We start from the raw sequence: 57,514 nt of genomic DNA, 5'->3' as shown, positions 1-57,514 counted from the left end.
CAGACGTTGGTCTGGATCATGCCGTAGACGACGTCGCCGCCGCCGTAGTTGACGGTGGCGTTCAGGGCGGTGACGCGGCCGGTGTGGGTACCGGTGGTGGATCCGTCACGGATCACGCTGGTGCCCACGCTCGGCGTGGCCGCGCGGGTGATGTCCACGCCGCCCGCGCTGCCGGGCTTGCTGATGGACGAGTTGGTGTACCGGACGATGCCGTAGTCGTTGACCGGGAAGCTGGACCCGGCGGTGGGGCCCAGGACCGTGCTGCGGCTGGAGTTGGCGTACCAGGTCCCCGCGCCGTCGGTGCAGTGACCGGCGGTCAGGAAGTACTGGGTGCCGCTGCTGCTGCGGACGTTGAAGCCGAGGGAGCAGCGCCAGCTGCTCGCGTAGATGGCGTCGCCGCCCTGGATCAGCTTGGTGAACTTGCCCGGGGTGTGCTTGATGGTGAGCGCGCCGGCGTTGTCGCCCGCCTGCTTCTTGATCTTGGCGATCTCGGCGTCGGAGACGGTGCTGTCGACGGTGACGAGCACCCGGCCGGTCTTGCCGTCGACGGCCCAGGCGGTGCCCGGGACGTCGGCCTTCAGCACCGAGGCGCTGGCGCTGTCGAGCTCGGCGGAGCTGAAGGTGGCGGGAGTGCCGGCCGCGTTCGCGCTGGGGACCGCGATCGCGGCTGCGGCGACGAGGCCGGTGGCCACGGCGGTGAGCCGGGTCCGTCTCGTGATGCCGCTGCGGGGGGTGGTGCGCTTGATCCTCACTTTTCGTTCCTCCACGGGGGAAGTCGGGGGCCCTGTCGTGGGGTTGAGGGCCCGTGAGGCGCAGCCAGGAGGCGGATGGTCCGCAATGCGAACATGCCGTGCCCCTGACAAGCGCTGAGGGGGAGTATTCGGCCGAACGGCCGGTCGGCGCAAGGGTGCCTTTCGGCCGTCAACTCTTGAACTACCCGGGCCGGTTCAGCCGGGAATCCGCGGGCGTCGGCTCCCTCCCGCGGGCGTCGGGCACCCGCTCCTCGCACCGCCCCCGGAGCGGTACGGGGTGCGGCATCCCGGCACCGGCGGGCCCGGGCCGTAGGGCGTGGCCGCCATGCCGTGGAAGGCGGGGCGCACCTCGGCGGCCGGTCGGCGTCACGCACGCCCCGCGCTCCCTCCCCGGGGCCGGCGCTCCCGGCGCCCTCCGCCGTCAGCCGGTCCGCCGTGCCCGCGGCCGGCAGCACCGCGTCACCGTCCGCACGCCCGGCCCCGGGAATGTCCGGAAGTCGACCGTCCGGATAGTCCGCCGGCCGGCGGGTGCCCGTCAGGGGGAGCGGACCGCGGGGCGCGGGACAGCGCCGCCACGCGCTCCGCTGGAAGTGCCCGCTGTGCCGTCGCCCGTCTGCGGCACCGGCGCGGCTGATCGCGCAGTTCCCCGCGCCCCTTCAGGGCGCTGCCGAACCGCGGCGGACTTCGCCCCACCTGCTCAGCGGCAGGGACCGTTCACGGGGCGGGCCGGTTTCACGGCGCAGACCGCAACGGCTGACGGATCCTCAGCAGTCGCGGCACTGACAGCAGTCGCCGCAGCCGCTGCAGTCGGCGTTGCTGCACGGCGCCTCCTTGCGCTCCCCGCTCCACGGGTCCTCGTACGTGCCGCAGCACAGCCGGCACGTACAGGCCGGCCCCACCCATACGGCGCACCCGGCGAGCGGTCCGCGGCGGCTGCGGCGCGGCGGCTCCGGCGGCAGCGGCCCGCCGGGCGCGCCCGGGGCACCGGGAGCTCCCGGGGTGCCGGGCGGCGCGTAGGGCCCGGAGCTGTGTGCACAGGTGGCGGCGGTTCCGAAGGCGCGGTCGACGGAGGCGCGCAACTCGTGCACGAGCAGCCGGTGCGCGAGCCGCCCGTCGCTGAACTCGGCCTCCGCCAGCGCCAACCGCACCCCGTGCACCGCGTCGTCGGCGAGCCGCCGGGCCTCGCCGAGCGGGGTGCCCGTGGCGGTGAGCGGATTCCACGCGCCCGCGGCGGCCTCGGCGTCCCGGTCCTCGACGGCGTCCAGGAGATGGGCGAGCCGCCCGAAGAGCCGCCCGGCCTCGGCGAGCGGCTCGGCGTTGTACGGCCGGCCGGGCGGTGTGGGCGAAGGCCGCCGCGGTGGCGGTCTCGGTCGGCTCGGTGACCGTCAGGATCGGTGTCCCGGCCGCGGCGAGCGCCTCGACCCCGGTCTGCCGGTCCACGGCGTCGACCAGGACGGCGGTGTCGAATCCGACGGCGCGGCCGGTGCGCGCCCCGGTCGCGTCCCAGCCCGCGGCGACCCGGCGGGCGGCGCGCGCCACCGGCCGGCGCGCCAGCAGCCCGTCGCCGTCGGTGACATGGTCGCGCACCTTCGCCGAGGCCGGCACCAGGGACACGGCGGCCGCGAGCCGGGCACCCTCGCCATGGGCGACGGACGCGGTGCGCATCCCCCGCAACGGGCACGGTCCGGCCGTACGCCACCCGGCACCGGCGCCCCCGCGGCCGGTCTGAGCCTCCGTCAACACCGATATGAGCAGGCCGTCGTAGTTGGTCACGATCCGCGCGAACTGCCCGTGGTCCGTGCGCAGCGCGAGGCACAGCCCGCACAGATGCGCCGTCCACTGGCCGGCGAGCCGCTTCCCGAGCCGATGCCGGCAGGGCCTGACGATTTAGAACACAACGCTCCCCCGTGGTGCGTGACGACGCGTGGCCGCTGAACCGCGGCATCGTACCGGCCGGCTCGTTCACCCGTACGCCCTGCCCGTCACCCGTACGCCGAGAAGAATCATATTTCACTCACAGTCAGCAGCCGTTCGGGAAACGACCCTTGGGGGACCTGGACTCTCGACGTATTCGCTGTGCACCAGTACCGTCACAAACCCCCCGCGCGGCGTCTATCCACTTGGCGCGACGTCCGCATCATGGATGACCATAGGGATGCGGAAAGCACGAAAGACCGCTGTGAGAGGAGGCGTCCATGGGATCGGTACGCAAGGCGAGTGCGTGGCTCGGCCTCGTCGACGACAACGATGACGAGCGCTACTACGACGACGAGACTTACGAGGGCAACGACTCCGGGGACGCCTGGGTCACCGACCCGCGGGTCAAGGTGGCCGCGGACTCCGCCGAGGAGCGGGGCCGCCGCATCGGGACGGTCACCCCGGACAGCTTCCGGGACGCGCGGGCCATCGGCGAGCTGTTCCGGGAGGGGGTCCCGGTCATCATGAACCTCACGGCCATGGAGGCGGCCGACGCCAAGCGCGTCGTCGACTTCGCGGCCGGGCTGATCTTCGGTCTGCGCGGCTCGATCGAGCGGGTGTCCACCCGCGTGTTCCTGCTGAGCCCCGCGGACACGCAGATCATCAGCGGTGAACCGGCCGCACACCGCTCGGACGGTTTCTTCAACCAGAGCTGAGGCGGGGCCGCGCACACCGGCCCCGCCCGCACTTCTTCGGGCCCCGCTCTTCCGGGCCCCTACCGGAACGCGTCGATTCCGGTGAGCGCCTTGCCCAGCACGAGCTGGTGCATCTCGACGGTGCCCTCGTAGGTGAGCACCGATTCCAGGTTCGTCGCATGCCGCATCACGGGGTACTCGAGGGAGATCCCGTTGGCCCCGAGAATCGTCCGGGCCGTGCGGCAGATCTCGATCGCCTCCCGCACGTTGTTGAGCTTGCCGAAGCTGACCTGCTCCGGACGCAGTCGCCCGGCGTCCATCCGGCGCCCCAGATGATGGGCGAGCAGAATCCCCTTGTGCAGTTCGACCGCCATGTCGGCCAGCTTGGCCTGGGTCAGCTGGAACCCGCCGATCGGCCGCCCGAACTGCTCCCGCGACCTCGCGTACTCCACGGCCGACTCGAAACAGCTGCGTGCCGCGCCCATGGCACCCCAGACGATCCCGTACCGCGCATGCGACAGGCAGCTCAGCGGCCCGCGCAGCCCGGTCACCCCGGGCAGCACGGCGTCGGCGGGCAGCCGCACGTCGTCCAGCACGAGTTCGCTGGTGACGCTGGCGCGCAGGGACCACTTGTGCCGGATCTCGGGAGCCGAGAAGCCGGGGGCGTCGGTGGGGACGACGAACCCGCGGATGCCGTCGTCGGTCTGTGCCCAGACCACGGCGACGCCGGCCACGGACCCGTTGGTGATCCACATCTTGCGGCCGCCCAGAACCCAGTCGGAGCCGTCGCGCTTGGCGTACGTCCGCATGGAGGCCGGGTCGGAGCCGTGGTCGGGCTCGGTCAGCCCGAAGCAGCCGATGACCTCGCCGGCGGCCATCCGGGGCAGCCAGGTCTGCTTCTGCTCCTCGCTGCCGAAGCGGTGGACGGCGTACATGGCGAGGGAGCCCTGGACGGAGACGAGCGACCGGATGCCGGAGTCGGCGGCCTCCAGCTCCAGACAGGCCAGCCCGTACTGGACGGCACTCGCGCCGGCGCAGCCGTAGCCGGTGAGCGACATGCCGAGCGCGCCGAGTCCGCCGAGTTCGCGGGCGAGTTCCCGGACGCCGGGCAGGTCGCCCTGTTCGTACCAGTCGGCGATGTGCGGCAGCACCCGGTCGGCGGCCCAGGAGCGCACGGTGTCGCGGACGGCGAGGTCCTCCGGTTCCAGCAGGTCGTCGAGGCCGAGGGGGTCGGCGGGGTCGAAGGCGGGGAGCTTCGCGGACGAGGCCATGTCTTACCCTCCGGGAGAACTTAACTAGCGCTGCTAGCCACGACGACGCGCCTGACGTTACGGGGCGGGCCCCCGTGGCGTCCACCGTCCCCGGCCCGACGGCGCACCACCCGCCGGTGGGAGAACCGGGATCACACCGAGACGCGGGACTCCGACGTCACCGCGTCCCGGGGCGCAGGCACCTCCACCGCGTCGGGGGCAGCGCCCTCGCACTGCATCGTCCGTGGCAGCCGCAGCGCCATCACCGCCCCCGCCAGCAGCAGCCCCGCGCTCACCAGCAGCGTCACATGCAGCCCGTGCACGAACGAGTTCCGCGCCGCGTCCCGAAGCAGCGCCCCGGCCGGCCCGCCGAGCTGCGCGGCGACCTCGTACGCCTCACCCAGCGAGTGCCCCGCCGCCGTCGACGCCGACGCCGGCACCCCGGGCAGCCCGGCCAGTCCGGGCGAGTACGCCGCGTTCATCACCGTGCCCAGCAGCGCGATCCCGATCCCCGCGCCCAGCTGGTACGACGTCTCCCCGATCGCCGCCGCCCCGCCGGCCTGCTCCGGCGGCGCGTCGCTCAGCATCGACTCGTACGCCCCGAACAGCGTGGTCTCCAGCCCGAAGCCCAGCAGCACGAAACCGGTGAGGAGCAGCGTGCAGTTGTCCTCGCGGCCCATCGCCGTCAGCAGCACCACGGCCCCGGCGGTCAGACAGAATCCGGCGCACACCATCCGGCGCGGTCCGAGCCTCCGCAGCATCCGCGCGCCCGCCAGGCCCGCCGCCATCGCCGCGAAGGTCAGCGGCAGCAGCCGCAGCCCCGTCTGCAGCGGCGACAGCCCCAGCACCAACTGCAGGTACTGCGCCGCGATCAGCTCCAGACCCACCAGCGCGAGCATCGCCAGCACGATGCACCCGACGGACGTACTGAACGCCGGCCGCCGGAACATCTCCAGGTCCACCAGCGGATGCGCCCGCCGCCGCTGCCGCCGTACGAACGCGGCCAGCAGCACCGCGCCCGCCACCAGCGGTACCACTGTGAACACACCGGCCGCCGACTCGCCGCCGCCCAGCCGCTTGACGCCCAGCACCAGCCCGAACAGCCCGGCCGCCGCCATCAGCGCACCGACCACGTCCCAGGGGCCCTTGCCCTCGCCCTTGGACTCGGGCAGCAGCAGCCGCCCCACCGGCAGACTGACCAGCATCAGCGGGATGTTGACCAGGAACACCGAGCCCCACCAGAAGTGCTCCAGCAGGAAGCCGCCGAGCAGCGGCCCGACCGCCGCGCCCACCGCGGCCACCGCGCTCCAGATGCCGATGGCGAGCGCGCGCTCCCGCCGGTCGGGGAAGACCTGCCGCAGGATGGACAGCGTGGCCGGCATGATCATCGCTCCGCCGACGCCCAGCAGCGCCCGGGCCGCGATGAGCACCTGGGGGTGGTCGGCGACGGCGGCCAGCGCGGAGGCGACGCCGAACAGGGCGTAGCCCAGAAGGAGGACCCGTCTGCGGCCCACCCGGTCGCCCAGCGTGCCGAACAGGATCAGCAGCGAGGCGCAGACCAGCGGGTAGACGTCGACGATCCAGAGCAGCTCGATCGCGCCGGGCCTGAGGTCCTCGGTGACGGCGGGGACCGCCACGTGCAGCACGGTCGCGTCGACGGCGACCAGCAGCAGGCTCACGCAGAGGACGACGAGCACCACCCAGCGGTGGGCACCGGCCCCGGCCGCCCGACGGCGCTGCCCGGCGGCAGCCGTGGTCGTCCCGGACATGTACGTACCTCCCAGATGTCCCTCGCGTCCGGCGGGGGCTGTGCGGGGTGGGGACTCCCCGCGGCTCGCCCGGAGTGGAGCGGAGGTCTCCGGGCCGCGCAGCGCAACGCGAGTGACTCGTCAGAGTACGCGAGTCCCCACGGCGCCCGCGTGGCGGACCTCTCACCCGCCACCGGTAGCCCATGTGGCGTACGCCACTGTCCTGACCTGCCGACCTGCCGGCGCCCGGCCCGGCCCGCCGGGCGGTTCCGGGCGCCACCGATAATCGAGCCCGTGACCGATCTCGACACGCGCGTGACCGCGGGCCGCCGCTCCCCGGCCCTGCACCGGGCCGCCCCGGCGCTCCTCGGCTTCGCGGCCGTGCGCGCCCTGGGCCTGATCGTCCTGGCCCTGTTCAGCGCCGCGCGGGACAAGAGCGCGTACCCGCTGCTGACCGCCCGCTGGGACTCGCTCTGGTACACCAGGGTGGCCGAGCTGGGCTACGGCTACGAGGTGCGGCTGCCGGACGGCGACGTGCATTCCAATCTCGCGTTCTTCCCCCTGCTGCCCTGGCTGGAGCGGTTGGGTGCGGCGGTGTCGCCGCTGTCGTACGCCGACGCCGGCTTCGTCGTCAGCGCGCTCGCCTCGCTCGCCGCGGCCTGGGGGATCTTCGCGGTGGCGGAGCATCTGTACGGCGGCCGGGCCGGTGTGTGCGCCGTGCTGCTGTGGGCGGTCCTGCCGGTGGGGATCGTGCAGTCGATGGCGTACAGCGAGTCGCTGTTCACCGCGCTCGCCGCCTGGTCGCTGTACGCGGTGCTCACCGGCCGCTGGGTGACGGCGGGGACGCTGGCGCTGCTGGCCGGGCTGACCCGGCCGGTGGGGCTCGCGGTGGCGGCGGCGGTGTGGACCGCGGCGCTCGCGGGGCTCCCGCAGGAGCGGAGCGAGCGGGTGCGGCGGGTGGCGGGCCTGCTGCTCGCGCCGCTGGGCGCCGCCGGTTACGTCCTGTGGGTCGGACACCGCACGGGCGGCGGCGCGTTCGGCTATCTGGACGTCCAGGCCGGCTGGGGCAACGGTTTCGACGGCGGGTACGCGTTCGCCCGCTTCGTCGCCGCGAAGTTCACGTCGTTCCCGTCCGCCCTGGCCGGCCTGGGACTGGTCGTCGGTGTCTGCCTGGTGGCGTGGCTGTACGCCGCCTGCCTCCGGCAGCGCCAGCCGCCGGCGCTGCTGGTGTACGGGGGGATCGTCACCGCGCTCGCGCTGTGCGCGTCGGGCTACTTCGGTTCCAAGCCGCGGCTGCTGCTGCCCGCCTTCCCGCTGCTGTTCCCGCTCGCCGTCGCCCTGGCGCGGCTGCGGGTGCGGGTGTCGGCGCCGGTGGTGGGGGGTGTCGCGGTGCTGTCGGCGCTCTACGGGGCGTTCTGGCTGAACGGCTCCGGTCCGCCCTGACCCGCCCCGGAGGTCCGGCGACCGGACGGAGAATGCCGCACGAGCGCGCGGTGAACGAATTCATAAGGACCGATAAAACAGTCGTCCGGAATGATCAAAAGAATTGCGGGACACGGCTGCCGCGCATTACGGAATGCCAAGAAATAGCGCGGCACCTGAGAGGAATCCCACATCACATCGTCATCACAAAGCTGTTGATTCGTCGGGGTTCGGTCCTCACTCGCTGTAACGTCGATTGGGTGCGCACCGAACGGAACCTCACCCGGCTGGATCGGGTGTTCGCGAGGCTGGACCGGGAACCCGAACGCCCGGTCCTCCTCGATGTACCGAAGATGAGCCGGCACCGGATTGCGTTGTTCGCCGGCACGCTCGCCTTCTACGCGGCCATCGTCTGGGCCGTGCTGATCACCTCCTGGCTGGTCCGCCTGGACTGGCAGGTCATGTTCTTCCGCCCCTACCAGCAGTGGCCGGAGATCCACGCGTTCGTCGACTACTACGTGGTGCTGGGCCAGCGCGGCCCCACCGCGGTGATGGTCGCGGCCTGGCTGGGCTGGCGCTCCTGGCGGCAGCACACGCTCCGGCCGCTGCTGGCGCTGGCCGTCTCGCTGCTGCTGCTGAATGTCACGGTGGGTGCCGCCAAGCTCGGCATGGGCCGGCTCGGACCGCACTACGCGACCACGATCGGCTCCAACGAGATGTGGCTCGGCGGCGATATATTTCCGAGCGGTCACACCGCCAACGCCGTGGTGACCTGGGGCATCCTGGCCTATCTGGCCTCCACGCCCCGGGCTCGCCGCTGGCTGTCCGCCCTGTCCGCGGTCGTCTCGCTCGGCGTCGGGCTGTCCACCGTCTACATCGGCACGCACTGGCTGAGCGATGTGCTCCTCGGCTGGGCCGCGGGGCTGCTGATCCTGCTGGCGCTGCCGTGGTTCGAGCCGCTGATCGCCCGTTCCGAGGCCTGGATCCTGGCCCTGCGCGACCGGTTGCGCGACCGTGTCCCGGCCCGTGCGGGCCGTGTCGCGCCGGTGACGCGGCCGGTCGGCGCCCCGGTGGTGCTCACCCCGTCGGCCACCACCGGCCGGGGGGACGACCCGGTGTACGAGCCGGCCTCCGCGTCCCGGTCGCGGGCCGCGGTGGCGCCGGTGTACCTGGCCTCGGCCCCGCTCACGGCACACGCGGAGCGGACGCCCGTCACCCCTGCGGGCGTCCGCCGCCCGCAGCACGCCGAGCGGCATCCGCGCGGCTCCGCGCCCACCTCCACCGCCCGGCACGGCGCGGGCGGCTGACCGGCCGCGCGGCGCGGGGCCCGGTACGCACAACCCGCCCCTCGCCCGCCGGCACGCCCTCTCGCCCGCACGGCGACGGCCCCTGCCCTCCTGCCGGGAGGGCAGGGGCCGTCGCCGTGGGCCGGGCCCGTCCCGGGCGGTGTCAGCCCTTCCAGGCCCGGACCACGCGGCCGTCCTTCACCTCGAAGTTCAGCCGCCCCACGCGGTACTCCATCGTGATGATCGCCCCGGGTGGCAGCGACCGCACCGTCGACCAGCCCCGCTCGTACGCGAGCCGTTCGGCCGCGCCGGATTCGAGGCCGACGTATGCGTCCGGGCTGTCCCCGGGTTCGGCCGGAGGGGTCGGAATCGATGACATGCCGCCACGCTATGCGCTGCTCCGCGGACGGGGAAGCCCGGGCCCGCAACGGACGCCGCGGATCCCCGCTCGTCACACTTCTGTCACAGACCGTGCTCCGCGTTCTGGCCGAACTCCCTCACACGGACGAGCGATTCCGGCCGTGTTCCCCAGACGCCGGACGGAAATTCCCACGGGCCGCGAACGCCTTTCGAATGGCCGGTCGAAAACCGGCCGCGCAATACCCGCGCGAACGCATTCCCGGTCCGGTGCGGGCGACGCCCGCACCTCCGTTGCATTCACAGGAAAAACACATCGGCGGCACACTGTCTCCGTATCGCTCCGCGGAGCGGACACCGCTCGCCCACGGGGCGGGGAGGTCACCCGGCGCGTCGTACGGCCGTTCAGGGACGCAGCGCGGTCACCGACACGGACAGGTCGTTGTCCTGCGTGTAGTACGGCCCGGCCACCACGGCGCCGGCGGGCGTCTGCACGCGGGCGGAGGGGAACGTGAACACGGGCTGCTTGTCGGCGACGTCGTCCAGCAGCCGGGCCACCCGCACCCGCGGCCCGCCCGGGCCGGCCGGCCGCAGCCACAGGTCCCACACGCCCGGCGGCAGTCCGGCGTAGGCCACGGCGAGCCGGAACTCGGTCCGTTCGCCGGTCAGGTCGAGCCGGCGGGTGCCGCGCGCGCCCGTGCCGGGACGTCCGTGCAGCTCGGCGTGGGCGCCGGGGCCGAGCTCGACGCCGTACACCCGCCCGCGCACGCTGAGCCCGGTCTCCCCCGCCCGGAGTTCGGCGGCCTCGGCGTGCGGGGCGCGCAGCCAGCTGCGGACCGTGAGGTTGCCCTGCCGGGTGGCGTACGGGATACGGACGGCGACATGGCCGTGCAGGCCGCTGGGGATGCGGTCGGCGAGGGAGCGCAGGTCGGTGACGCCGGGCACCAGCCGGTGCGGCTCGTCGTCCGCGACGCGCGCGTAGGCGTCCCAGCGGCCCTCGGGCAGAGCGACGGTGCTGGGCAGCGCGGCGCGCAGCCGACCCTCGGCGGCGGGGGCCAGCGGCAGGCTGACCTCGTCGTCGGCGTCGCGGCGGCGCAGCAGCAGATGGGCCACGCCGGCGTCGCCGGGCGTGGCGACGTCGAAGGTCAGACCGCCCGCGGAGTCGGCGATGCAGTCGGCGCGCAGCGGTGCGGCCTGCCGGGCCGGCGACGTCATGCGGTGCGCTTCCTCCCTGGGCGGTTCGTCGTCCGGTGAGACCCGGAACACGATTGTCTGGTTGCTTCCGGCGGATTGCGATGCGATCACGGTTCGTAGGCCAGCAGGGGAACGTCGAAGCAGGTGCGGTTCATGTCTCCCTGGGTGACCCAGCCGCTCCCGTCCTTCCAGCGGGCCACGGACAGACAGGCACGGCTCTGCTCGGGCGGCTCGGGCAGCCGTGCGAAGTCCACGGGGAGCAGCAGGCCGCCGGCGGTGTAGCCGTTGCTGCGGTCCATGTAGGCGTCGACGCACGCGCGGGTGACGCCGGTGACGCCCTCTTTCGCGCAGGACCGGGCCGCGTCGGTGAACCAGCGGGCGGCGGCCCAGCCCTCCAGCTGCCACTGGGAGTGGGTGTCCAGGTCCTCGGTGGCCTCCCGGAACTCCCGTACGGCCGGATGCCCGGTGTCGTCGAAGTTGCGGCTGGCCCCGGTCGCCCACAGGGCGTTGCGGCAGCGCGGGGCGTCGCGGTAGTCCTCGGCGACCCGGGAGGTCCAGTTCTGCACGTTGGTGACCTTGGCGAGGACGGTCGCGCCGACGGCGTCCATGGCCTCGCACAGCCGGGCGTTGCCGTGCCGGTCGATGGCGTCGAAGACCAGGTCGGCGCCCTGCTCCCGCAGATCGGCGGCGACGGCCCGGAAGTTGGGCAGCGCGAAGTCGACCTGCTCGGTCACCACCTCGTACCCCTCGGCCCGCAGGCCGCGTTCGACGAGCCGGGCGTAGGCGGCGGAGGCCGGCTGGTTGTAGGAGACGACAGCGGCGGTGCGGGCGCCGTGCTCGCGCTTGAAGTAGCGGTAGACCTCGGTGCCGCCGTACAGTTCGCCGTCCCAGCCGGGCGTGCCCTCGCGCGGCGCCAGGCTGCCGTAGATGCCGTACAGGTGCGGCCAGGTGTCGTAGGCGGGCCCGATGGGCTGACCGCCGATGTCGGGCACCTGCGCGCGGGAGACCCGGGAGGCGGCGGCGTAGTCGAGGGCGGTGGTGGCGACCAGCGCGACCACCTTCTCCTCGTCGACGAGCCGGTCGACGCACTCGTTGTTGCCGACGCCGCTGCCGCCGTCGTCGCACAGGTGCACCTCGACGCGGCGGCCGTCGATGCCGCCGCGCGCGTTGAGCTGTTCGAACCAGGCGCGGGCGCCGTCGCGCGGGCCGGTGAACGCGTCGCCGCCGACCGGGCTGGTGGCGCTGGTGATGATGCCGACGGGGATCGGTCCGGCGTCGGTGCGGCCGGGTGCGGGGGCGCGGTCGTCATGCTCGAACTCGCTCTCGGGCAGGCGGCTGCCGCAGGCCGCGCTCAGCGCGAGCAGCAGCACTGCGGCAGCGGCCTCAGCAGCCCGGAACCGGCGACGCCGTCCCATTGCCGCTCAGCTGGACCAGCGCGCACAGGGTGTTGGCGGACACCTTCCAGATGCCGTTCTGTTCGACGGCGGTGCCGGAGGCGTCGGGCAGCGCGGTGGCGCCCTGCAGGGTGAGGGTGTAGGTGACGTCGGCCTCGGTCGGCGAGGTGAACTCGACACCGGTCACCTCGGCCTCGACCTGCCCGCCGCGTTCGTCGCCGCTGAAGGCCTCGAGCACGGGGGCCATCTGCTCGCCGTTCTCCAGGAGGAGCTGCTTCTCCTCCAGGGTGGTCTCCGGGTCGAAGAACGTCTGCCAGTTCTCCCTGACCTCCGCCTCCGCCGCGGCCCGGTCGGAGGGCTCGGTCGCCGGGGCGCTGGTCGTGGTGCGCTCCGCGGTCGGGGTCGGGGGCGGGGTCCCTCCGCCGCCGTCGTCGTCGCCGCACGCCGCGAGGGTCGGGGCGAGGACCAGCAGGAGGGCGACCACCAGCGCCCTGCCTCGCCGCGCGCTGCCGCGCGGCCCGTCCGCCCGCCCGAGATCGCTGCCGAGAACCATAGGGCTCACCACCGGGTGTCGGTCCGGGCCGGGTGCGCCCGGTGCTTTCAGGGTCGGCTCCCGGGAGGCATAGTGCAAGCCATCGGCCGGCTCGCCCGGAAGCCGCCGGAGGCGGACGGCAGCGGCCTGAGGCAGCCTGAGGGGACCGGCGGGCCCGAGGGATCCGGGCGGAGCGGAGCAGACGGTGCCGGGCGGCAGCCGGAGGGAGCCAGCGATGCGGACAGCCCGACTGCGGACCGTGCCCCCCGTGCTGTGGGCCGGCTGGGCCGCCCTCGCCACGGGCGCAGTGCTGTGCGTCCTCGGCTGGTACGGGGTCTCCGGCGAGCGGTTCGCCGAACGGCAACTGCCGTACATCGCCTCCTGCACGGTGCCCGGCGCGGCGCTGATCGTCGCCGGTGCGGTGCTGCTGGCCCACGGCCGCACCACCGTCGCCGCCGCGCGGATGGAGGAGCTGTACGGGCTGCTGGTGGACGCCGAGCCCGCCGACGCGGACGAGTCGGGGCGGCCGGCGGGAGCACCGGCCGCGGTCAGCGGTGAGCTGCGGACGGTACCGGGCGGCACGCTGTTCCACCGCGCGGACTGCCCGCTGGTCGCCGGGAAGGCGGAGGCCGTGCCGGTGGACGCCGGGCTGCTCACGGGCGGCGAGCTGGATCCCTGCCCGATCTGCGAGCCCGGCGGCGACCTCGGCTGATGGCGTCCCTGACGTACGACCTCACGCTCGCCGGGCTGTCGGTCGGGGGTGCCGCCGCGCTCACCGGGGTCGGGCTGATCGTGACCTACCGGGCGACCGGTGTGCTCAACTTCGCGCACGGTGCGATCGCGATGGTGTGCGCGTACGTGCTGCGCCAGTGTGTGGTCGAGTGGGGCTGGCCGCTGTGGCCCGCCGCGGCACTGACGCTGCTGGTGCTGGCCCCGGGTCTCGGACTGGTCCTGGAGCGGTTCGTCTTCCGGCCGCTGTCGGTGCTCGGCAGCGATCCGGCGCAGACCCTGGTGGCGTCCCTCGGGGTGTTCGTGCTGCTGGTGGGCGGGGCCGCGCTGCTGTGGGGCCAGGGTGCCCGGGCGGACGCGCCGGAGCTGCTGCCGCGGGAGCCCTGGGCCCAGCTGGCGGTGGTGCTGGCGCTGACCGCCGCGGTCGGGGCGGTGATCCGGCGGGGGCGGTTCGGTCGGGAGCTGCGGGCGGTGGTCGACGACCGGCAGCTCGCGGTGCTCGGCGGCATCGACGCGGACCGGGTGGCGGCGGCGGGGTGGGCGTTCGGCGCGTTCACGGCGGGCGTGACCGGGGTGCTGCTGGCGCCGTACGTACGGCTCGACCCGTACGGTCTGCCGCTGCTGGTGATGGAGGTGGTGGCGGTCGCGGTGGCGGCGCGGATGCGCAGCCTGCCGGTCGCGGTGCTGGTGGCGCTCGGCATCGGAGTGGCGCAGAGTCAGCTGACGCGGCTGCACCCGTCCGGCTGGGGCGAGCCGTTGGTGCAGGCGCTGGGGGCGAACCTGTTCGTGGTGGCGCTGCTGGTGACGGCTCTGGTGCTGCCCGGTGTGGGCGCCCGCGACGCGCTGCCTCGCGCGGCCACCGCGCGCCTGCCGACTCCGCCGGCCGCCTGGATCGTCGCGGTCGTGCTGTTCCTGCTGCCGCTCGGCTTCGCCGGGCGCGACCTGCACACGGCCGTGCAGGTCCCGGCGCTGGCGGTGGTGCTGCTGTCCCTGGTGGTGGTCACCGGCCGGGGCGGGCAGATCTCGCTGGGGCAGGCGGCCTACGCGGGCCTGGGCGCCCTGTTCACGGCGCTGCTGGCGGCGGGCCGGTTCCCGGGCCTGCCCCGGCTGCCGGAGCTTGCCGCGCTCGCGGTGGCGGTCGTCCTGGTGGCTCCGCTGGGCCTGCTGACCGGCTGGCCGGCGATCGGGCGGCGGGGACTGGCGCTGGCACTGGCCACCTTCGCGGTCGGCGTGGGGGTGAGCCGGTTCGTCTTCGCCCAGCCGTACGCCACCGCGGGGCTGTCCCTCGGCCGCCCGGCGGGCTTCACCGGCGACCGCGCCTACTACGTCCTCGAACTGGTCGTTCTCGCGCTCGCCCTGCTGGTCACGGCGGCGCTGCGGCGGGGCCGCACCGGGCGGGCGCTGGCGGCGATGCGGGACCACGAGTCGGGCGCGTCGGCGGCGGGCGTCCCGGTGCCCGCGCTGAAGCTCCTGGCGTTCGTCTCGGGCGCGGCGCTGGCCGCGCTCGGCGGCGCCCTGCTCGGTATGGGGCTGCGCGCCTTCGACCCCGCGGCGTACGACCCCGTGCGCGGCCTGCTGTGGTTCGCGGCGGTGGTCGTCATCGGCGCCGACAGCACACTCGGCGCGCTGCTCGCCGCGGCCCTGCTGGTCGGCCTGGACGCGGGGACCCGGGGCGGGGTGGCGGCGGCCCTGATCGGCGTCCTGGCCGTACTCCTCGGACGCTTCCCGGGCGGCCTCTACGAGGCCCTGCGCACGACGGCCCGGCGCCTGCGGCTGCGGCGGCCCACGGCACTGACGGACCTGGGCTCCCGCGTACGGACCCGGGTACGCACCCGGTTGCACCCGGTGGACACCCGCCCGGCCGGCACCCCGGTGGCGGCGGGCCTGACCGCGGTGACCCCCACCGGCCCGGGCGGAGCGGGGGCAGGTGCCACACCCGGGAGGGAGGACGGCGGCAGACCGGCCGACGGCGGAGGCCCGACGAGCCGGCCCGGCGGTCCGGGAGGTGCGGCCCCCGGCCTCCCGCGGGCAGACGTGCCTCCTGCGCTGCCCGAACGGCCCGGGAGGCGCCCCCTCCGGGGGAGGCATCCCTTCGGCTCCGGGCCGCGCACCCCGCCCTCGCCCGGCGAGGTCACCGCTCCCCCGCCCGGCGAGCCGGTCCTCACCGCGCGCCGGCTCCACGTCCGCTTCGGCGGCTTCACCGCCCTCGACGGCGTGGACCTCGACGTCCCCGCGGGCCGCGTCACCGCGGTGATCGGCCCCAACGGGGCCGGGAAGAGCACGCTCTTCCACTGCCTCGCCGGCACGCTGCACCCCGCCCGCGGAGAGGTGCGCCTCGCCGGCCGGGACCTCACCCGCCGGCCCGCCCACGCCCGCACCCGCCTCGGCATCGCACGGACGTTCCAGCAGCTGGCCGTCTTCCCGACCCTGACGGTGGCCGAGAACGTCCGCGTCGGCTCCGAGCAGGGCAGCGTCAGCGACCCGGCCGCCGTGGAGCGCACGCTCCGGCTGCTCGGCCTCGACGGCCCGGTCCGGGCGCTGCCCGCCGCCGGTCTGCCCACCGGGACACTGCGCCGCGTGGAGCTGGCCAGGGCGCTGGCGGGCGCCCCGCGCGTGCTGCTGCTGGACGAGCCGGCCGCGGGCCTGGACAGTGCCGAGGTGGCCGCGCTGGCCCGGGTGCTGCGCGCGCTGGCCGCCGACGGCATGGCCCTGCTGGTCGTCGAGCACGACCTCGACCTGGTCGCGGACCTCGCCGACGTGGTGCATGTGATGGCGGCCGGCCGCATCGTCGCCTCGGGCCCGCCCGAGGGCGTCCTGGACGCGGTGCACCGGGGGGCCGGTCCGTGACCCTGCTGTCGCTGCATCACGTGCGCGTGCGCTACGGCCCGCTGGAGGCCCTGCACGGCGTGAGCCTCACCGCGCCCGGTCCGGGCGTCACCGTCCTGCTGGGCCGCAACGGCTCCGGCCGGACGACCGCGCTGCGTGCGATGGCCGGAACCGTTCCGCTGTCCGGTGGGTCGGTGGCGTGGGACGGCGCCGACATCACGCGCGTACCGGCGTACGAGCGGGCCCGGCGCGGCCTGTGCCTGGTGCCCGAGCGCCGGGCGGTGTTCGCCTCGCTGACGGTGCGCGAGAACCTCGCGCTCACCGCCCGCGACCACCGCCCGGCGCTGGACGCCTACCCGCAGCTGGAGCCCCTGCTGGGGCGCCGCGCCGGCACGCTCTCCGGCGGCGAGCAGCGCATTCTGGCGCTGTCCCGCGTCCTGCTGGCACGCGCGCGCATCGTGCTCGTCGACGAGCCGGCCCAGGGCATGTCGCCCTCGGTCGCGGCCCGGACGTACGAGCTGCTGGGCGCGCTGGACGCCTGTGTGGTCGTCGCCGAGCAGCGGCTGCCGCCTGCCCTGCACCGCCGCACCGTGCTGGTGCACGAACTGCGCCGGGGCACGGTCGTCTTCAGCGGTGAGGCGGGCGAGCTGGGGCGCCGCTGACCCGGCGCGGGCTCAGAGCCGGAGCCGCTGCCCGGGCACGATCAGGTCGGGATCGCCGCCCACCATCGCCCGGTTGGCGGCGTACAGACGCTGCCAGGTGGTCCCGTGGCGGGCGGCGATACCGCTCAGTGTGTCGCCCGCGCGGACGGTGTAGTCGCCGCGGGAGGCCCCGCGGTCGGTGTGGCTCCGCCGCGCCTCGGCCGACGCCGCCGCCGGTGCCTGTGCCGTCGGCGCCTTCTGCCGCTCGGGCGGGGCCGGCTTCGCCGAGCCGCCGCCCGCGGCCGGTGCGCTGCCGTACGCTCCGGCCCGCTGCGAACAGGTCGGCCAGGCGCCCCAGCCCTGCGCCCGCTGGACCTTGGTCGCCACGGCGATCTGCTGGGACCGGGTCGCCCGGTCGGCGGTCGGCGCGTACGCGGTGCCGCCGTACGCGCGCCAGGTGGAGGCGGCGAACTGGAGTCCGCCGTAGTAGCCGTTGCCGGTGTTGATGTGCCAGTTGCCGCCGCTCTCGCACTGGGCGATGCGGTCCCACACGCCGCTGTCGGCCGCCCCGGCAGTGCCGGTGGCGGTGAGCAGCCCCAGCGGCACGAGCAGGGCCGCGCCGGCCAGGAGGGCTGTCGTCCGGGCCCTGTAGCGGGCACCGCTGCCGGTGGACGGCGTGGTTCGGGTGGTATCGGCACACTCGGACATGGAGATCCTCTCGACGCGCCCGGGGTCCCCCGGGCGGGGCGCGCTCCCCGCGCACACGACGCGGTTCGCCACGCTCCGCCCCGTCCGCCGTGCGGCCGTGGTGCGAGCCGGAGTGGTGCGGGCGGACGTACCCGAGCGGTGCTCTCTGCACACGGCCGAGGAATCTAGGGACCGCGCGCCCCGGGGATCAACCAACCCCCGGACATCGCAGGCCAGTTCGCGGTTACCCGAGGTAACGATGATTTCCCGCCACCCGCTTCATGCCGTGATTTCCGGATTTGTCGACCGGATGCCGCGACCCGCTGTGACCCACTTCACCGACCCAACGGCCGCTGATCACACGGTACTTGACGGTGAGTGCGCGATTCCGTCCGACAGGTGACCGTCCGCGCCCGACGGTTCGATTCCGTTCGCCGTGGGGCGTGACTCCCGCCACAGACGGCCGTTGTCTTCTTCATGAGCCGGGGATTGTCCCGGACCACGAGCCGGGATCCACCCGGCCTCGCCACGCACCGCATCCCGAGGAGCCACCCGTGCCGCGCATGCTCGACGTCAGCGACGAGGTACGCGCCGAGATCGGCGACGAAGAAGCCGACCGCCTGCTCGCCGGAGAGACCGCCCCGGGCAGTTACGACTGCACGTCCTGCCGCACCCCGGGCGACTCCGAGCAGGAGCGCACCAGCACCGTCCTGTTCATCGGGGACGAGACCGCCGTCCTCGCCTTCGCCCACGCCGGCTGCCTGCCCTCGCAGGTCGTCAAGGTCACCGAGGAACAGCTCCAGGGGGCCGTACGCTCCATCAGCGGCGACACCGTCGACCTGGAGCCCGACAAGGTCGTGCCCGAGCAGGCGGTGCTCGGCGTGACCAGCGGACTGGTCCTGATCTCCGGGGAGTTGCACCCGGCCCTGGTCGTGGAGCCGACCGCGCCCATCGCGCGGCCCGGTACCAACGGCGAGGCCGGTGACGATTTCCTGCCGCTGCTGATCGAGCAGGGCTTCCTGCCGCTCTCCGACCTGTCCGCGGCGCCGCAGGTGCTGCACGGCTGGTCCGTGCTGCTCGCCATGGGCCGGCTGCACGCGGTCCTCCAGCCCGGCCAGGACGGCGGCCAGCCGGTGGCCTGGTGGCAGGCGCACCAGCCGCTGCAGGTCACCGAGGGCTGGCGCACCGCGGCCAACAAGCACCAGCAGGTGCTGATGTTCGCCGCCCCGGTCGGTTCGATCGGTCGGCAGCCCCGGGAGGACCTGCTGCGGGAGGCGCTGGACAAGGCTGCGGCGAACGGCCGGCTGGTCGCGGCGGCGCTGCCGCTGGCGGGGACGTGAGCCCCGGCCGACCGCCCCGCGCCGCGCGCGGCGCCCGACCGCATCCCTTCCCGTTCGGGGTCGTTTGACATACGTGCACGCATACGACGCCTTCCACCGCCAGGGCGGCCCATCGGCCACGCCGATCTACGACACGCTCTACGCCGAGTACGTCAAGTCGTTCCGCTCGCTGCCGGGTGACCGCAGCGGAGAGGAGCAGCTCGGGTTCACCGCGTTCCGGAGCATCCCGGGCGCCAGAGGCTCGTACAGCGCCTACAGCGCGGGGGCGCACAGCGCCCGCCGGTACGGAGGTCTGCACGTCCCGGCGGCGCTGCCGCCCGCACCGCGCAGGGGCCTCTGACCCACCAGGAGGGCGGACACACCAGGAGGGCGGTCCCGGCCGGGACCGCCCTCCTGCCGTCTCTTCCCCGCGCCGGGCTACTTCCTCCTCGCGCCGCGCTTCTCGCGCACCCGCACCGAGATGTGGATCGGGGTCCCCTCGAAGCCGAACTCCTCGCGCAGCCGGCGCTCGATGAAGCGGCGGTAACCGGCCTCGATGAAGCCGGAGGCGAAGAGCACGAACCGCGGCGGCCTGGTACCGGCCTGGGTGCCGAACAGGATGCGCGGCTGCTTGCCGCCCCGCACCGGGTGCGGGTGGGCGGCGACCAGCTCGCCGAGGAAGGCGTTCAGCCGCCCGGTGGGCACCCGGGTCTCCCAGCCGGCCAGCGCGGTCTCGATCGCCGGGACCAGCTTCTCCATGTGCCGGCCGGTGTACGCCGAGACGTTCACCCGCGGCGCCCATGTCACCTGACCGAGCTCGGTCTCGATCTCCCGCTCCAGGTAGTAGCGGCGCTCCTCGTCGAGGGTGTCCCACTTGTTGTACGCGAGCACCAGCGCGCGGCCCGCCTCGACGGCCATGGTGATGATCCGCTGGTCCTGCACCGAGATCGACTCGGCGGCGTCGATGAGGACGACGGCGACCTCCGCCTTCTCCACGGCGGCGGCAGTGCGCAGCGAGGCGTAGTAGTCGGCACCCTGCTGGAGGTGGACCCGCTTGCGGATACCGGCGGTGTCGACGAACTTCCAGGTGACGCCGCCGAGTTCGATCAGCTCGTCGACCGGGTCGCGGGTGGTGCCCGCGAGCTCGTTGACGACCACGCGCTCCTCGCCGGCCACCTTGTTCAGCAGCGAGGACTTGCCGACGTTGGGGCGGCCGATCAGTGCGATACGGCGCGGACCGCCGACTCCGGCCCCGCCGAACGTCTCGCGCGGCGCCTCGGGCAGCACGGCGAGGACCTGGTCGAGCATGTCGCCGGTGCCGCGGCCGTGCAGCGCGGAGACCGGGTACGGCTCGCCGAGCCCCAGCGACCACAGATACGCCGCGTCGGCCTCGCCGCTGGGGCCGTCGACCTTGTTGGCGCAGAGCACGACGGGTTTGCCGGCCTTGCGCAGCAGGCGGACGACGGCCTCGTCGGTGTCGGTCGCGCCGACCTTGGCGTCCACCACGAACACGACGGCGTCGGCCGCCTCGATCGCGTACTCGGCCTGTGCGGCCACGGATGCGTCGATGCCGAGGACGTCCTGCTCCCAGCCTCCGGTGTCGACGACCTTGAAGCGCCGGCCGGCCCACTCGGCCTCGTAGGTGACCCGGTCGCGGGTGACGCCGGGCTTGTCCTCGACGACGGCCTCGCGGCGGCCGATGATCCGGTTCACCAGGGTCGACTTGCCGACATTGGGGCGGCCGACCACGGCGAGGACGGGCAGCGGGCCGTGCCCGGCCGCCTCGATGGCGTCCTCGACCTCCTCGAGGTCGAAGCCCTCTTCCGCGGCGAGCTCCATGAAGTCCGCGTACTCGGCGTCGCCAAGCGCCCCGTGGTCGTGCTCCTCGCCCGAGCCGCCGGAGTGGATGTGGTCGTTCATGAAGATCGGTACCTCGTTCATCGTGGTGATCGGTGGCCCACCCCAGGTTTCGGGTGATCCACTACTCAAGTGTCGCCTAGCGGCCGGTGAGCCGCCTGGCGTTTTCCAGGTGCGCGGTGAGCTGCTTCTGGATGCGTTCGGTGGCCTCGTCCAGGGCCTTGCGGGTGCGCCGTCCGCTGCCGTCGCCCGCAGCGAAGGGGTCGCCGAAGACGACGTCGATGCGGGAGCGCAGCGGAGGCAGCCCCTTGATCAGCCGTCCGCGCCGCCCGGAGCTTCCCAGCACCGCGACCGGCACGACGGGGGCACCGCTGCGCACGGCGAAGTAGGCCAGCCCGGCACGCAGCGAGGCGAAGTCACCCTCGCCCCGGGTGCCCTCCGGGAAGATCCCGAGGACCCCGCCCGCCGACAGCACCTCCAGCGCCTGGGTGATCGCGGTGCGGTCGGCGGTGCTGCGGTCCACCTTCAGCTGGCCGATGCCGGTCAGGAAGGGATCGAGCAGGCCGGTGAACGCCTCCTTCTTGATCAGGAAGTGCGTCGGCCGGGGTGCCACGCCCATGACCATCGGGCCGTCGACGTTGTGGGAGTGGTTGACCGCGAAGATCACCGGACCGCTCGCGGGCACCCTCCAGGCGCCGAGCACACGCGGCCGCCACAGCCCGTACATCAGGCCGACGCCGATACGCCGCCCGACCTCGGCGCCCCTCTCCGAGGGAACGGACGGAAGGCTCACTTCCCGGCCCGCTTCTCCTCGACGAGGGTGACCACGCACTCGATGACCTGCGGCAGCGTGAGGTCGGTGGTGTCCACCTCGACTGCGTCGCCGGCCTTGGCGAGCGGGGAGGCCTTGCGGCTGGAGTCGGCCGCGTCCCGCCTGATCAGCGCCTCGCGGGTGGTGTGCACGTCGGCGCCCTTCAGCTCGCCGCTGCGGCGGGCGGCGCGGGCCTCCGGGGAGGCGGTGAGGAAGATCTTCAGATCGGCGTCGGGCAGCACCGTCGTACCGATGTCGCGGCCCTCGACGACGATGCCGGTCCCGGCGGAGGCGGCGATGGTGCGCTGCAGCTCGGTGATCCGGGTCCGGATCTCCGGCACCGCGCTGACCGCGCTGACCCGGGAGGTGACCTCCTGGGTGCGGATCGGGCCGGAGACGTCCACACCGTCGACGGTGATGGTCGGGCGGGCCGGGTCGGTTCCGGAGAGGATCTCGGGCTTGTCGGCCGCGGCGGCGACGGCGTGGGCGTCGTCGGTGTCGATGCCGTTGGAGACCATCCACCACGTGATCGCCCGGTACTGGGCGCCGGTGTCCAGGTAGCTCAGGCCGAGCTGCGCGGCCACGGCCTTCGAGGTGCTCGACTTGCCCGTGCCGGAGGGGCCGTCGATGGCGACAATCACTGCCGGGGCGGTCCGGGCGGCGCCGTTTTCCACGGGGGGACACCTTCCTGGTGCGGTGTGGTGGGTGGTGTGCGGGACACGAACGCGCCCCGCACCAGGTTACTGGCTCTCCGGGCCCCCTCCGACAGCCGCGGGTCCCGGGGGATCACTGCCGCAGCGCCCAGCCCCGCTCGCGCAGGGCCTCGGTCAGCACGGTGACGGCCTTCGGCTCCACCATCAGCTGGACCAGACCGGCCTGCTGCCCGGTCGCGTGCTCGATCCGTACGTCCTCGATGTTGATCCCGGCCCGGCCCGCGTCCGCGAAGATCCGGGCGAGCTGTCCGGGCTGGTCGTCGATGAGGACGGCGACGGTCTCGTAGCTCCGCGGGGCGCTGCCGTGCTTGCCGGGGACCCGGACCTGTCCGGCGTTGCCGCGGCGCAGCACGTCCTCGATGCCGGCCGTGCCCTCGCGGCGCTTCTCCCCGTCGGCGGACTCCAGGGCGCGCAGGGCGCGCACCGTCTCCTCCAGGTCGGCGCCGACGTCCGTGAGCAGGTCGGCGACCGGGCCCGGGTTGGCGGACAGGATGTCGATCCACATCCCGGGGTCGGAGGCGGCGATCCGGGTCACGTCCCGGATGCCCTGCCCGCACAGCCGTACGGCGGCCTCCTCGGCGTGCTGCAGGCGTGCGGCGACCAGGCTGGAGACCAGGTGGGGCATGTGGGAGACGAGGGCGACGGCCCGGTCGTGGGCGTCGGCGTCCATGACGACCGGCACGGCGCGACAGTGCGAGACCAGCTCCAGGGCGAGGTTGAGCACCTCGGTGTCGGTGTCCCGGGTCGGGGTCAGCACCCAGGGGCGGCCCTCGAACAGGTCGGCGGTGGCGGCCAGCGGGCCGGACTTCTCCCGGCCGGACATGGGATGGGTGCCGATGTACGCGGAGAGGTCGAGGCCGCGCGCCTGGAGCTCGCGGCGCGGGCCGCCCTTGACGCTGGCCACGTCGACGTATCCGCGGGCCAGGCCGCGGCGCAGGGCGTCGTCGAGGACGTCGGCGACATGGGCGGGCGGTGCGGCCACGATCGCCAGGTCGACGGGGCCGTCCGGGGTCTCGTCGGTGCCGGCACCGAGCGCGGCGGCGGTGCGGGCCTGCCCGGGGTCGTGGTCGGCGAGGTGGACGGTGACGCCCCGCCCGGTCAGGGCCAGGGCGGCGGAGGTGCCGATGAGGCCGGTGCCGATGACAAGTGCGGATCTCACTGGGCGATGTCCTTGCGCAGGGCCGCCGCGGCGCCGAGATAGACGTGGGCGATGTCCGAGCGCGGCTTCTCGGACTCGATGTGGGCGAGCACCCGGACGACACGGGGCATGGCGCCCGCCACGTCCAGCTCCTGGGCGCAGATCAGCGGCACGTCGGTGATGCCGAGCCCGCGCGCCGCGGCGGCCGGGAAGTCGCTGTGCAGGTCGGGGGTGGCGGTGAACCAGATACTGATCAGGTCGTCGGCGGCGAGGCCGTTGCGCTCCAGGACGGCGGTGAGCAGGGCGGCGACCTGCTCGGCCATGTGGGCCGCGTCGTCCCGTTCCAGCTGGACGGCGCCGCGCACCGCTCGTACCGCCACGGTGTTGCTCCTCACTGACCTGCGTCTGGTCTGTCGATGCGGTCTCCTGGTCCGTCCAGCCTAGTCAGCCCGCGGCGGGCGGGTGCGCGGCGCCCGGTCACCGAGACGGCCGGCGACCCGTGCACGGGGGCGACCGAAGGACAACCGAGGGACAACCGAGGGACAACCGAGGGACAACCGAGGTACAACCGAGGTACGTTTTCACCCGATCATCCGGATTACTGCCGATTCAGCGTGTCCGGGTGTCAAGATGCGTATCCGGCCTGGTATCCCCTGCTCTCTCACAGAGCGGCCCCCGGAGACGAGCCCTCTCCCCCAGTGACGACCCCACGGAGTGACGACATGACCCACAGCGCGACGCGCCGCACGGTGCTCCTCGCGACGGGCGCGGCGGGCGCGGCGGCGCTCACCGCGGGCTGCGGCAACGGCGGCGGAGACGGCGACGGTGGCGGCGAGACGCCGGCCACCAGCCCGGACCCGACCGCCCCGCAGGCGCTGGCACGGACCGACGCGATCCCGGTCGGCGGCGGCACCATCTTCGACGAGGAGAGAGTGGTGGTGACCCAGCCCGAGGAAGGCGACTTCAAGGCCTTCTCCGCGATCTGCACCCACCAGAACTGCGTGGTGGCGAACGTCTCCGACGGCACGATCAACTGCACCTGTCACGGCAGCAGGTTCAGCATCGCGGACGGCTCGGTGGAGCGGGGCCCCGCCACGAGGCCGCTGCCCGCGGAGCAGATCACGGTGGAGGGAAATTCGATCAGCCTGACCTGACGGTCCGCGTACGCTCCCGGCATGCGCCCCGAGACCCTGGTACGCGACCACACGATCTACGCCTGCGTGACGGGTTCGCGCGCCTTCGGTCTGGCGACGGAGGCCAGCGACACCGACCGGCGGGGTGTTTTCCTGGCTCCCACCCCCCTGTACTGGCGGTTCGAGAAGCCGCCCACCCATGTCGAGGGGCCGGGCGAGGAGCAGTTCAGCTGGGAGCTCGAGCGCTTCTGCGAGCTGGCCCTGCGCGCCGATCCGAACATCCTCGAGTGCTTGCACTCCCCCGTCGTGGAGCACGCCGACGCCACCGGCCGTGAGCTGCTGGCGCTGCGCGGGGCGTTCCTGTCCCGCCGGGTCCACGAGACGTTCACCCGGTACGCGCACGGCCAGCGCCGCAAGCTGGACGCCGACGTCCGCGCCCACGGCGACCCGCGCTGGAAGCACGCGATGCATCTGCTGCGGCTGCTGCTCAGCGTCCGCGATCTGCTGCGCACGGGCACGCTCACCGTGGACGTCGGCGACATGCGCGCGTCCCTGCTCGCCGTGAGGCGCGGCGAGGTCCCGTGGCCCGAGATCGACTCCCGGATGACCCGCCTGGCGGCCGAGTGCGAGGAGGCCACCCGCCGCAGTCCGCTGCCGGAGGAGCCGGACCGCCGCCGCGTCGAGGACTTCCTGGTCCGCACCCGCCGGGTCTCAGCCCTCCAGCCGGGTCCGTACGACGAAGGCGTGCAGGGCGTCCCCGGCGGTCGGGGCATCGACAAGCGCTGACCCGGGCCTGCGCCTCGTCCAGCACGCCGTGCAGCCGCTCCACATCGGCCTGCACGCGCGCGTGCTGCACACCGGTGGCCCCGTGCTCCCGCTCGGCCCTGGCCGCGATCAGCTCCGGCAGACAGGCGGGCGCGGCGTCCACCTCGCCGAGCAGCGTGGGCAGGTGGGCCTGCACCTCGCCGCTGCGCATCAGGGGGATGCCGGTGAGCAGCACACGGAAGGTGTACAGCAGCGGCTTCAGCTCCCCGGTCCTCTCGAACAGCCGCCGCTGGGTGCGGGCGAAGCCCCGGTAGTGATGGGCGTGGTGGCCGGTCAGCACGCCGGGGGCCGGCGCGGCCGGTTCCCGGTGGGCGTCGGTGGTGTGCACGACCAGCGGCGACAGCAGCTGTTCCAGTACACAGCCGTTGCGGCGCAGCATCAGCCGGACGGACTTGCGCAGGTCGTGGGTGACCAGGTCCAGCTCGACGCCGTCGCGGTCCCACATGCGCGACCTCGTCTCCTCCGGTTCCCGCAGCCCGACCAGGCCGGCGGCGGGCAGCAGGTGCACGCCGCGCAGGTCCACGTCCGGGTCGCGGGAGGGGAACCCGTAGAGATGGGCGCCGAAGACCGTGGCCAAGAGCACCGGATCGGGCTGTCCGGCCACCACCGGGGCCAGGTCGAGATCCAGGGCGTCGATCATCGCTCAAGCGTCCCAGAGGGCGCCGAGGGCCAGCAGGTCGCCCCGGTACTCGATGCGGTCGGCCCAGTCGGCGGGCCAGGCGTCGGCGCCGAGGTGGGCGCCGGCGAAGGCACCCGCGAGGCAGGCGATGGAGTCGGAGTCGCCGGAGGTGCAGGCGGCCCGCCGCAGTGCCGTGAGCGGTTCGCCGGGGAAGAGCAGGAAGCAGAGCAGCCCGGTCGCGAGGGCCTCCTCGGCGATCCAGCCCTCGCCGGTGGCCAGACACGGGTCGGTCTCGGGCGAGACGGTGCGCACGGCGTGCTGCAGCCGGTCGAGGACGGCCAGGCAGTCGTCCCAGCCGCGGGCGATGAAGTGCTCGGGGGTGGGGTCCTGGGCGCGGCTCCACAGATCGCCGAGCCAGCGCTCGTGGTAGCGGGTGCGGTTGTCGTAGGCGTACGACCGCAGGCGTCCGACCAGGCCGGCCGGCTCGGCGCCGGTGGCGAGCAGCCGTACGGCGTGCGCGGTGAGATCGGAGGCGGCCAGCGCCGTGGGGTGGCCGTGGGTGAGCGCGGACTGCAGCTGGGCGGCGCCCGCGCGCTGCTCGTCGCTCAGGCCGGGGACGAGGCCGATCGGCGCGACCCGCATGTTGGCGCCGCAGCCCTTGGAGCCGATCTGCGAGGCGTCCTGCCACCGGCGGTTCTCGTCCTCGAGCAGGCTGCAGGCGGTGAGGCAGGTCCGGCCCGGCGCACGGTTGTTCTCCGGTGATCGGTACCAGTCCACGAACTCCTCGCGCACCGGCCGCTCCATCCGCTTCGGCCCGAGCACCCCCCGGTCCATCGCGGTCCGCAGTCCCCGTCCCAGCGCCAGCGTCATCTGGGTGTCGTCGGTGACGATCGCGGGCGCGGGCAGCCGTATCTCCCGCCAGGGACCGCACTTGGCGAGGATCGCCGGGACGTCGCTGAACTCGGTCGGGAACCCGAGGGCGTCGCCGAGGGCGAGGCCGGTGAGGGCGCCTGCGGCGGCGCGTTTGGCGGGGATGCTCGTGGTCATGCGTAGTGTCCTTCCCGGGGCGGTCGGAGCAGGGGCGGGTGCAGGGCGACAGCGGTCCCGGCGCGGTAGAGGGCCGCCGGTTTGCCCCGGCCGCCGGTCAGCCGCGCGGCGCCCGGGACGGGTTCGACGAAGCCGGGGGTGGCCAGCACCTTGCGCCGGAAGTTCGGCCGGTCCAGGGAGGCGCCCCACACGGCCTCGTAGACCTGCTGGAGCTCGCCGAGGGTGAACTCGGCCGGGCAGAAGGCGGTGGCCAGGCAGGTGTACTCCAGCCGGGCGCCGATGCGGTCGCGGGCGTCGGCCAGGATCCGGTCGTGGTCGAAGGCGAGTCCGGCGGCGGAGTCGTACGGCTGCCAGCGGGCCTCGGCCGCGTCGGTGCCGGCGTGCGGCTCGGGAGGGTCGGGCAGCAGCGCGGTGAAGGCGACGGACACCACCCGCATACGGGGGTCGCGGTCGGGTTCGCTGTAGGTGCGCAGCTGTTCCAGACGGAGTCCGGTCACGTCCGCGAGGCCGGTCTCCTCGGCCAGCTCGCGCCGGGCCGCCGTCTCCGCCGACTCGTCCGGCTGCACGAACCCGCCGGGCAGCGCCCAGTGGCCCGCGTACGGCTCCTGCCCGCGTTCCACGAGCAGAACGTGCAGCGCGCCCGCGCGGAGGGTGAGGACGGCCAGGTCGACGGTGACCGCGAACGGCTCGTAGGTGTGCTTGTCGTACCCCTGCACGCGCCACCACCCCCTTTTATAGTCATCACGACTATAAAAGGGGGTGGTCCGGAACGGCAACCCTCGGCGGCCGATCAGGGCCGACCAGGCAATCAGGCGACTAGAGGTCGACCTCCTGCATCAGCATCCCGACCTCGGTGTTCGACAGGCGGCGCAGCCAGCCCGACTTCTGGTCGCCCAGGGTGATCGGTCCGAAGGCGACGCGCACCAGCTTGTCGACCGGGAAGCCGGCCTCCGCGAGCATGCGCCGCACGATGTGCTTGCGGCCCTCGTGGAGGGTGACCTCGACCAGGTAGTTCTTGCCGGTCTGCTCCACCACCCGGAAGTGGTCCGCGCGCGCGTAGCCGTCCTCCAGCTGGATTCCGTCCTTGAGTCGCTTGCCCAGGTCGCGCGGGATCGGGCCGACGATGTGCGCGAGATAGGTCTTCTTCACGCCGTACTTGGGATGGGTCAGCCGGTGTGCCAGCTCGCCGTGGTTGGTGAGCAGGATGACACCCTCGGTCTCGGTGTCCAGCCGGCCGACGTGGAAGAGCCGGGTCTCGCGGTTGGTGACGTAGTCACCGAGGCACTGCCGCCCCTCCGGGTCCTCCATGGTGGACACCACGCCGGCGGGCTTGTTCAGCGCGAAGAACTGGTACGACTGGGTCGCCACGGTCAGGCCGTCGACCTTGACCTCGTCCTTCTCCGGGTCGACGCGCCGGCCCTGCTCGGTGACGATCTCGCCGTTGATCTCGACCCGTGCCTGGTCGATCAGCTCCTCGCAGGCCCGCCGGGAGCCGTAGCCCGCGCGCGCGAGGACCTTCTGCAGCCGCTCGCCCTCCTGCTCGGCACCGGGGAACGTCCTGGGCAGCCTGATGTCCTTCTTCCCGGCGTACCGCTCGCGGTTGCGCTCCTCGGCCCGGGTCTCGTACTCGCGGGAGCGGGCCGGGGCCGTGCGTCCTCGCTGCTGGGACTGTTTGGGCCCGCCCTTGGCGCCGCCGCGGGCCGCGCCGCCGCGCCCGGACCGGGGGCCGTCCTTCGTCGCCCCGGGGCCCACGTCGTAGCGGCGCTCCTCGGGGCGGGGCTTGCGGGGCCGGCCCTGGCCGCCCTGCTTCTGGTCCCTGTTGTTGCCGGCGCCGCGGTGGTTACCGCGCCCGCCGCTCTTGCCGCTGCCGCTGCTTCGCATCAAAGTTCCGTCGTCGTCGTGTCAGGCATGGTCGTCGCCGGGCCGTCGTCCGGGTCCGGGGCGTCCGGGTCGAACGACGGCACGCCTTCCTGGGTCTCGGCCTCGATCGCCTCCGCCTCCGGGAGGAAGGGGGCGAGCTCCGGGAGCTCGTCCAGACCGCGCAGGCCCATCCGTTCCAGGAAGTAGTTCGTCGTCCTGTACAGGATCGCACCTGTTTCGGGTTCCGTGCCCGCCTCCTCGATCAGACCCCGCTGCAGGAGGGTGCGCATCACGCCGTCGCAGTTCACGCCGCGCACCGCGGAGACCCTGCTGCGGCTGACCGGCTGACGGTAGGCGACCACGGCGAGGGTCTCCAGCGCGGCCTGGGTGAGCCGGGCCTGCTGGCCGTCCAGGACGAAGCCCTCGACGGCGGCTGCGTACTCGGGCCGGGTGTAGAAGCGCCAGCCACCCGCGACGAGCCGCAGCTCGAAGCCGCGGCGCTGGACGGTGTACTCGTCGGCCAGCTCGCGCAGGGCGTCGGCGATCTGCCGCCGGGGCCGCTGGAGCGTCTTGGCGAGCAGTTCCTCGGTCGCGGGCTCGTCCACCACCATGAGGACCGCCTCGAGGGCGGGCTTGAGCTCGAGCTCGGCGACGGCGGGCGGACCGCCGGCCGGCGGCTCGAGAGTCGCTTCCTGGCTCACGGCTTGTTCTCCTCCTCCTTCGGCGCCTCGGGCGGCCGGTCGAACTCGTCGGTCACCATCGGCGCGGCATCGCCCTCCCCGCCGGTCCAGCGCACCAGCAGCTCGCCGAGGGCGGCCTCCTGCTCGAGGGCGACGGCCTTCTCCCGGTAGAGCTCCAGCAGGGCCAGGAAGCGGGCGACGACGGTCAGGGTGTCGTCGGTGTCCGCGACCAGGTCCCGGAAGGGAGCCTCGCCCAGCTCCTTGAGCCGGGCGACCACGACCGCGGCCTGCTCCTGCACGCTGACCAGGGGGGCGTGGATGTGCTCGACGTACACCTGCGGCTCGGGCCTGGGCTGCATCGCCTTCACCGCGAGCCTGGCGAAGCCCTCGGACCCGATGCTGATGACCACCTCGGGCAGCAGCTCCGCGTGATGCGGCTCGAGTCCGACGGTACGGGGGTAGCGGCGGGCCTCGGCGTCCAGCCGCCGGCTGAAGATCTCCGCGATCTGCTTGTACGCACGGTACTGCAGCAGCCGGGCGAAGAGCAGGTCGCGGGCCTCCAGCAGCGCCAGGTCCGCCTCGTCCTCCACCTCGGCGGCGGGCAGCAGCCGGGCCGCCTTCAGATCGAGCAGCGTCGCCGCGACGACCAGGAACTCGGTGGTCTCGTCGAGGTCCCAGTCCGGTCCCAGCGCCCTGATGTACGCCATGAACTCGTCGGTCACCCTGGACAGCGCGACCTCGGTGACGTCCAGCTTGTGCTTGGCGATCAGCTGGAGCAGCAGATCGAAGGGCCCCTCGAAGTTGGCCAGCCGGACCTTGAAGCCCCCTTCGCCGGCCTCCGCGTCCCCTGGTGGCGCCGAGCCCCCGTCTGCGGGCCCCGCCCCGGACCCGGGACCGGCGACCCGTCGGGTCACGGCTTCCGGCGCGGGGACCGACCGGGCCGCGCCGTCGCTGCCCTGCCCGGAGCTGCTCGGCGAGGGGCGCGCGGCACCGGGCGCGTCGACCGCCGGGGCGTCCGGGTCCGGCCTCTCCCCTGCGTCCGCCCGGGGCACGTCCCCGGCCTCCGGAGCGGATGTGACCCCGGCTTCCAGGACGGGCTCCGCGGCGGTCTCCGGCTCGGACCTGTCCCCGGTCTCCGGTCCGGGCGGGCCCGCCGATCCGGCAGCGGGCCGGGACGCGGCGGACTCCGGCGCACTCGTCGGCGCACCTGCGGCGCCGGGATCCCGCAGCGGCGCGGCATCCGGCTCCGGCATCGGCTCCGCCGTGGGTGCCGCGGGTTCGGGCTCCGGGGCCGGGTCCGGGGGCGCCGGAGCGAGATGCTCCGGCGGGGCGACCGGCGGCGCCGGTTCGGGGGGCGCGGTCCCCGGTCCTCTGCCCAGGGTGCGCCTGCGGCCGGCGGGGCGGGGGGCGTCGTACGAGGTCATGGCCCCCGCAGGCTACCGCTACCGCCCGCGCAGCCGGCGTACGAGGATGCTGGCGTCCCCGCGGGTCTCCAGGTCGGCGAGGACGACGGCGACCGCCTCCCGGACGATCCGGCCGCGGTCGACGGCGAGCCCGTGCTCGCCCCGGAGCACCAGCCGCGCGTGCTCCAGATCCATGAGCTCCTCGGCGGAGACATACACGGTGATCTTCTCGTCGTGGCGCTCACGGCCGCTGGGGCGGCGGCCGGCGGCCCGGCCGCGCTTTCGGGGCTGAGCGGCGGCGGCACCCGCGGCAGAACCTTCCTGCGCGCCCGCCCGGGCGGCTGCTGCCCGGCGCGCGGAGCGCTCGCCGCCCCGGCTGCGCGACTCACCGGACCCGGCGGGCTCCGCCGCGTCCGCCGCGGCGGCATGCTCGGCGCCCTCGCCGTCGCCGTCCTGGGCGGGCACCGACTGCGGCGCTTCCTCGGCGGCGGCCGTCCGGTCGCTCTCCCCCGCCGGCGCCGGCACCCGGGCCTCGCCGTTGGCCTGGCGTCGCGGGGTGGACGACTGCAGTGCCATGCCCCCTGTCGTACGGAAGAGTTCGTCGGCCCCCGGCAGACTCACTCGGCGTGACACCGGGCGAGCACCTCCCTGGCGAGCTGGCGGTAGGCGGCGGCACCGACGGAGTTGGAGGCGTAGGTGGTGATCGGCTCTCCGGCCACCGTGGTCTCCGGGAAGCGGACCGTTCGCCCGATGACCGTGTGGTACACGTGGTCGTCGAACGCCTCGACGACCCTTGCGAGCACCTCGCGGCTGTGCACGGTGCGCGAGTCGTACATCGTGGCGAGGATCCCGTCGAGCTCGAGCTCCGGGTTGAGCCGCTCCTGGACCTTCTCGATGGTCTCGGTGAGCAGTGCCACGCCGCGCAGTGCGAAGAACTCGCACTCCAGCGGGACGATCACCTTGTGCGCGGCGGTCAGCGCGTTGACCGTGAGCAGGCCGAGCGAGGGCTGACAGTCGATCACGATGTAGTCGTAGTCGGGCAGCAGCGGCTTCAGCGCGCGCTGCAGCGAGGACTCCCGCGCCACCTCGCTCACCAGCTGCACCTCGGCCGCGGACAGGTCGATGTTGCTGGGCAGCAGGTCCATGTTGGGGACCGCGGTCTTCAGCAGCACCTCGTCGGCCGCCATGCCCCGCTCCATGAGCAGGTTGTAGACGGTGAGGTCGAGCTCCATCGGGTTGACGCCGAGGCCGACCGAGAGCGCGCCCTGCGGGTCGAAGTCGACGAGCAGTACGCGGCGCCCGTACTCCGCGAGCGCGGCGCCCAGGTTGATGGCCGACGTGGTCTTGCCGACGCCGCCCTTCTGGTTGCACATCGCGATGATCTTCGCGGGACCGTGGTCGGTCAGCGGGCCCGGGATCGGGAAGTACGGCAGCGGGCGTCCCGTCGGGCCGATGCGCTCGCGGCGCTGGCGGGCCGCGTCGGGCGCGAGTGTGGCCGCGTACTCGGGATCGGGCTCGTACTCCGCGTCGGGGTCGTAGAAGTGCCCCTCGGGCAGTTCGTCGTAGTCGGCGAAGTGGTTGCGGGGCGCGCCACTTCCGTCGCCGGCCATGGCGTTCACGTGTTGGCCATCCATGCTCTGGTGTGCTGTCTGAGTGTCCTGCGGACTGTGGTGGGCTGCGAAGGTGCGTACCGCTACGGAGCCGACAGCCTCGTACCGCCCGGGGCCCGGGACCCGGGTCGGCGTTCCTGGTTGCCCACCCCCGGGAGTAAATGTCGACTCATTCACAAGTCGTCTTACCTCCTTGGGGACCAGGGAACTTCTAGACAGGTCAGCGTGGCACCATGCCGACGGTTGGCGACTCTATGGCGTGTCGGGCGTCCGCAGCAACACAATCCGCCGGACCCGGCCCGATGTGTCGGCAATGAAACATCCCTCTGTCAAGGGCGTACGGCCGTCGCACAGCAGGTTTCACCGGTGCGCGAATCGGTTGAAGCGTTACGTTCGAGGCGAGTTGGCCGAGAATCGCAAAGTGACCATACACACATCCGGCCGGACCTTGTCGGGCAAGGTCCGGCCGGGCGGACGGCGTTGACGATTGGTGTTGACGTATCGCCTTTACCTGTTGATGACTTGGCCGATGTGACGACCTCCGGCGGTCAGCCGAGCAGGGCGGCCGGGTCCACGTACTCCAGGCCGTGCGCCTCGGCGATCTCCTTGTACACGACCTTGCCGTCGTGCGTGTTGAGGCCCCGGGCCAGCGCCGGGTCGCGGCGCAGCGCCTCGGTCCAGCCGCGGTCGGCCAGCTCCACGATGTACGGCAGCGTGGCGTTGGTGAGGGCGTTGGTGGAGGTGTTCGGCACCGCGCCGGGCATGTTGGCGACGCAGTAGAAGACCGAGTCGTGGACCTTGAAGGTCGGCTCGGCGTGCGTGGTGGGACGGGAGTCCTCGAAGCAGCCGCCCTGGTCGATCGCGATGTCGACAAGGACACTTCCCGGCTTCATCCGGGAGACCAGCTCGTTGGTGACCAGCTTCGGGGCCTTGGCGCCGGGGATGAGCACCGCGCCGATCACGAGGTCGGCGTCGAGGACGGCCTTCTCCAGCTCGAACGAGTTGGACATGATGGCCTTGACCTTGGTGCCGAAGATCCGGTCGGCCTCGCGCAGCTTGTTGATGTCGCGGTCCAGCAGGGTCACCTCGAAGCCCATGCCGACGGCGATCTGGGTGGCGTTCCAGCCGGAGACGCCGCCGCCGATGACCACGGCCTTGGCCGGGGTCACGCCCGGGACGCCGCCCGGCAGCACCCCGCGGCCGCCCGCCGCGCGCATCAGGTGGTAGGCGCCGACCTGCGGGGCCAGCCGGCCCGCGACCTCGGACATCGGGGCCAGCAGCGGCAGCGCGCGGTTGGCCAGCTCGACCGTCTCGTAGGCGATGGCGGTGGTGCCGGACTCCAGCAGGGCGTCCGTGCACTCCCTGGACGCGGCCAGATGCAGGTAGGTGAACAGGGTCTGGTCCTTGCGGAGGCGGTGGTACTCCTCCGCGATCGGCTCCTTGACCTTCAGCAGCAGGTCGGCGGTGGCCCAGACCTCGTCGGCGGTGTCGAGCAGCTCCGCACCGGCGGCGATGTACTCGGCGTCGGTGATCGAGGAGCCGACTCCGGCGCCGCGCTCGATGACGACCTGGTGACCGTGGCGCACCAGCTCATGCACGCCGGCGGGGGTGATGGCCACCCGGAACTCGTTGTTCTTGACCTCGCGGGGAATGCCGACCTTCACGTCGATCACGGTCCTTGGCTCAGACGATGGGGCTATTACAAGGAATACCCGCTCATACACGGGCACACCGGGAGAGACCGCAGGAGAACGTGCGGCAGAGCCAGTCTAATGAAGGTGTTCCCGCTGTCTAGCCTTTCAAAGCATTAATCTTGGCCGGATGCACTGCGGATTTCGCAGGCGTTACGTCGATCTTCCTCCAGCATCCGATCGGCGGCGCCGCGCTCCAGGGCGGCCCCCGCCGGGTCGCCGAGGCGGTCCAGGGTGTCGGCCAGCCTGAGATGCAGCGCCGCCTGCAGTCGCACGTCCTCCGCCCGGCGCGCCCAGTCGACCGCCTCCTGGCAGGTCCGCAGCGACTCCGCGGGCCGGCCGGCGTACTCCTGGACCCGGGCGAGCTCGCTCAACGCGCGCGCGTGGGCGGCCACATCACCGGTCCTGCGATGGCCGGCGACCGCAGCGCGCCAGCCCCGCACCGCCTCGCCGTAGCGGCCCGCGTAGGTGTGTGCGCCGGCGATCCGCCCGTACAGCCGGGCCGCGTCGGCGCGCTCGTCGCGGGCCAGCCGCTCGGCCAGGGCCCGGCCGAACCAGTCGGCGGCCCGGTCCCAGTCACCCAGCTCCAGGTGGGCGCCGCCCACGGATTCCATCGCACGGCCGGTCGCGTACGGGTCGTCCGCGCGGCGTCCGGCGTCCAGCGCGGCCCGGTAGCGGGCCAGCGCCTCGGTGGTGCGGCCGGTCCGGGCGTCCAGGTCGGCGAGGTTCAGCAGGGCGGCGGCCTGCTCGCGGGGCAGGTCCCGGCGCTCGGCCACATCGAGGACGAGCCGGTGGATGCCGTACAGATCGGGGGCCGCGGCCTGGGTTCCGAAGTGCGCGACCATGGCACGGACCAGCTGGGACATCAGCCGCCGGGCGAGGGTGTCCAGCTCCCCGTCGGCCACCGCCATCCGGGCGGCGGCCAGCAGGGCGGGCCGGCGGATGCGCAGCCAGTCGGCGGCGGCCCGGGGGCTGGGGAAGCGCAGGCTGCGCGGCATGTCGCGGAGCTTCTCGCGGGCCTGCGGGCTGTCGGTCTCGGTGATCGCCCGGCAGGACTGCAGCAGCCGGACGTACCGCTCCAGCATCCGGGCCCGGGCGAGCTGCAGCTCGGCGGGCCGGTCCCGCCGCTCGGCGAGGTCCGCGAGCAGGGGGTGCAGACAGCCGGGGACCACGTACTGCGGCAGCGGGGAGTCCACGGCCCGCAGCAGCCCGAGAGCGACGAAGTCGTCCAGGGTGCCGCGGGCGCCGTTCACCGAGCAGCCGGCCAGCGCGGCGGCCGTGTGCGGATCGGCCAGGCCGGCCGGGGCCAGGCAGAGCAGTCGGAGCATCCGGGCCGCGGCGGCGGGCAGCGAGCCGTGCACGAGCCGCAGGGCGCGGGCCACCGGGGTCCCGGGCTGCTCGCCGGCGGCCTCCGCGTGCAGATGCCGGGCGACGTCGGCGACGGCCGCCTTGGGGCGGGCGGCCAGCCATCCGGCGGCGAGGGCCAGGGCGGCGGGCTGCGCCTGGCACTCCTCGGCCAGGGACTCGGCGGCGCGCGGATCGACGGTGATCCGGACCGAGCCGATCTCCCGGGCCAGCAGCTCCACCGCGGACTTGGTGTCGAGGCCGCCCAGGGTGCACGGGCGGACGTCCGCGATCCCGGTCAGCGGTCCCCGGGCGACGGCGACGGCCAGGCAGTCCGGGGCGTCCGGCAGCAGCGCGTCGACCTGCTCGGCGTCGGCGGCGTCGTCGAGCAGCAGCAGGGCCCGGCGCCCGGAGAGAGCGGTCCGCAGCTCCTGGCACAGGTCGTCCTCCCCGGCGCCGGGCGGGGAGGGGCGGTCCAGCGCGGCGAGCAGTTCCCGGGCCAGGTCGGCCACCGGTACCCGGGTGCCGTCGGGTTCGCTCAGCCGGGCCCGCAGCACCCCGTCGGGATAGCGGTCGGCGAGCCGGGCGGCGAGTTCCTCGGCGAGTGCGGTGCGGCCGGAGCCGGGCCGGCCCGCGATGAGCAGCACGCGCGCACGGGGGGCCTTGCGCCCGGACAGGGTGTCGAGGCCGGCCCGCTCGATGTCGGCGCACAGCTCCTTCAGTTCCCGGGTGCGGCCCAGGAACCGACTCTCCTCCAGCGCGTCGTCCGACAGCCGTACACCGTCCGTGTCCACCGCCTGATCCGTCACGGGCCACACTCCCGATCCCACCGCACACCGGCACCCGCCGGAACTCCGGTTCGGGCGTTTCCCGAGCCTAGTTCACGGCTCGCTACGTTCGGTGAGGAGCGCGGCGGGCACATCGCCCGATCGGATCAGCCGATGGTCACACCGACCGGGGCCGGGGCGCGGGTCAGGCCTCGAACGGACGGGCCGGCCACGGTGCGTGAGCGGGGCGCAGCGCGTCGAGTCCGTCGCCCCGCTCGGCGGCGACCAGCGACAGCACGCCGACGACGAGGCAGTTGTTGTGCAGTTCGCCGGCGAGCACACCGCGCACCAGGTCCGGCACGGGCACCCGCTCCAGCTCCATGTCGGCCTCTTCGTCCTCGACCTCGAAGCGCTCGCCCTCGGCCTCGGACAGCTCCCGGGCGAGGAAGATCCGTACCGCCTCGTCACAGCCGCCGGGGGTGGTGTACACGTCGGTGAGCACCCGCCAGTCCTCGGCCTTGACGTGCGCTTCCTCGTACAGCTCGCGCTGGGCGGCGTGCAGCGGGTTCTCGCCGGGGACGTCGAGCAGGCCGGCCGGGATCTCCCACAGCTTCTGCCGCACGGGGTGGCGGTACTGGCGGATGACGAGCACCCGGCCGGCGTCGTCGAGGGCGAGGACGGCGACGGAGCCAGGGTGGACCTGGTAGTCGCGGGTGACGACGACGCCGCCGGGCATGACCACGTCGTCCGTGCGGACCGAGGTCTTGTTTCCCACGAAGGGGGTCTGCGTCGCCCGGATCTCCCACTCCTCGGAGGTGTCCCTGATGGTCATGCCCTGCCCTTCCACATGCGCAAAGAGAACCGGGGTGCGCACCTGGTGAAGGTTTGCACCCCGGCCACCGTACAACTGGTGTGTTACTTCGAACTCTTCCGCTCCACCGCGGCCTTCACCAGCCCCGCGAACAGCGGGTGCGGGCGGGTCGGGCGGGAGCGCAGCTCCGGGTGGGCCTGCGTGGCGACCAGATAGGGGTGGACGTCGCGCGGGTACTCCACGTACTCGACGAGCTTGCCGTCCGGGGAGGTGCCGGAGAAGACGATGCCGGTCTTCTTCTCCAGGTCCGCGCGGTAGGCGTTGTTCACCTCGTAGCGGTGGCGGTGGCGCTCCTCGACGTACTCCTTGCCGTCGTACACCTCGCGCACGATCGAGCCCTCGGCCAGCTTCGCCGGGTACATGCCGAGCCGCATGGTGCCGCCCATGTCGCCCTCACCGGCGACGATGTCGAGCTGCTCGGCCATGGTGGAGATGACCGGGTGGCCGGTGGCCGGGTCGAACTCGGTGGAATTGGCGTCGGAGACGCCGGCCAGGTTGCGCGCGGCCTCGATCACGATGCACTGCAGGCCCAGGCAGAGGCCGAGCAGCGGGATCCTGTTCTCGCGGGCGTACCTGATGGCGCCGACCTTGCCGAGCACGCCGCGGTCGCCGAAGCCGCCCGGGATGCAGATCGCGTCGACGTCGCCGAGCTGGGCCTTGGCGCCGGCCGGGGTCTTGCAGTCGTCCGAGGTGACCCACTTGATCTTGACGCGCGCCCGGTTGGCGAAGCCGCCGGCGCGCAGGGCCTCGGTGACCGAGAGATAGGCGTCCGGCAGGTCGATGTACTTGCCGACCAGGGCCATGACGATCTCGTGCTCGGGCTTGTGGACGCGGTCGAGCAGGTCGTCCCAGGTCGTCCAGTCCACGTCCCGGAAGGGCAGGTCCAGCTTGCGGACCACATAGGCGTCCAGGCCCTCGCCGTGCACGGTCTTCGGGATGTCGTAGATCGAGCGGGCGTCGGGGCAGGCGACGACGGCGGCCTCGTCGACGTCGCACATCAGGGAGATCTTCCGCTTGATCGCGGTGGGCACCTCGCGGTCGCAGCGCAGCACGATGGCGTCCGGCTGGATACCGATGTTGCGCAGCGCGGCGACCGAGTGCTGGGTGGGCTTGGTCTTCAGCTCGCCCGAGGGACCGATGTAGGGAAGGAGGGAGATATGGACGACGAACACGTTGTCGCGGCCGACCTCGTGCCGCACCTGGCGGACGGTCTCCAGGAACGGCAGCGACTCGATGTCGCCGACGGTGCCGCCGACCTCGGTGATCACCACGTCCACCTCGTCCGTCGCCATCCGGCGGATGCGGTGCTTGATCTCGTTGGTGATGTGCGGGATGACCTGCACCGTGTCGCCCAGGTACTCGCCGCGGCGCTCCTTGGCGATCACCGTGGAGTACACCTGGCCGGTGGTGACGTTGGCGGAGCCGTCCAGATCGCGGTCGAGGAACCGCTCGTAGTGGCCGATGTCCAGGTCGGTCTCGGCGCCGTCGTTGGTGACGAACACCTCACCGTGCTGGAACGGGTTCATCGTGCCAGGGTCGACATTGAGGTACGGGTCGAGCTTCTGCATCACGACGCGCAGACCCCGCGCCTTGAGCAGCATGCCGAGGCTGGATGCCGTCAGCCCCTTGCCGAGAGAGGAGGCGACACCCCCGGTGACGAAGATGTGCTTGGTCGTCGAAGATTTGGGCGGCATGGCCAAGAGGGGGCTCCCGTGGTCGCGTTCTGGAGTGCGCTGCGGCAGCCGGCCGGAGGGATCCGGGGTGGTGCCGTCGCTGCGGTTCGGGGGTGCCCTGATTCCTTTTCCCCTTCGGGGAAGGGGGCCCACCGGTCCACGGGCTACCAGCGTATCAGCGCCTGGGAGGGATGGCTTCCGGCCACGCTGCGCGCACGTTCCGGTACGGACACGCACGGGTCACCGGTTTCTCCCCCGGTGCTCACTCGTTCGGCCCCGTTGCGTTGCCCGGAGCGGCCCACAGATCATCTACGTGCGTCGTATCCTGCTCGGACATTCGCTGCCGAGCCCGCCGGCCGCACGGCACCACCCCCCGTCCGTAGGCACCGGAACAACAAGAGCTCGTCAGTTCGTTGAGCAAGAATTGTCGTTCGGCATCACCGAGTTTGGCCGCACGGCAGGGCGACTGCTTTGCTTCGTCGCTCAACGACGCAGGACAACACGCATGACACCCCTTGACCGCACTAGCGACCGCCCCCCTGCGGGGTGACGTGGCCGTTCGACTGGAGTTGCACGTGGCCGGGCGCATCGAAGACTACGCACTCATCGGAGACATGCAGACCGCCGCGCTGGTCTGCCGGGACGGGACAGTCGACTGGCTGTGCCTGCCCCGCTTCGACTCGCACGCCATCTTCGCCGGTCTGCTGGGCACCGAGGAACACGGGCTGTGGCGGCTGGGGCCGGCGTTCGCGGCGGGGAACGAGCCCCCGGCAGCGGCCCGCCGGAGCTACCGCGGGGACTCGCTGATCCTGGAGTCGGAGTGGGACACCCCGCGCGGCACGGTCCGCGTGACCGATTTCATGCCGCCTCGCGACGGCGCCCCGCAGCTGATCCGGATCGTGGAGGGAGTCTCGGGCCGGGTGCCGATGCGCTCGGAGCTGCGGATGCGGTTCAGTTACGGCCGGGTGGTGCCGTGGGTGCACAGGCACGAGGGGCGCACGGTCGCGGTGGCGGGCCCGGACTCCGTGTGGTTCGACACCCCTGCCGAGACCTACGGCAAGGAGCTGACCACCTACGCGGACTTCACCGTCGCCCCCGGTGACCGGATCGCGTTCACCATCTCCTGGCAGCCCTCGCACAAGGAGCCGCCGCCGCTGCCGGAGCCGGAGCAGTCGCTGGAGGCGACGGAGGACTTCTGGCGCGAGTGGGTGGAGCACTGCACGTACCACGGCCCCTACCGGGAGGCCGTGATCCGCTCCCTGATCACCCTGAAGGCCCTGACCTACGCCCCGACCGGCGGCATCGTCGCCGCACCCACCACCTCCCTGCCGGAGGAGATCGGCGGCGTACGCAACTGGGACTACCGCTACACCTGGCTGCGCGATGCCGCGATCACCCTGTCCTCGCTGCTGCGCACCGGCTACCGCGAGGAGGCCCGCGCCTGGCGCGAGTGGCTGCTGCGCGCGGTCGCAGGCGACCCGGAGAACCTGCAGATCATGTACGGCATCGCGGGCGAGCGGGAGCTGGGCGAGGCGGAGCTCGACTGGCTGCCCGGCTACGAGAACTCCGCGCCGGTCCGGGTCGGCAACGGTGCGGCGCACCAGCTCCAGCTGGACGTGTACGGCGAGGTCACCGAGGCGCTGCACCTGGCCCACATGACCGGCCTGGCCCGCAACGACTACGCCGCGCTGCTCCAGCTGAAGCTGATCCGCTACCTGGAGGACCACTGGCAGGAGCCGGACGAGGGCATCTGGGAGGTGCGTGGCCCGCGCCGGCACTTCGTGCACTCCAAGGTGATGGCCTGGGTGGCCGTCGACCGCACCATCAAGCTGATCGAGTCCGGCGACGCCGACGGCCCGCTGGAGCGGTGGAAGCAGCTGCGCGAGGACATCCACCGGGACGTGTGCGAGAAGGGCTACGACAAGGAGCGCAACACCTTCACGCAGTCCTACGGCTCCAAGGAGCTGGACGCATCGCTGCTGCTGATCCCGCAGATGGGCTTTCTGCCACCGGACGACAAGCGGGTCATCGGCACCATCGAGGCGATCCAGCGGGAGCTGTCCACGCCGGACGGGTTCATCCTGCGCTACCCGACGGAGGGCGAGCACGCGGGCGTCGACGGCCTCCCCGGCGACGAGGGCGCCTTCCTCGCCTGCTCCTTCTGGATGGCCGACGACCTGGCGATGATCGGCCGGGTCGACGAGGCCCGCAAGCTCTTCGAGAAGCTGCTGTCGCTCCGCAACGACCTCGGCCTGCTCGCCGAGGAGTGGGACCCGCGCCTGCAGCGCCAGGTCGGCAACTTCCCGCAGGCCTTCAGCCACGTCCCCCTGATCGACACGGCCCTGCGCCTGACTGCTTCGGGGGCCTACGGGGGGTAGGGCGCCCGCACCTGTGTGAGCCGGCGGGAGCGCCCCCGCGAGGTGGGGCGTCCCCTGCAGCCGACGGGAGCGGGCCGCGGTGCGGGCGTCGCCCGCCGGTATCGGCCCGCATGAGCCTGTGAACCCGGGCCCGGAGCTGCGGGTGCGGGTGCGGCCGGGGGCCGCGGGCCGTCCGTCAGGGCGGTGCGGCGGACTCGGGGCACGGGGACGGGGGACGCGCCCTCGGCCGACGACGTCGGGCAGCGGTGGGCGAGTCCGCCGCGGCTACGCATCGGGGCCCACGGGGCAGGTCCTCCGTGGGCGCCGACGGCCTGCGTCCGCGGACGCAGGCCGCCCCGCGGCCGACGGCCCGGGGGCCTGTGGCGGCTGGGCGTGACTGCGGGGCGCAGGTGGAGGGCGGCACTGCTGCGGGCTGCGGGCTGCGGGCTGCGGGCTGCGGGCTGCGGGCTGCGGGCTGCGGGGACCCTGCCCGGCCGGCGCGGTGCCAGGGCCGTCAGGGTGCGTTCTCCGCCGGGGTCGCCCGCCGTGGCCGGGACCGGGGCGACCCCGTCGGCGCCGCACCGACCCCGTCGTTGGTGGGCGGACCCCCGTCGCGCATCGGCCCCGCGGATGTGCCCGGGTATCCGCGCGGGTTAGCGTCCGGTCATGGACAGCGGCAGCGACAGCGACAGCGACAGCAGGTTCGACACACAGGGCGCCGGGATCACCGTGCAGCGGGCGCTGGAGCTGCCGGGGCTGCGCGGCGGGCTCCCGGAGGTCGTCGCGGGCGCCGACAGGCTGCGGCGCACGGTGCGCTGGGTGCACGCGGGCGAGGTGCCCAACATCGCCTCGCTGCTCAAGGGCGGTGAGCTGCTGCTGACCACGGGCTACGGCCTCGGCGCCCGCCCTGCCGAACAGCGCGCGTTCGTCCGCACCCTCGCCGAGCGCGGTATCGCGGCCCTCGTCGTGGAGCTGGGCCCGCGCTTCACCAAGCTGCCCGCCGTCCTGGTGGACACCGCGCGCGCGGCCGGGCTGCCGCTGGTCCAGCTGCACCGCGAGGTGCCCTTCGTGACGGTCACCGAGGAGATCCACACCGAGATCGTCAACGGCCACTACGCCCTGCTGCAGCGGGCCGAGGAGGTGCACCGCCGGTGTACCGAGGCGCTGCTGGGCGGCGGCGGGGTGCCGCAGGTGCTGGGCATCCTGGCGGACTTCGGCGACAACCCGGTGTTCCTGGAGACCACCGACGGGCAGCTGCTGTACGCCGCCGGGGCCGGTCCGGAGGGCGCCGATCCGCTGCAGGTGTGGGAAGGGCTGCGCGGCCCGCACAAGGACGCGCCGCCACCGGCGGGTTCGGTGCTCGTGGACGTGCCCGGCGGCGGCCCCGGCACCGGGTCGGTACGCGCCCGGCTGGTGCTGCTGCCGGTGCGGTCGCCGCTGGCGCCGGTGCACCGGATGGCGGCGGAGCGGGCGGCGGGCATCCTCGCGGTGGTGCTCATGCAGGCCCGGCAGGAGGAGGAGCTGGCCGCGCGGGGGCGTGGCGACTTCCTCACCGACCTCGCCGAGGGCCGGATCACCGCGGAGGCCGCCCCGGCCCAGGCACGCGTCCTCGGCTTCAGGCCCGGCTCCGGTCCGCTGCTGCCGGTGGTGATGCGGCTGGGCGGCTCGCTGTCCCCGGCGGGCGGCGGCTGGGCGGTCCTGGCCCGGGCGGTAGCCGAGGAGCTGGCGTCGGTCGGTGTTCCGGTGCTGCTGGGTGTGCGGCCGGTGGAGGGCCGGGTGCCGCTGCTGCTGGGGCTGCGCTCGGAGTCGGAGCGGTCGGCGGTGGCCGACCGGGTGTCAGCGGCGCTGCGGGCGGGTGTGGAGCGGGCCGGGATGCAGCGGCCGGGGGCCCAGCCGCCGGTCGTGGTGGTGGCCGGGGTGGCCGGCGGCTGGGCGGCGGCGTCGGCCGGACTGCGGCACGCGGCGGAGACGGCGACCGCTGCGCAGGGGCTGACCGACCGGCCCTGGTACGACGCGCGGCGTCTGGACATCGACCTGCTGTTGTGGCGGCTGCGCGACCATCCGGACCTGGCGGCCTTCGTCGACCGGGCGATCGGTCCGCTGCGGGACCACGACGCCAGGTCCAGGCCTCCGCTGCTGCCCACGCTCCAGACCTACTTGGCGCACGCCGGCCGTAAGGCGGAGACCGCACGGGAACTGCATCTGAACCGGCAGACGCTGTACAACCGCCTGGCCCGGATCGGCGAGTTGCTGGGCACGGACCTCGACGACCCGCAGACGGTCCTGGCACTGAGCCTGGCGCTGCGGGCGCGCCGGCACGTGGAGTAGACGGGGCGGCCGGCCGGGCCGGGCCGGACGGTCAGAGCAGCGGAGTGGGCTGCGTCAACTCGTCGTACACGCTCAGCACCTGGGCGACGGTCTCGTCCTCGGTGGGCCAGGTCGCCGCCTGCCGTACGCCCCGCTCCCGGAGCAGTCCCCGCCGCCCGGGGTCGGCGAGCAGCCGGACGACGGCGTCGGCGAGGGCGTCGGCGTCCGCGGGCGGGACGAGTTCGGCGGCGTCGCCGACGAGTTCGGGAATGCCGCCGGCGTCGGCGGCGACGAGCGGCACGCGCGCGTGGAGGGCCTCCTGGGCGAGGACGGAACGAGCCTCCCGCCGGCTCGGCAGCAGCGCGAGGTCGGCGGCGGCGAGCAGGTCGGAGACGTCGTCGCGGCGGCCGATGAGCGCCACCGGCAGCGCCTCGTCCTCGATGCGCCGCTGCAGCTCCGCCCGGAGCGGTCCCTCGCCGGCGACGATGACCAGCGGCACGGGGTCGAGGCGGCGCCACGCGCGTGTGGCGTCGAGCAGCAGGTCGTAACCGCGGTGCCGTTCGAGGGAGCCCACCGCGAGCAGCAGGGGGCGGCCCGTGGCACCCAGTTCGGCCCGGATCTTGGGGCGTCGTCGCTCGGTCTCCTCCGCGTCGGGAGGCCGGCGGGACCGGCCGGGGAGTGCGACGGGGGCGAGCCGGGCGTCACGGGCGCCGGTCGCGCGGGCCCGGTCGACCAGTTCCGAGGTCGCGCCGAGCACCACGGTGGCGGTCCTCATCACGCGCCGCTCCAGCACTCGCAGCAGATGGGCGCGGGCTCCCTCGGCGTGGGCGCGGTTGTGCCAGGTGACGACGAGCGGGGTGCGCACCCGTCGCCCGCCGAGGGCGAGGACGGTGCGGAAGGAGGCGTGCAGCCCGTGTGCGTGCACCAGGTCGGCGTCGGCGCACAGCGCGCGCAGGGCGGCCACGGAGACCGGGTCGCTGCTGCGCGGTACGTGGACGTGGTGGGCGCCGGTCCCGCTGAAGTCGTAGGTACGCTCGGCCTCCGCGGGGGCGCACACCGTGACCTTCACGCCCCGCGCGACGAGCCCCGCGGCCAGGGAGCGCACGTGGGCGCTGCTGCCGGCGTTGCCTCCGCCCAGCACCTGCACGGTGCGCAGCGGCGACTGGCCGTGCGGCGAGGGGCTGCTCACGAGGGTCACGTGGCCGGGGCTCCTGGTTCGCGGGGCGGGGCGGCATCGGGGACACCGTCGGTCGGGACACGAAGAACGTACAGAAGGAGGGGGCGGAGGGGAGGTGCCGCGCGGTTCCTGCGCGTACTCCGCCAAGGATGCCAGGACGTACGGGTGTTCCGGGACCGGCGGCTGCCGGGGGAACGGGCGCACGGCGACAACACGACGGGGACGTTCACTCACACGAGTGAATGTGTCGTGGTGCTCGCCCACCCCCGAGAACCTCCGCCGCCGCCATCACCGCGGCGGCGTGCGCCGCCGGCCCGGCCCTGCCTCCGCCAGGCGCGGCTCCGCACGGGCGTCCGGCGAGCCCCGTCCGGCGGCGACCGCGGCTCCCAACGCGGCACCGGGCGTCCGGGCGCCGGTGCGGCCGAGCACCGTCCGCTCGCCGAGGTCGTCGGACGGCACGGCCGGTTCCGCTGCGGCCCCGCCGCAGCAGCCCGGGGCGCACCGAGGGCCAGAAAGGCGGCCGTGGCCCGGCCCCGGGGCGTACCTCCAGCAGGTCGACGGCGTGCGCGGCCTGGCGACCACGGCACCGGCCGGCACGTCGTCCAGCGGGGGTCTCCACAGCAGCGAGCCCGGCGGCGCCGATCCCGACCAGCTTCACCGCTCCCCTGGTCACCTCGTCGCCGACGGCCTGTGGAGCGTACGACGACGTGGCCGGAGCGGCGCCGCGCGGTGGCGACGAGCACCGCGCATCCGCGGCGGGCCGTACCCGTGCAGGCCGCCGCCCGCCGACTCGGCGAGCGCGGACCGCCGAACAGACGCACACGGCGCCCGGCGAGGTCGGTGCGCTCCCCACGCCCCCGGCCGCCCGGCGCATCGGCGCATCGGCGCGCAGAACGGCGGTGACCGCCGGATGAGGACTGCGGCGAGGACGCAGCCGCCGCTCCGGCGAGCACGATGGATCTTGTGCCCGCCTGACGACCCGGCACACTCGACCGGGAACGCGTCCCGGCGACGAGCACCACGCGCCCGGCAGCGGGCCGCCTCCGGACAGCGGACGCGGACCGACGAACAGGCCGACGCCGCGTCCGGCGCCCAGGAGTCCGGCCTCCCTCTGCCGGGGCCGAAACCAGCGGCGGCCCGGGGACGCCTCGGCGCCCCGGTACGGCGCGACGCGGCGCCACAGGCACACCACGGCGGACGAGCACCCTTCGCGGCAGCTCCGGCGGAGCGCTCAGGCGTCCGCCCGCGCGGTCTCCAGCAGTTCCTCCGCGTGGGCCCGGGCCGTCTCCGAGTCCTCCTGCCCGGCGAGCATCCGGGACAGTTCCCGGATCCGGTCCTCGCCCTCCAGCACCTTCACGCCGGACCGGGTCACCGATCCGTCGTCGGTCTTCTCCACCAGCAGCTGCCGGTCGGCGAAGGCGGCCACCTGCGGCAGATGGGTGACGACCACGACCTGAGCGGACTTCGCCAGCCGCGCCAGGCGCCGCCCGATCTCGACCGCCGCCCTGCCGCCCACACCGGCGTCCACCTCGTCGAAGAGATACGTCGGCACCGGGTCCGTACCGGCGAACACCACCTCGACCGCCAGCATCACCCGCGACAGCTCACCGCCGGACGCCCCCTTGGCGATCGGCCGCGCCGGCGCCCCCGGGTGCGGAGCGAGCAGCAGCTCGACCTCGTCCGCACCGGACGGCCCGTAGGCGACCGGACGGCCGCCCACCTCCACGCCCTCGGGGTCCTCGCTCTGCCGGATCGCGAACGACACGCGCGCATGGGGCATCGCGAGTGAGGCCAGCTCGGCGGTGACGGCGGCGGCGAACCGCTCGGCGGCCTCCGTCCGGGCGTCCGTCAACGCCTGTGCAAGCCCGCTCAGTCCGGTGCGCAGCGCATCGTGCTCGGCGGTCAGCTCCCCGATCCGCTCGTCGTCGCCGTCGAGTTCGGTCAGCCGTGCCGCGCTCTCCTCCGCCCAGGCCAGTACGGCGGCGACGTCCTCGCCGTACTTGCGGGTGAGCCCGGTCAGCGCGGCCCGCCGCTCCTCCACCGCCGCCAGCCGCAGCGGGTCGGCGTCCAGGTCGTCGGCGTACCCGGCCAGCTCACCGGCCACATCGCGAAGCAGGATGCCGACCTCGCTGATCCGGTCGGCGAGGGCGGCCAGCGCCGGGTCGTGCGACCGCACGGCGTCCAGGGCCCGCTGGGCACCCGCGACCAGGGTGGCCGCGTCCACGCCCTCGGGGTCCTCGGGATTTCCGGCGAGCGCGCCGTGCGCGGCGGTCGCGGCGGACGCCAGCGCCTCGGCGTGCCCGAGCCGCTCCGCCTCCTCCGCCAGCTCCACGTCCTCACCGGCGCGCGGCTCCACGGCCGCGATCTCGTCCAGCCCGTAGCGCAGCAGGTCGGCTTCCTGGGCCCGCTCACGCGCGCGCGTGGTGATCTCCTCCAGCTCGGCGGAGACGGTCCGCAGCCGGCGGTAGGCCTCGCCGTACTTGGCGAGCGGCACGGCGACCGCGTCCCCGGCGTACCGGTCCAGCGCCTGCCGCTGCCGCGCCTGCTTCAGCAGCCCCTGCTGATCGGTCTGCCCGTGCACGGCCACCAGCTCGTCGGCGAGTTCGGCGAGCACGCCCACGGGCACCGACCGGCCGCCCAGATGCGCCCGCGAGCGCCCCTCGGCGGACACGGTACGGCTGACCAGCAGCGCCCCGTCGTCCAGCTCGGCACCGGCCTCCTCGGCCCGTACGGCGGCCGCCGCGTCGCCGGGCACGGCGATCCGCCCCTCGACGACCGCGCTCCTGGCGCCGATCCGCACCAGCGCGGGGTCGGCGCGCCCGCCCAGCAGCAGTCCGAGGCTGGTGACGACCATGGTCTTGCCCGCACCCGTCTCACCGGTGACGGCGGTGAACCCGGGCGACAGCTCGACCACGGCGTCGTCGATCACACCGAGCGACCGTATCCGCATCTCCTCAAGCACGGACACGACCATACGAGGTCCGGCCCGGGGAGTGCGACCGGCCTGCCCTTGTCACCCGGGGGAGTGCACGTTCCTCCGGGCTAGTGAGGCGCTCCCCGCCACCCGGAGACCGGCAACGCGAACTTCGCCACCAGCCGGTCCGTGAACGACGCGTGATGCAGTCTCGCCAACCGCACCGGCACGGCCCCCCGCCGCACCTCCACCCGCGCGCCCGGCGGCAGCTCCACCGTCCGCCGCCCGTCGCACCACAGCACCCCCGGCGGAACGTGCGGCAGCACCTCCACCGCCAGCACCGAATCCGGCGACGTCACCAGCGGCTTCGCGAACAGCGCATGCGCGCTGATCGGCACCATCAGCAGCGCCTCGACCTCCGGCCACACCACCGGCCCGCCCGCCGAGAAGGCGTACGCCGTGGACCCGGTCGGCGTCGACAGCACGATCCCGTCGCAGCCGAACCCGGTCACCGGGCGGCCGTCGATGGCCAGCACGACCTCCAGCATCCGCTCCGCGGACACCTTCTGCACGGCCGCCTCGTTCAGCGCCCAGTCGGAGTGCACGATGTCGCCGTTGCGGTGCACGACGACGTCGATGGTCATCCGTTCCTCGACCTCGTACGCCCGGCTGACCACCCGGTCGACCACCTTGTCGAGGTCGTCCCGCTCGGCCTCGGCGAGGAAGCCGACCCGGCCCAGGTTGACGCCGAGCATCGGCACCCCGGAGGCACGGGCGAACTCGGCGCCGCGCAGCAGCGTCCCGTCCCCGCCGAGCACGATGAGCAGCTCGCACCCGTCGAGGCACTGCGGAGTGGCCTCCCTGACCAGCTCCACCTCGTCGGGCAGCGGCAGGTCCCGCGCCTCCGCCGTCAGCACCCGCACGCCCAGCCCGGCGCGCAGCAGCCCCTTCACCACGAGCTCGGCGCTGCGTACGGCAGCGGGTCGCCCGGTGTGGGCCAGCAGGAAAACAGTACGAGCTCGGTTCTGTGTCAACGCGGCCCCTCCGCCACTGCACGGTCTGCGTCGGCCGGGTCCAGCTGGTCCGCCCCGGCCCGCAGCCACAGAAAGTACTCGACATTCCCGGACGGGCCGGGCAGCGGGCTGGCGGCGACGCCCCGCACGCCGAGTCCCAGCTCCCAGGCCCTGGCGGCCACCCCCCGGACCGCCTCGGCGCGCAGGTCGGGGCTGCGCACCACTCCCCCGCTGCCGAGGCGCTCCTTGCCCACCTCGAACTGCGGCTTGACCATCATCACCAGGTCGGCGTCCGGCCGCGTGCACCGCACCAGGGCGGGCAGCACCAGTCCGAGCGGGATGAAGGACAGATCTCCCACGACAAGATCCACCGGCTCTCCGTCGATCGCCTCGAGCGTCAACTCGCGTACGTTCGTACGGTCCTTGACGGTGACGCGTTCATCCTGCCGGAGCGACCAGGCGAGTTGTCCGTATCCGACGTCGACGGCGACCACGTGTGCGGCGCCCGCGCGCAGCAGGACGTCGGTGAAGCCGCCGGTGGAGGCGCCGGCGTCCAGGGCCCGGCGCCCCTCGACGGCCAGGCCCCGCGGGAGGAACGCCGCCAGCGCGCCCGCGAGCTTGTGGCCGCCGCGGGACACGTAGTCGGGGTCGTTCCCGTCGTCGGCGACGACGATCGCCGCCGCGGTCTCCACCTGGGTGGCGGGCTTGGTCGCGACGGTCCTGCCGACGCTGACCCGGCCGGCGGCGATCAGCTGGCCGGCATGCTCGCGCGAGCGAGCGAGCTTCCGGCGGACCAGCTCCGCGTCCAGACGGCGGCGTGCGACTCCTGCCACGTTCGGTTCAGCTCCCTTGTGCGTACGAGGCCGGGGGTCCCGGAGGTCCGGGGAGTCCCGGGGGGCCCGGCGGTCCCGGGCGGGTGTCGAGCGCGGTGAGCGCGTCGCGCAGCCCCCCGTGCACATCCTCGTACACCTCGAGGTGTCCGTCCGTGGCGAGGTGGTCGGCGTCGGCCAGCCGCTCCAGCTGCCGGTCCACGTCGGCGTCGCCCGTGGGCGTGCGGGGGACGTGCAGCGGGGCGGGTTCGGCGGGGTCGTACGTGCTCTGCGTCCCGGCCCCGTTCTGCTCAACCGCGTCGTTCATGCCCCGACGCTACCGCGAACCGCTGCGGTACCGTCGGTCGCGATGGCCACGATCGAGGAGTGCCGCGCCGCACTCGGCAAGCTTTCGGACAACATGCGGACCGCCGAGGGGGACGTGCGCGAGGCCGCCGCCCTGGAGCGTTCGGTGAGCTGCCACATCACCGACCTCGACGTGACCTTCGCAGGGCGCATGCAGGACGGCGGCATCGTGGTCGAGGACACGCTGAGCGGTCCGCCGCGCGAGCGGGCCCAGATCCGGCTGACCCTGGCCGGCGACGACCTGGTGGCGCTGGTCGACGGCGAGCTGCACTTCGCCAGGGCCTGGGGATCCGGCCGGGTGAAACTGGAGGCGGGCCTGCGGGACCTGTTCCGCCTCAGGAAACTTCTGTAGCCGCCGCCCGTACCCGGGCCCTGCGCGCGGCCGGGACCACCAGCGGCGTACCCGTCTCCGGGTCGTCGATGACCTGGCAGCCCAGCCCGAAGACCTCCTCGACCAGCTCCGCCGTGACGATGTCGCCCGGGGCGCCCTCGGCGATCACCCGGCCGCCGCGCAGCGCGACGAGGTGGGTGGCGTACCGGGCGGCGTGGTTGAGGTCGTGCAGGACGGCGACGAGGGTGCGGCCCTGCTCCTCGTGCAGCTCGGCGCAGAGGTCGAGCACGTCGATCTGGTGCTGGATGTCCAGGTAGGTGGTCGGCTCGTCGAGCAGCAGCAGGGGGGTCTGCTGGGCCAGTGCCATCGCGATCCACACCCGCTGGCGCTGGCCGCCGGACAGCTCGTCCACGTAGCGGTCGGCGAGCTCGGCGACACCGGTCTGCGCCATGGCCTCCCGGACGACCCGCTCGTCCTCGGCCGACCACTGGCGCAGCAGGCCCTGGTGCGGATAGCGGCCGCGGCCGACGAGATCGGCGACGGTGATGCCGTCGGGCGCGATGGAGGACTGCGGGAGCAGGCCGAGGGTGCGCGCGACCTGTTTGGCGGGCATCGACTGGATGACCTGCCCGTCCAGGAGCACCCGGCCCTGGCTGGGCCGGAGCATCCGGGACAGGGCGCGCAGCAGGGTCGACTTGCCGCACGCGTTGGGGCCGACGATCACGGTGAAGGAGTTGTCGGGTATCTCCACCGACAGCTCTTCGGCGATGACTCGCTGGTCGTAGGCGAGGGTGACGTTCTCGGCGGACAGGCGGTTCACGTTGCTCCTTGGGTTGTTCAGCCCGCGCGGGGCGCCGGCGGCGGCGCTCATATCCGGCCCGCCCTGCGCTCGGAGACCAGCAGCCACACCAGGTAGACGCCGCCGAGGACGCCGGTCACCACGCCCACGGGCAGCTGGTCGGCGCCGAAGACGCGCTGCGAGAGCCAGTCGGCGGTGACCAGCAAGGCGGCGCCCATACAGAGGGCGGGCAGCAGGTTGGGGCCGGGTGAGCGGGTCAGCCGGCGGGCGAGCTGCGGTGCGGTGAGCGCGACGAAGCTCACCGGTCCGGCGGCGGCGGTGGCGGCGGCGGTCAGCAGCACGGCGGCCACCAGCAGCAGCATCCGCACCCGCTCCACCCGCACCCCGAGGGCGTACGAGATGTCGTCGCCCATCTCCAGCATCCGCAGCCCGCGCCCGTTGCCGAGGACGAGCGGCACGAGCACGGCGCACAGCGCGAGCAGCGGCCAGACCTGGTCCCAGTCCCGCCCGTTGAGGGAGCCGGTCATCCACACCACCGCGCGGGAGGCGTCGACGATGTCGGACCTGGTGAGCAGATAGCCGTTGACGGCTGTGACGATCGCGGACATACCGATACCGACCAGCACCAGCCGGTAGCCGTGCACACCGCGCTTCCAGGCGAGCAGGTAGATACCGAGACCGGTCGCCAGACCGCCGACGAGGGCACCGGTGGTGACCTGCGCCGTGGTCCCGGAGAACAGGACGATCATCACCAGCGCTCCGGCGGTCGCTCCCTGGCCGAGACCGAGGATGTCCGGACTGCCCAGCGGGTTGCGGGAGATGGCCTGGAACAGCGCCCCGCCCAGCCCGAGCGAGGCGCCGACCAGCAGCCCGACCAGCACCCGCGGCAGGCGCAGGTCCCGGACGATGAACTCCTGGCCCGGGTCTCCGTCGCCGACCAGCGTCCTGAGCACATCGCCGACCGCGATCGGGAAGTCGCCGGTGCCGATCAGCAGGACGCTCGCGGCGAGCGCGGCGACCAGCAGGAGCAGGACGACGGCGACGGTGCGCACGTCGACGCGGAACGACAGCCCGCCGGGAGTGCGCACGGCACGGCCGGCCTTCACCACGGCACGGTTGGTCATCACAGCTGGGCCGTCCTCCGCCGTCGTACGAGATAGATGAAGACCGGACCGCCGATGACCGCGGTCACGATGCCGACCTGCAGCTCCGACGGCCGGACGACGATCCGGCCGAGGACGTCGGCGCCGAGCAGCAGCACCGGAGCCAGGACCGCGGCGTACGGCAGGATCCAGCGCAGATCCGGCCCGGTGAAGGAGCGGACGACGTGCGGGACCATCAGGCCGACGAAGACGATGGGCCCGCAGGCGGCGGTCGCGGCCCCGCACAGCACCACGGCGGCGAGCATGGACAGCGCCCTGGTGCGGTGGAGATCGGCGCCGAGGGCCTTGGCGGTGTCGTCGCCCATCTCCATCGCGTTGAGCGGCCGGGCCAGGGCCAGCGCCAGGATCGTGCCGGTCACGAAGAAGGGCAGCACCTGCGTGATCATGTCGCCGGTCGCCGAGGACAGCGAACCCACCGTCCAGAAGCGCATCCGGCCCAGCGCCGCGTCATCCATGATCATCACGGCCTGGAGATAGCCGTACAGCGCGGCGGTGATCGCCGTGCCGGCCAGGGCCAGCCGCACCGGAGTCGCCCCCCGGCTGCCCCCCAGGAACCACACCAGGGCGCCGACCGCCGCCGCACCGAAGAAGGCGAACCACACATAGCCGCTCAGCGAGGTGACGCCGAGGAAGGTGATCGCGGTGACCACGGCGGCGGACGCGCCCGCGTTGATACCGAGCAGCCCGGGGTCGGCCAGCGGGTTGCGGGTCAGCGCCTGCAGCACCGCCCCGGAGAGGCCGAGAGCGGCACCGGCGAGCAGCCCTATCACGGTCCTGGACAGCCGCTCGCCCACCACCACGTCGCCGTAGGTTCCCGTGTCCTGGAACAGCCCGTGCCAGACCTGGTCCGGCGACAGGTCCTTCGCACCGACGGCGAGGCTGGCCACCGCGACGGCGAGCAGGACCAGGACAGAGGCGAGCAGCCCGACGGCACGTATCGCATGGCGTCTGGGCGGCGCGGGGACTTGCTCCACGCGCTGTTCGGGAGGACTGTCGACCAACACCCGGTTAGGTTAGCCTACCCTCCCAATCAAACACGATCACCGATCGATCAGCGGTCGATCACCCGGACCGCGCCGGGGCGCGCGGCGGGCTCACCCTCCCAGCCGGGCCAGCGCCTTCCCCGGGTCCAGCGCGCACGCCCCGTCGCCGGCCGCCGTCCAGGCCGCCGCGCACAGGGCCCGCAGCCCGTCCAGCGGTTCGCCCCGGCCGGCCAGCTCCAGGCGGTCGGCCGCGGCCGTCGCGGTCCAGCCGCCGCACCGGAAGCCGCCGTCGGCGCCGGACACCTCCGGCTGCCCGGTGAGCAGGCCGCGCAGATCGGCGTCGACGTACGTCGGCCGGTGCTGCGGCGGCGCGGCCAGCAGCTGGGCCGCGTCCGTCACGCCGGTCAGCACCAGCAGCGAGTCGACCTCGCCGTTGAACGCCCCCTCGATGTCGGTGTCCAGCCGGTCCCCCACCACCAGCGGCCGCTCGGCACCGGTACGCAGGACGGTCTCCCGGTGCATCGGGGGCAGCGGCTTGCCCGCCACCCGGGGCTCGGCGCCGGTGGCGATGCGCACCACCTCCACCGCGGCACCGTTGCCCGGGCCGATGCCCCGCGCGCCGGGGATCGTCAGATCGGTGTTGGACGCGAACCACGGCACGCCCCGCGCGACCGCGTAACTGGCCTCCGCGAACCGCCCCCACGGCAGCTCCGGCCCGCCGTACCCCTGCACGACCGCCGCGGGATCGTCGTCCGCCGACTCGACCGGCTCCAGCCCGTGCTCGCGCAGCGCCACCCGCAGCCCGTCACCGCCGATCACCAGCACCCGCGCCCCCGCCGGCACCTGCTCGGCGATCAGCCGGGCCACCGCCTGCGCCGACGTGATCACATCCCCGGCGCCCGTCGGGATCCCCAGCTCGGTCAGATGCGCGGCCACCACGTCGGGCGTCCGCAGCGCGTTGTTCGTGACATACGCCAGATGCATCCCGCCGGCCCGCGCCGTCGCCAGCGACTCCACCGCGTGGACGATCGCGGTCCCTCCGGCGTACACCACTCCGTCCAGGTCGAGCAGCGCCGTGTCGTAGGCCTCGCTCAGCGCCCGGCCGCTGCCCTCGGGCCTTGTCCTGACGCTCCGGCTCATTCCACATCGCTCCTCGTCCGACGCCTTTCCCCCGATCATCCCTCATGCCACGGACACACGTACGATGCCTGGATGGACTCAGCAGGTCACTCGGAAGCAACGGCGCGCCGAGGCCTGGAACTCACCCCGTTCCGAGGCCTCCGCTACGACCCCGACCGGGTCGGCAGCCTGGCCGCCGTGACATCCCCGCCGTACGACGTCGTGGTCCGCCCCGACGGCCTGCAGCACCTTCAGTCGAACGACCCGTACAACATCGTCCGGCTGATCCTGCCGCAGGCCGCCACGCCCGAAGCCCGCAACGAACAGGCCGCGGGGACGCTGCGCCGCTGGCGGGCCGAAGGCGTCCTGACCACCGACCCGGAACCCGGCCTGTACGTCTACGAGCAGCGGGACGGCAACGGCATGCTGCAGCGCGGCCTCATCGGCGCCCTGCGCGTCGCGGACCCCGCCGAGCAGGTCGTCCTGCCGCACGAGGACGTCATGCCGCACGTGGTCGCCGACCGCGCCGACCTGATGCGCGCCACCTCGGCCAACCTCGAGCCCCTCCTGCTCACCTACCGCGGCAACGGCGCGGCAGCCGCCACCACCACCGTCGTGGAACGCGCCGCGGAGCGGCCCCCGCTGCTCTCGACGACCACGGAGGACGGCTTCAGCCATCGCCTGTGGTCGGTCACCGACCCCGCCGACGTGGCCCGTGTCCAGTCCGAACTGGCGCACCACCAGGCTCTCATCGCCGACGGCCACCACCGCTGGGCGACGTACCGCACGCTGCGCGCCGAGCACCCCTCGCCCAGCCCCTGGGACTACGGCCTGGTGCTCCTCGTCGACACGGCCCGCTACCCCCTCCGGGTCCGCGCCATCCACCGCCTGCTGCACCACCTGCCGGTGGACGAGGCCGTGGCCGCGCTGAAGGACGTTTTCCGTGTCCGCCGTCTCGACTGCCCGCTGCCCACGGCGCTGGAGACTCTGGCGGAGGCGGCCGGCGCCGGCAACGCCTTCCTGCTCGCCGGTGACGGCGCGTTCCACCTGGTCGACCGCCCCGACCCCGAGCTGCTGACCCGCACCGTCCCCACCGACCGCCCCGAGGCCTGGCGCGGCCTGGACGCCACGGTCCTGCACGCCACGCTCCTCGCACACGTCTGGCGGATCCCCGAGGACTCCGCGGCCCACGTCTCCTACATCCACGACACGGCCGCCACCGTCGCGAAGGCGGAACGGGACGGCGGCACCGCGGTGCTGATGCACCCGGTCCGCGAGGAGGTCGTCCGCGATCTGGCCCGCGAGGGCGTCACGATGCCCCGCAAGTCCACGTCGTTCGGCCCGAAACCGGCGACGGGCCTGGTGCTGCGCGTCCTCGACCTCTGAGCGCGGGGGACGCGCGGGGAACCGAGGAGAGTCACGCGGACGCAGTACGACGAGCTGCGAGGACGAGGGGCGGAGCACCAGGCTCCGCCCCTCTCTCAGCTCATCGGTGTCAGCTCGTCGGTTGCAGCCTCACCGGTCGCGCTCTTCTGTCTCTTCGGCCTCGTCGGCCTCGTCGGTCTCGTCGGCGGAACCGGGCCTGGCATCGGTGCCGACTTCGGCGCCGGTCCCGGCCTCGAGGCCGCTCCCGGTCTCGGGGCCGCTCCCGGTCTCGTCGAGGGCGTCCATGAACTCCACACCGTCCAGCTCGGCCAGCCGGTCGGAGGCGTCCGTGCTGCCGTCCCGGTCGGACTCGACGGCCTTGGCGAACCACTCCCGCGCCTCGCCGTCCCGGCCGGCGGCCTGCAGCGCGTCCGCATAGGCGTACCGCAGCCTCGCGGTCCACGGCTGTACGGCGTTGGAGGCCAGCTCCGGGCTCTGCAGCGTCACGATGGCCGCGTCCAGCTGCCCCATGTCACGCCGGGCACCGGCGGCCACGAGCCGCATCTCGACCTGTCCTGCCTTGTCGAGCTTTTGCACCTCCGGAGCGCCGGCCATGTCCAGCGCCTTCGCCGGCCTGCCGAGTCCACGCTCGCAGTCGGCCATCACCGGCCACAGATCCACCGTTCCGGTCATCCGCCGCGCGGCCCGGAACTCGGCGAGGGCCTCCGCATACTTCTGGTTGGCATACGCCGCGAAGCCCGCCGCCTCACGTACGGCGGCCACCCGGGACGCCAGCCGCAGGGCAACCCTGGCGTAGCCATAGGCTCCTTCGGGGTCCTCGTCCAGCAGCCGGGCAACCATCACGAGGTTCCTGGCGACGTCCTCCGCGAGCGTCTTCGGAAGGCTCTGCAGCTCCTGTCGTACGTCCTTGTCGATCTCGTCGCCGGTGACGTCCTCCGGGATCGGCAGCCGCTTGATCGGCTCCCGGTCCCGGTCCCGCTCCCGCTCGTCGCGGAACCGGCCACCACCGCGGCGGTCGTCCCGGCCACGAAAGCCTCCCGGACGGCCACCCCGGTCGTCGCGCCGCGGTCCGCGGCCACCCCGGTCGTCCCGGCCACGGAATCCGCCACGCTCACCGCGGCTGTCGTCGCGCCGGAAGCCACCGCCACCGCGCGGGCCGCGGTCGTCACGGCGGTCGTCACGGCGGTCGTCGCGACGGTCGTCACGCCGGAATCCGCCACGGTCGTCACGACGGTCGTCACGCCGGAACCCACCGCGGTCGTCACGACGGTCGTCACGCCGGAACCCACCGCGGTCGTCACGACGGTCGTCACGCCGGAACCCGCCACGGTCGTCACGCCGGTCGTCACGCCGGAACCCGCCACGGTCGTCACGCCGGTCGTCACGCCGGTCGTCTCCGCGGTCATCACGTCGGAAGCTGCGGTCACGGTCGTCACGGCGCCGGTCGTCGCGCCGGTCGTCCCGGCGGTCGTCACGCCGGAAGCCCCCGCGCGGGCCGCGGTCGTCTCCACGACGGTCATCACGCCGACCTTGGTAGCCGCCGCGGTTGTCGTCCCGGCGGAAGCCTCCGCGATCACCGCGATCGTCACGACGGTAGGAGGGCCGGTCCCCGCGGTCGTCATGACGGTGGCCACGGTCGCGGTCGTCCCTGTCCCGGCGCGGACCCCGGTCGTCGCGCCGGCCGTAGCCACCACCCCGGTTGTCGTCACGGCGGTCGTCGCGGCGGAACCCGCCACGGTCGTCACGGCGGTCGTTGTCTCGACGGAAGCCACCCCGATCCCCACGCTGACCACCTCGGTCACCGCGTTCACCGCGAGCACCACTGTCCCGTCGCCGCTGGTCGCGCTCCGGTCGGTCGTCGGGAGAGTTGGTGGACATCGGTGACTCCTGTCTTCGGTACCGCAAGTCATTCTCGCGCAGCCGGTTGGCCTGCGCGCTCTGGAAAAGCAAAAGGACCCCTGGTCCCAGCTGAACGCTGGGACCAGGGGTCCTTCCAAAG

The 57,514-nt window shown here is 73.7% G+C and carries 50 protein-coding genes and 2 pseudogenes (1 of these 52 cut by a window edge); 14 read left to right on the top strand and 38 right to left on the bottom strand.

Annotated features, from left to right (window positions below; genetic code table 11):
* Both V5O46_RS16300 and V5O46_RS16295 read right to left on the bottom strand, forming a co-directional pair.
* On the bottom strand, positions 1–752 hold the 5' portion of the coding sequence (locus tag V5O46_RS16300; RefSeq protein WP_332885326.1) for a S1 family peptidase. 157 nt of this gene lie to the left of the window's left edge; the window shows 752 of its 909 coding nt (coding positions 1–752); the start codon lies at positions 750–752; the stop codon falls past the left edge of the window.
* 764 nt (positions 753–1,516) lie between these two features.
* A pseudogene (locus V5O46_RS16295) lies at positions 1,517–2,639 on the bottom strand (DUF5685 family protein).
* Between the two features lie 308 nt (positions 2,640–2,947).
* Between V5O46_RS16295 and V5O46_RS16290 the strand changes: the two are divergent.
* Complete coding sequence (locus V5O46_RS16290; protein WP_332885325.1) at positions 2,948–3,385, top strand: cell division protein SepF; 438 nt, start codon at positions 2,948–2,950, stop codon at positions 3,383–3,385.
* Between the two features lie 59 nt (positions 3,386–3,444).
* On the opposite strand, the gene V5O46_RS16285 is transcribed toward V5O46_RS16290, so the two are convergent.
* Positions 3,445–4,635, bottom strand: a complete 1,191-nt coding sequence (locus V5O46_RS16285) for an acyl-CoA dehydrogenase family protein (RefSeq protein ID WP_332885324.1) — start codon at positions 4,633–4,635, stop codon at positions 3,445–3,447.
* Positions 4,636–4,766: 131 nt separating this feature from the next.
* Complete coding sequence (locus V5O46_RS16280) at positions 4,767–6,383, bottom strand: MFS transporter (protein ID WP_332885323.1); 1,617 nt, start codon at positions 6,381–6,383, stop codon at positions 4,767–4,769.
* Positions 6,384–6,656: 273 nt separating this feature from the next.
* On the opposite strand from V5O46_RS16280, the gene V5O46_RS16275 reads away from it, so the two are divergent.
* Positions 6,657–7,805 carry a mannosyltransferase family protein gene (locus V5O46_RS16275; RefSeq protein WP_332885322.1) on the top strand — a complete coding sequence of 383 codons (1,149 nt, stop codon included), beginning with the start codon at positions 6,657–6,659 and terminating at the stop codon, positions 7,803–7,805.
* Between the two features lie 239 nt (positions 7,806–8,044).
* Complete coding sequence (locus V5O46_RS16270; RefSeq protein WP_332885321.1) at positions 8,045–9,091, top strand: phosphatase PAP2 family protein; 1,047 nt, start codon at positions 8,045–8,047, stop codon at positions 9,089–9,091.
* Positions 9,092–9,233: 142 nt separating this feature from the next.
* On the opposite strand, the gene V5O46_RS16265 is transcribed toward V5O46_RS16270, so the two are convergent.
* The 4 genes from V5O46_RS16265 to V5O46_RS16250 all read right to left on the bottom strand — a co-directional run bounded on the left by V5O46_RS16265 (position 9,234) and on the right by V5O46_RS16250 (position 12,568).
* The gene (locus tag V5O46_RS16265; RefSeq protein WP_332885320.1) at positions 9,234–9,449 is read right to left on the bottom strand and encodes an I78 family peptidase inhibitor; all 216 of its coding nucleotides are present in this window, start codon (positions 9,447–9,449) and stop codon (positions 9,234–9,236) included.
* Positions 9,450–9,832: 383 nt separating this feature from the next.
* The gene (locus V5O46_RS16260; protein WP_332885319.1) at positions 9,833–10,642 is read right to left on the bottom strand and encodes a hypothetical protein; all 810 of its coding nucleotides are present in this window, start codon (positions 10,640–10,642) and stop codon (positions 9,833–9,835) included.
* A gap of 86 nt (positions 10,643–10,728) precedes the next feature.
* Entirely contained in the window at positions 10,729–12,036 is a 1,308-nt protein-coding gene (locus tag V5O46_RS16255; protein WP_332885318.1) for an ABC transporter substrate-binding protein, read from the bottom strand.
* The gene (locus tag V5O46_RS16250; RefSeq protein WP_332885317.1) at positions 12,005–12,568 is read right to left on the bottom strand and encodes a hypothetical protein; all 564 of its coding nucleotides are present in this window, start codon (positions 12,566–12,568) and stop codon (positions 12,005–12,007) included. The genes V5O46_RS16255 and V5O46_RS16250 overlap by 32 nt, the downstream gene beginning before the upstream one ends.
* A gap of 214 nt (positions 12,569–12,782) precedes the next feature.
* Between V5O46_RS16250 and V5O46_RS16245 the strand changes: the two genes are divergently transcribed.
* From V5O46_RS16245 to V5O46_RS16235, 3 genes are read left to right on the top strand one after another with little or no spacing between them, the layout of a single operon-like run.
* Entirely contained in the window at positions 12,783–13,259 is a 477-nt protein-coding gene (locus V5O46_RS16245; RefSeq protein WP_332885316.1) for a hypothetical protein, read from the top strand.
* Complete coding sequence (locus V5O46_RS16240; RefSeq protein ID WP_332885315.1) at positions 13,259–16,123, top strand: ABC transporter permease subunit; 2,865 nt, start codon at positions 13,259–13,261, stop codon at positions 16,121–16,123. Before V5O46_RS16245 ends, V5O46_RS16240 begins: the two co-directional genes overlap by 1 nt.
* Positions 16,120–16,764 (top strand): ABC transporter ATP-binding protein, encoded by a 645-nt coding sequence (locus V5O46_RS16235; protein WP_332885314.1) that lies wholly within the window; start codon positions 16,120–16,122, stop codon positions 16,762–16,764. Before V5O46_RS16240 ends, V5O46_RS16235 begins: the two co-directional genes overlap by 4 nt.
* 12 nt (positions 16,765–16,776) lie before the next feature.
* Here V5O46_RS16235 and V5O46_RS16230 read toward each other — a convergent pair whose 3' ends face one another.
* On the bottom strand, positions 16,777–17,451 hold the full coding sequence (locus V5O46_RS16230; RefSeq protein ID WP_332885313.1) for a transglycosylase family protein: 675 nt from the start codon (positions 17,449–17,451) through the stop codon (positions 16,777–16,779).
* Between the two features lie 533 nt (positions 17,452–17,984).
* Here V5O46_RS16230 and V5O46_RS16225 point away from each other — a divergent pair.
* Both V5O46_RS16225 and V5O46_RS16220 read left to right on the top strand, forming a co-directional pair.
* On the top strand, positions 17,985–18,770 hold the full coding sequence (locus tag V5O46_RS16225; protein ID WP_332885312.1) for a hypothetical protein: 786 nt from the start codon (positions 17,985–17,987) through the stop codon (positions 18,768–18,770).
* A gap of 73 nt (positions 18,771–18,843) precedes the next feature.
* Positions 18,844–19,110, top strand: coding sequence for a hypothetical protein (locus tag V5O46_RS16220; protein WP_332885311.1), 267 nt, complete (start codon positions 18,844–18,846; stop codon positions 19,108–19,110).
* 77 nt (positions 19,111–19,187) lie between these two features.
* Here V5O46_RS16220 and der read toward each other — a convergent pair whose 3' ends face one another.
* The 5 genes from der to aroH all read right to left on the bottom strand — a co-directional run bounded on the left by der (position 19,188) and on the right by aroH (position 23,648).
* Positions 19,188–20,669, bottom strand: coding sequence for a ribosome biogenesis GTPase Der (gene der / locus V5O46_RS16215; RefSeq protein WP_332885410.1), 1,482 nt, complete (start codon positions 20,667–20,669; stop codon positions 19,188–19,190).
* A 76-nt stretch (positions 20,670–20,745) separates the two neighbouring features.
* Entirely contained in the window at positions 20,746–21,399 is a 654-nt protein-coding gene (locus V5O46_RS16210) for a lysophospholipid acyltransferase family protein (RefSeq protein ID WP_332885310.1), read from the bottom strand.
* Positions 21,396–22,091, bottom strand: coding sequence for a (d)CMP kinase (gene cmk, locus V5O46_RS16205; RefSeq protein WP_332885309.1), 696 nt, complete (start codon positions 22,089–22,091; stop codon positions 21,396–21,398). Before cmk ends, V5O46_RS16210 begins: the two co-directional genes overlap by 4 nt.
* 112 nt (positions 22,092–22,203) lie before the next feature.
* Positions 22,204–23,289 carry a prephenate dehydrogenase gene (locus V5O46_RS16200; protein WP_332885308.1) on the bottom strand — a complete coding sequence of 362 codons (1,086 nt, stop codon included), beginning with the start codon at positions 23,287–23,289 and terminating at the stop codon, positions 22,204–22,206.
* Entirely contained in the window at positions 23,286–23,648 is a 363-nt protein-coding gene (gene aroH / locus V5O46_RS16195; protein ID WP_332885307.1) for a chorismate mutase, read from the bottom strand. The genes V5O46_RS16200 and aroH overlap by 4 nt, the downstream gene beginning before the upstream one ends.
* A 342-nt stretch (positions 23,649–23,990) precedes the next feature.
* On the opposite strand from aroH, the gene V5O46_RS16190 reads away from it, so the two are divergent.
* On the top strand, positions 23,991–24,422 hold the full coding sequence (locus V5O46_RS16190) for a Rieske (2Fe-2S) protein (protein ID WP_332885306.1): 432 nt from the start codon (positions 23,991–23,993) through the stop codon (positions 24,420–24,422).
* Positions 24,423–24,443: 21 nt separating this feature from the next.
* The gene (locus V5O46_RS16185; RefSeq protein WP_332885305.1) at positions 24,444–25,187 is read left to right on the top strand and encodes a nucleotidyltransferase domain-containing protein; all 744 of its coding nucleotides are present in this window, start codon (positions 24,444–24,446) and stop codon (positions 25,185–25,187) included.
* Here V5O46_RS16185 and V5O46_RS16180 read toward each other — a convergent pair.
* The 12 genes and pseudogenes from V5O46_RS16180 to V5O46_RS16125 all read right to left on the bottom strand — a co-directional run bounded on the left by V5O46_RS16180 (position 25,113) and on the right by V5O46_RS16125 (position 38,812).
* Positions 25,113–25,866: pseudogene (locus tag V5O46_RS16180) on the bottom strand (nucleotidyltransferase domain-containing protein). The gene V5O46_RS16185 and the pseudogene V5O46_RS16180 sit on opposite strands and share 75 nt — an antisense overlap.
* Before the next feature lie 3 nt (positions 25,867–25,869).
* Complete coding sequence (locus tag V5O46_RS16175) at positions 25,870–26,892, bottom strand: ADP-ribosylglycohydrolase family protein (protein WP_332885304.1); 1,023 nt, start codon at positions 26,890–26,892, stop codon at positions 25,870–25,872.
* Entirely contained in the window at positions 26,889–27,608 is a 720-nt protein-coding gene (locus tag V5O46_RS16170) for an NUDIX hydrolase (protein WP_332885303.1), read from the bottom strand. The genes V5O46_RS16175 and V5O46_RS16170 overlap by 4 nt, the downstream gene beginning before the upstream one ends.
* A 100-nt stretch (positions 27,609–27,708) precedes the next feature.
* The gene (locus V5O46_RS16165; RefSeq protein WP_332885302.1) at positions 27,709–28,773 is read right to left on the bottom strand and encodes a pseudouridine synthase; all 1,065 of its coding nucleotides are present in this window, start codon (positions 28,771–28,773) and stop codon (positions 27,709–27,711) included.
* Entirely contained in the window at positions 28,773–29,453 is a 681-nt protein-coding gene (scpB, locus tag V5O46_RS16160; protein WP_332885301.1) for an SMC-Scp complex subunit ScpB, read from the bottom strand. The genes V5O46_RS16165 and scpB overlap by 1 nt, the downstream gene beginning before the upstream one ends.
* Positions 29,450–30,856: a segregation and condensation protein A gene (locus V5O46_RS16155; protein ID WP_332885300.1), complete on the bottom strand. Its 1,407-nt coding sequence runs from the start codon at positions 30,854–30,856 to the stop codon at positions 29,450–29,452. The genes scpB and V5O46_RS16155 overlap by 4 nt, the downstream gene beginning before the upstream one ends.
* Positions 30,857–30,874: 18 nt before the next feature.
* Complete coding sequence (locus V5O46_RS16150; RefSeq protein ID WP_332885299.1) at positions 30,875–31,468, bottom strand: hypothetical protein; 594 nt, start codon at positions 31,466–31,468, stop codon at positions 30,875–30,877.
* On the bottom strand, positions 31,453–32,445 hold the full coding sequence (locus V5O46_RS16145; protein WP_408649005.1) for a ParA family protein: 993 nt from the start codon (positions 32,443–32,445) through the stop codon (positions 31,453–31,455). The genes V5O46_RS16150 and V5O46_RS16145 overlap by 16 nt, the downstream gene beginning before the upstream one ends.
* A 548-nt stretch (positions 32,446–32,993) precedes the next feature.
* Positions 32,994–34,118: an alanine dehydrogenase gene (gene ald, locus V5O46_RS16140; RefSeq protein WP_332885297.1), complete on the bottom strand. Its 1,125-nt coding sequence runs from the start codon at positions 34,116–34,118 to the stop codon at positions 32,994–32,996.
* Positions 34,119–34,252: 134 nt separating this feature from the next.
* A complete protein-coding gene (locus tag V5O46_RS16135; protein WP_332885296.1) occupies positions 34,253–36,289 on the bottom strand; it encodes a tetratricopeptide repeat protein in 2,037 nt (678 codons plus the stop codon).
* 163 nt (positions 36,290–36,452) lie between these two features.
* Positions 36,453–37,079, bottom strand: coding sequence for an NUDIX hydrolase (locus V5O46_RS16130; RefSeq protein ID WP_332885295.1), 627 nt, complete (start codon positions 37,077–37,079; stop codon positions 36,453–36,455).
* 83 nt (positions 37,080–37,162) lie between these two features.
* Entirely contained in the window at positions 37,163–38,812 is a 1,650-nt protein-coding gene (locus V5O46_RS16125) for a CTP synthase (RefSeq protein ID WP_332885294.1), read from the bottom strand.
* A 554-nt stretch (positions 38,813–39,366) separates the two neighbouring features.
* Here V5O46_RS16125 and V5O46_RS16120 point away from each other — a divergent pair.
* Together V5O46_RS16120 and V5O46_RS16115 are read left to right on the top strand one after the other, a co-directional pair.
* Positions 39,367–41,169: a glycoside hydrolase family 15 protein gene (locus V5O46_RS16120; protein ID WP_332885293.1), complete on the top strand. Its 1,803-nt coding sequence runs from the start codon at positions 39,367–39,369 to the stop codon at positions 41,167–41,169.
* Between the two features lie 645 nt (positions 41,170–41,814).
* Positions 41,815–43,476 (top strand): PucR family transcriptional regulator, encoded by a 1,662-nt coding sequence (locus tag V5O46_RS16115; RefSeq protein WP_332885292.1) that lies wholly within the window; start codon positions 41,815–41,817, stop codon positions 43,474–43,476.
* Between the two features lie 31 nt (positions 43,477–43,507).
* On the opposite strand, the gene V5O46_RS16110 is transcribed toward V5O46_RS16115, so the two are convergent.
* The 6 genes from V5O46_RS16110 to V5O46_RS16085 all read right to left on the bottom strand — a co-directional run bounded on the left by V5O46_RS16110 (position 43,508) and on the right by V5O46_RS16085 (position 49,696).
* Positions 43,508–44,653, bottom strand: a complete 1,146-nt coding sequence (locus V5O46_RS16110; RefSeq protein ID WP_332885291.1) for a glycosyltransferase family 4 protein — start codon at positions 44,651–44,653, stop codon at positions 43,508–43,510.
* Positions 44,654–44,920: 267 nt separating this feature from the next.
* Entirely contained in the window at positions 44,921–45,091 is a 171-nt protein-coding gene (locus V5O46_RS16105; RefSeq protein WP_332885290.1) for a hypothetical protein, read from the bottom strand.
* Between the two features lie 772 nt (positions 45,092–45,863).
* Positions 45,864–47,606 (bottom strand): DNA repair protein RecN, encoded by a 1,743-nt coding sequence (recN, locus tag V5O46_RS16100; protein WP_332885289.1) that lies wholly within the window; start codon positions 47,604–47,606, stop codon positions 45,864–45,866.
* Positions 47,607–47,674: 68 nt separating this feature from the next.
* Complete coding sequence (locus V5O46_RS16095; RefSeq protein ID WP_332885288.1) at positions 47,675–48,580, bottom strand: NAD kinase; 906 nt, start codon at positions 48,578–48,580, stop codon at positions 47,675–47,677.
* Entirely contained in the window at positions 48,577–49,392 is an 816-nt protein-coding gene (locus tag V5O46_RS16090; protein WP_332885287.1) for a TlyA family RNA methyltransferase, read from the bottom strand. The genes V5O46_RS16095 and V5O46_RS16090 overlap by 4 nt, the downstream gene beginning before the upstream one ends.
* 7 nt (positions 49,393–49,399) lie before the next feature.
* Entirely contained in the window at positions 49,400–49,696 is a 297-nt protein-coding gene (locus tag V5O46_RS16085; RefSeq protein WP_332885286.1) for a hypothetical protein, read from the bottom strand.
* 42 nt (positions 49,697–49,738) lie between these two features.
* On the opposite strand from V5O46_RS16085, the gene V5O46_RS16080 reads away from it, so the two are divergent.
* On the top strand, positions 49,739–50,086 hold the full coding sequence (locus V5O46_RS16080; RefSeq protein WP_332885285.1) for a sterol-binding protein: 348 nt from the start codon (positions 49,739–49,741) through the stop codon (positions 50,084–50,086).
* On the opposite strand, the gene V5O46_RS16075 is transcribed toward V5O46_RS16080, so the two are convergent.
* From V5O46_RS16075 to V5O46_RS16060, 4 genes are all read right to left on the bottom strand, one after another.
* The gene (locus V5O46_RS16075) at positions 50,070–50,936 is read right to left on the bottom strand and encodes an ABC transporter ATP-binding protein (protein ID WP_332885284.1); all 867 of its coding nucleotides are present in this window, start codon (positions 50,934–50,936) and stop codon (positions 50,070–50,072) included. The genes V5O46_RS16080 and V5O46_RS16075 overlap by 17 nt on opposite strands.
* Entirely contained in the window at positions 50,933–51,988 is a 1,056-nt protein-coding gene (locus tag V5O46_RS16070; RefSeq protein ID WP_332885283.1) for a FecCD family ABC transporter permease, read from the bottom strand. The genes V5O46_RS16075 and V5O46_RS16070 overlap by 4 nt, the downstream gene beginning before the upstream one ends.
* Positions 51,988–53,031, bottom strand: coding sequence for a FecCD family ABC transporter permease (locus V5O46_RS16065; RefSeq protein WP_332885282.1), 1,044 nt, complete (start codon positions 53,029–53,031; stop codon positions 51,988–51,990). The genes V5O46_RS16070 and V5O46_RS16065 overlap by 1 nt, the downstream gene beginning before the upstream one ends.
* A gap of 90 nt (positions 53,032–53,121) precedes the next feature.
* Complete coding sequence (locus V5O46_RS16060) at positions 53,122–54,150, bottom strand: HAD hydrolase-like protein (protein ID WP_332885281.1); 1,029 nt, start codon at positions 54,148–54,150, stop codon at positions 53,122–53,124.
* Positions 54,151–54,222: 72 nt separating this feature from the next.
* Between V5O46_RS16060 and V5O46_RS16055 the strand changes: the two genes are divergently transcribed.
* Entirely contained in the window at positions 54,223–55,515 is a 1,293-nt protein-coding gene (locus V5O46_RS16055) for a DUF1015 domain-containing protein (protein ID WP_332885280.1), read from the top strand.
* Between the two features lie 129 nt (positions 55,516–55,644).
* Here V5O46_RS16055 and V5O46_RS16050 read toward each other — a convergent pair whose 3' ends face one another.
* Positions 55,645–56,463 (bottom strand): tetratricopeptide repeat protein, encoded by an 819-nt coding sequence (locus tag V5O46_RS16050; RefSeq protein ID WP_332885409.1) that lies wholly within the window; start codon positions 56,461–56,463, stop codon positions 55,645–55,647.
* Positions 56,355–57,326 carry a hypothetical protein gene (locus V5O46_RS16045; protein ID WP_332885408.1) on the bottom strand — a complete coding sequence of 324 codons (972 nt, stop codon included), beginning with the start codon at positions 57,324–57,326 and terminating at the stop codon, positions 56,355–56,357. The genes V5O46_RS16050 and V5O46_RS16045 overlap by 109 nt, the downstream gene beginning before the upstream one ends.
* Positions 57,327–57,514 lie beyond the last annotated feature (188 nt).

This window comes from Streptomyces poriticola, assembly GCF_036689765.1.
Classification (GTDB): Bacteria; Actinomycetota; Actinomycetes; order Streptomycetales; family Streptomycetaceae; genus Streptomyces; species Streptomyces poriticola.
This window is presented reverse-complemented; position numbering and strand designations above follow the sequence as displayed.

Bases quoted from the DNA above. Each gene is read 5' to 3' on its own strand.
- V5O46_RS16075 (WP_332885284.1), bottom strand. From the start codon at position 50,936: ATGAGCGCCGCCGCCGGCGCCCCGCGCGGGCTGAACAACCCAAGGAGC.
- V5O46_RS16080 (WP_332885285.1), top strand. From the start codon at position 49,739: ATGGCCACGATCGAGGAGTGCCGCGCCGCACTCGGCAAGCTTTCGGAC.
- V5O46_RS16070 (WP_332885283.1), bottom strand. From the start codon at position 51,988: ATGACCAACCGTGCCGTGGTGAAGGCCGGCCGTGCCGTGCGCACTCCC.
- V5O46_RS16280 (WP_332885323.1), bottom strand. From the start codon at position 6,383: ATGTCCGGGACGACCACGGCTGCCGCCGGGCAGCGCCGTCGGGCGGCC.
- V5O46_RS16175 (WP_332885304.1), bottom strand. From the start codon at position 26,892: ATGACCACGAGCATCCCCGCCAAACGCGCCGCCGCAGGCGCCCTCACC.
- V5O46_RS16250 (WP_332885317.1), bottom strand. From the start codon at position 12,568: ATGGTTCTCGGCAGCGATCTCGGGCGGGCGGACGGGCCGCGCGGCAGC.
- V5O46_RS16055 (WP_332885280.1), top strand. From the start codon at position 54,223: ATGGACTCAGCAGGTCACTCGGAAGCAACGGCGCGCCGAGGCCTGGAA.
- der (WP_332885410.1), bottom strand. From the start codon at position 20,669: ATGAACGACCACATCCACTCCGGCGGCTCGGGCGAGGAGCACGACCAC.
- V5O46_RS16145 (WP_408649005.1), bottom strand. From the start codon at position 32,445: ATGGCCGGCGACGGAAGTGGCGCGCCCCGCAACCACTTCGCCGACTAC.
- V5O46_RS16245 (WP_332885316.1), top strand. From the start codon at position 12,783: ATGCGGACAGCCCGACTGCGGACCGTGCCCCCCGTGCTGTGGGCCGGC.
- V5O46_RS16255 (WP_332885318.1), bottom strand. From the start codon at position 12,036: ATGGGACGGCGTCGCCGGTTCCGGGCTGCTGAGGCCGCTGCCGCAGTG.
- V5O46_RS16130 (WP_332885295.1), bottom strand. From the start codon at position 37,079: ATGACCATCAGGGACACCTCCGAGGAGTGGGAGATCCGGGCGACGCAG.
- V5O46_RS16115 (WP_332885292.1), top strand. From the start codon at position 41,815: ATGGACAGCGGCAGCGACAGCGACAGCGACAGCAGGTTCGACACACAG.
- V5O46_RS16060 (WP_332885281.1), bottom strand. From the start codon at position 54,150: ATGAGCCGGAGCGTCAGGACAAGGCCCGAGGGCAGCGGCCGGGCGCTG.
- V5O46_RS16265 (WP_332885320.1), bottom strand. From the start codon at position 9,449: ATGTCATCGATTCCGACCCCTCCGGCCGAACCCGGGGACAGCCCGGAC.
- V5O46_RS16240 (WP_332885315.1), top strand. From the start codon at position 13,259: ATGGCGTCCCTGACGTACGACCTCACGCTCGCCGGGCTGTCGGTCGGG.
- V5O46_RS16290 (WP_332885325.1), top strand. From the start codon at position 2,948: ATGGGATCGGTACGCAAGGCGAGTGCGTGGCTCGGCCTCGTCGACGAC.
- V5O46_RS16125 (WP_332885294.1), bottom strand. From the start codon at position 38,812: ATGCCGCCCAAATCTTCGACGACCAAGCACATCTTCGTCACCGGGGGT.
- V5O46_RS16085 (WP_332885286.1), bottom strand. From the start codon at position 49,696: ATGAACGACGCGGTTGAGCAGAACGGGGCCGGGACGCAGAGCACGTAC.
- V5O46_RS16190 (WP_332885306.1), top strand. From the start codon at position 23,991: ATGACCCACAGCGCGACGCGCCGCACGGTGCTCCTCGCGACGGGCGCG.
- recN (WP_332885289.1), bottom strand. From the start codon at position 47,606: ATGGTCGTGTCCGTGCTTGAGGAGATGCGGATACGGTCGCTCGGTGTG.
- V5O46_RS16185 (WP_332885305.1), top strand. From the start codon at position 24,444: ATGCGCCCCGAGACCCTGGTACGCGACCACACGATCTACGCCTGCGTG.
- V5O46_RS16165 (WP_332885302.1), bottom strand. From the start codon at position 28,773: ATGCGAAGCAGCGGCAGCGGCAAGAGCGGCGGGCGCGGTAACCACCGC.
- V5O46_RS16155 (WP_332885300.1), bottom strand. From the start codon at position 30,856: ATGACCTCGTACGACGCCCCCCGCCCCGCCGGCCGCAGGCGCACCCTG.
- V5O46_RS16230 (WP_332885313.1), bottom strand. From the start codon at position 17,451: ATGTCCGAGTGTGCCGATACCACCCGAACCACGCCGTCCACCGGCAGC.
- V5O46_RS16285 (WP_332885324.1), bottom strand. From the start codon at position 4,635: ATGGCCTCGTCCGCGAAGCTCCCCGCCTTCGACCCCGCCGACCCCCTC.
- V5O46_RS16260 (WP_332885319.1), bottom strand. From the start codon at position 10,642: ATGACGTCGCCGGCCCGGCAGGCCGCACCGCTGCGCGCCGACTGCATC.